The 55,481-nt window shown below is 38.2% G+C and carries 73 protein-coding genes and 2 pseudogenes (1 of these 75 running past the window's edge); 23 read left to right on the plus strand and 52 right to left on the minus strand.

Annotation, left to right across the window (positions count from 1 at the left end; all coding sequences use genetic code 11):
• From J655_RS25540 to J655_RS13035, 34 genes and pseudogenes are all read right to left on the minus strand, one after another.
• Positions 1-836: phage tail tube protein (locus J655_RS25540; protein ID WP_032052433.1), on the minus strand; the 836-nt coding region annotated here is incomplete at its 3' end.
• A gap of 52 nt (positions 837-888) precedes the next feature.
• On the minus strand, positions 889-2,217 hold the full coding sequence (locus tag J655_RS12880) for a pyocin knob domain-containing protein (RefSeq protein ID WP_032052434.1): 1,329 nt from the start codon (positions 2,215-2,217) through the stop codon (positions 889-891).
• Positions 2,217-2,570 (minus strand): hypothetical protein, encoded by a 354-nt coding sequence (locus J655_RS12885; protein ID WP_032052435.1) that lies wholly within the window; start codon positions 2,568-2,570, stop codon positions 2,217-2,219. Before J655_RS12885 ends, J655_RS12880 begins: the two co-directional genes overlap by 1 nt.
• A gap of 498 nt (positions 2,571-3,068) precedes the next feature.
• On the minus strand, positions 3,069-3,467 hold the full coding sequence (locus J655_RS12890) for a hypothetical protein (RefSeq protein WP_032052437.1): 399 nt from the start codon (positions 3,465-3,467) through the stop codon (positions 3,069-3,071).
• A gap of 1 nt (position 3,468) precedes the next feature.
• Complete coding sequence (locus J655_RS12895; RefSeq protein WP_032052438.1) at positions 3,469-3,837, minus strand: hypothetical protein; 369 nt, start codon at positions 3,835-3,837, stop codon at positions 3,469-3,471.
• Positions 3,809-4,216, minus strand: coding sequence for a hypothetical protein (locus J655_RS12900; protein WP_032052440.1), 408 nt, complete (start codon positions 4,214-4,216; stop codon positions 3,809-3,811). The genes J655_RS12895 and J655_RS12900 overlap by 29 nt, the downstream gene beginning before the upstream one ends.
• Positions 4,217-4,261: 45 nt before the next feature.
• Entirely contained in the window at positions 4,262-4,981 is a 720-nt protein-coding gene (locus tag J655_RS12905; RefSeq protein WP_050675385.1) for a hypothetical protein, read from the minus strand.
• A 37-nt stretch (positions 4,982-5,018) separates the two neighbouring features.
• Complete coding sequence (locus J655_RS12910) at positions 5,019-5,387, minus strand: hypothetical protein (protein ID WP_032052442.1); 369 nt, start codon at positions 5,385-5,387, stop codon at positions 5,019-5,021.
• Between the two features lie 3 nt (positions 5,388-5,390).
• On the minus strand, positions 5,391-5,780 hold the full coding sequence (locus J655_RS12915) for a hypothetical protein (protein ID WP_032052443.1): 390 nt from the start codon (positions 5,778-5,780) through the stop codon (positions 5,391-5,393).
• A 4-nt stretch (positions 5,781-5,784) separates the two neighbouring features.
• Positions 5,785-6,450: an Ish1 domain-containing protein gene (locus tag J655_RS12920; protein WP_032052444.1), complete on the minus strand. Its 666-nt coding sequence runs from the start codon at positions 6,448-6,450 to the stop codon at positions 5,785-5,787.
• 68 nt (positions 6,451-6,518) lie between these two features.
• The gene (locus tag J655_RS12925) at positions 6,519-7,466 is read right to left on the minus strand and encodes a major capsid protein (protein WP_032052445.1); all 948 of its coding nucleotides are present in this window, start codon (positions 7,464-7,466) and stop codon (positions 6,519-6,521) included.
• 27 nt (positions 7,467-7,493) lie between these two features.
• Complete coding sequence (locus J655_RS12930) at positions 7,494-8,261, minus strand: DUF6651 domain-containing protein (protein WP_032052446.1); 768 nt, start codon at positions 8,259-8,261, stop codon at positions 7,494-7,496.
• A 153-nt stretch (positions 8,262-8,414) separates the two neighbouring features.
• Entirely contained in the window at positions 8,415-8,690 is a 276-nt protein-coding gene (locus tag J655_RS12935; RefSeq protein WP_050675386.1) for a Gp49 family protein, read from the minus strand.
• Positions 8,691-8,743: 53 nt separating this feature from the next.
• The gene (locus J655_RS12940) at positions 8,744-8,959 is read right to left on the minus strand and encodes a hypothetical protein (protein ID WP_032052447.1); all 216 of its coding nucleotides are present in this window, start codon (positions 8,957-8,959) and stop codon (positions 8,744-8,746) included.
• Between the two features lie 21 nt (positions 8,960-8,980).
• Positions 8,981-9,205, minus strand: coding sequence for a hypothetical protein (locus tag J655_RS12945; RefSeq protein ID WP_032052448.1), 225 nt, complete (start codon positions 9,203-9,205; stop codon positions 8,981-8,983).
• Positions 9,202-10,305 (minus strand): minor capsid protein, encoded by a 1,104-nt coding sequence (locus J655_RS12950; protein WP_032052449.1) that lies wholly within the window; start codon positions 10,303-10,305, stop codon positions 9,202-9,204. Before J655_RS12950 ends, J655_RS12945 begins: the two co-directional genes overlap by 4 nt.
• 10 nt (positions 10,306-10,315) lie before the next feature.
• On the minus strand, positions 10,316-11,758 hold the full coding sequence (locus J655_RS12955; RefSeq protein WP_032052450.1) for a DUF4055 domain-containing protein: 1,443 nt from the start codon (positions 11,756-11,758) through the stop codon (positions 10,316-10,318).
• Positions 11,755-13,182 carry a phage terminase large subunit gene (terL, locus tag J655_RS12960; protein ID WP_032052451.1) on the minus strand — a complete coding sequence of 476 codons (1,428 nt, stop codon included), beginning with the start codon at positions 13,180-13,182 and terminating at the stop codon, positions 11,755-11,757. Before terL ends, J655_RS12955 begins: the two co-directional genes overlap by 4 nt.
• Positions 13,172-13,642, minus strand: coding sequence for a DUF2280 domain-containing protein (locus tag J655_RS12965; RefSeq protein ID WP_032052452.1), 471 nt, complete (start codon positions 13,640-13,642; stop codon positions 13,172-13,174). Before J655_RS12965 ends, terL begins: the two co-directional genes overlap by 11 nt.
• Before the next feature lie 58 nt (positions 13,643-13,700).
• Complete coding sequence (locus tag J655_RS12970; protein WP_032052453.1) at positions 13,701-14,342, minus strand: putative metallopeptidase; 642 nt, start codon at positions 14,340-14,342, stop codon at positions 13,701-13,703.
• Positions 14,311-14,778 carry a hypothetical protein gene (locus tag J655_RS12975; RefSeq protein ID WP_032052454.1) on the minus strand — a complete coding sequence of 156 codons (468 nt, stop codon included), beginning with the start codon at positions 14,776-14,778 and terminating at the stop codon, positions 14,311-14,313. Before J655_RS12975 ends, J655_RS12970 begins: the two co-directional genes overlap by 32 nt.
• Positions 14,779-14,856: 78 nt before the next feature.
• A pseudogene (locus J655_RS12980) lies at positions 14,857-15,292 on the minus strand (hypothetical protein).
• Between the two features lie 543 nt (positions 15,293-15,835).
• A complete protein-coding gene (locus J655_RS12985) occupies positions 15,836-16,075 on the minus strand; it encodes a hypothetical protein (RefSeq protein ID WP_032052455.1) in 240 nt (79 codons plus the stop codon).
• A 216-nt stretch (positions 16,076-16,291) separates the two neighbouring features.
• On the minus strand, positions 16,292-16,636 hold the full coding sequence (locus tag J655_RS12990; RefSeq protein ID WP_032052456.1) for a hypothetical protein: 345 nt from the start codon (positions 16,634-16,636) through the stop codon (positions 16,292-16,294).
• A 270-nt stretch (positions 16,637-16,906) separates the two neighbouring features.
• Positions 16,907-17,125, minus strand: a pseudogene (locus J655_RS24550) (hypothetical protein).
• Between the two features lie 93 nt (positions 17,126-17,218).
• Positions 17,219-18,493: a HEPN domain-containing protein gene (locus tag J655_RS12995; protein ID WP_032052457.1), complete on the minus strand. Its 1,275-nt coding sequence runs from the start codon at positions 18,491-18,493 to the stop codon at positions 17,219-17,221.
• Positions 18,494-19,033: 540 nt separating this feature from the next.
• Complete coding sequence (locus tag J655_RS13000; protein WP_032052458.1) at positions 19,034-19,276, minus strand: hypothetical protein; 243 nt, start codon at positions 19,274-19,276, stop codon at positions 19,034-19,036.
• An 11-nt stretch (positions 19,277-19,287) separates the two neighbouring features.
• A complete protein-coding gene (locus J655_RS13005; RefSeq protein ID WP_032052459.1) occupies positions 19,288-19,725 on the minus strand; it encodes a hypothetical protein in 438 nt (145 codons plus the stop codon).
• Positions 19,722-20,129, minus strand: a complete 408-nt coding sequence (locus J655_RS13010; protein ID WP_032052460.1) for a DUF559 domain-containing protein — start codon at positions 20,127-20,129, stop codon at positions 19,722-19,724. The genes J655_RS13005 and J655_RS13010 overlap by 4 nt, the downstream gene beginning before the upstream one ends.
• Complete coding sequence (locus J655_RS13015) at positions 20,126-21,079, minus strand: helix-turn-helix domain-containing protein (RefSeq protein ID WP_032052461.1); 954 nt, start codon at positions 21,077-21,079, stop codon at positions 20,126-20,128. Before J655_RS13015 ends, J655_RS13010 begins: the two co-directional genes overlap by 4 nt.
• Positions 21,076-22,089, minus strand: a complete 1,014-nt coding sequence (locus J655_RS13020; protein ID WP_032052462.1) for a DNA cytosine methyltransferase — start codon at positions 22,087-22,089, stop codon at positions 21,076-21,078. The genes J655_RS13015 and J655_RS13020 overlap by 4 nt, the downstream gene beginning before the upstream one ends.
• The gene (locus J655_RS13025) at positions 22,086-22,406 is read right to left on the minus strand and encodes a hypothetical protein (RefSeq protein ID WP_032052463.1); all 321 of its coding nucleotides are present in this window, start codon (positions 22,404-22,406) and stop codon (positions 22,086-22,088) included. Before J655_RS13025 ends, J655_RS13020 begins: the two co-directional genes overlap by 4 nt.
• A 60-nt stretch (positions 22,407-22,466) precedes the next feature.
• Positions 22,467-22,823 (minus strand): hypothetical protein, encoded by a 357-nt coding sequence (locus J655_RS13030; RefSeq protein WP_032052464.1) that lies wholly within the window; start codon positions 22,821-22,823, stop codon positions 22,467-22,469.
• 8 nt (positions 22,824-22,831) lie between these two features.
• Positions 22,832-23,032: a helix-turn-helix domain-containing protein gene (locus J655_RS13035; RefSeq protein ID WP_032052465.1), complete on the minus strand. Its 201-nt coding sequence runs from the start codon at positions 23,030-23,032 to the stop codon at positions 22,832-22,834.
• Positions 23,033-23,144: 112 nt separating this feature from the next.
• Between J655_RS13035 and J655_RS13040 the strand changes: the two genes are divergently transcribed.
• From J655_RS13040 to J655_RS13080, 10 genes are all read left to right on the plus strand, one after another.
• Positions 23,145-23,801: a LexA family protein gene (locus J655_RS13040; protein WP_032052466.1), complete on the plus strand. Its 657-nt coding sequence runs from the start codon at positions 23,145-23,147 to the stop codon at positions 23,799-23,801.
• Between the two features lies 1 nt (position 23,802).
• Positions 23,803-24,084, plus strand: a complete 282-nt coding sequence (locus tag J655_RS13045) for a hypothetical protein (RefSeq protein WP_032052468.1) — start codon at positions 23,803-23,805, stop codon at positions 24,082-24,084.
• Positions 24,085-24,301: 217 nt separating this feature from the next.
• Positions 24,302-24,490, plus strand: a complete 189-nt coding sequence (locus J655_RS25545; RefSeq protein ID WP_032052469.1) for a hypothetical protein — start codon at positions 24,302-24,304, stop codon at positions 24,488-24,490.
• A gap of 2 nt (positions 24,491-24,492) precedes the next feature.
• A complete protein-coding gene (locus J655_RS13050) occupies positions 24,493-24,822 on the plus strand; it encodes a hypothetical protein (protein WP_032052470.1) in 330 nt (109 codons plus the stop codon).
• An 11-nt stretch (positions 24,823-24,833) separates the two neighbouring features.
• Positions 24,834-25,601, plus strand: a complete 768-nt coding sequence (locus J655_RS13055) for a hypothetical protein (protein ID WP_032052471.1) — start codon at positions 24,834-24,836, stop codon at positions 25,599-25,601.
• Between the two features lie 15 nt (positions 25,602-25,616).
• The gene (locus J655_RS13060) at positions 25,617-26,669 is read left to right on the plus strand and encodes a hypothetical protein (RefSeq protein ID WP_032052472.1); all 1,053 of its coding nucleotides are present in this window, start codon (positions 25,617-25,619) and stop codon (positions 26,667-26,669) included.
• Position 26,670: 1 nt separating this feature from the next.
• The gene (locus tag J655_RS13065) at positions 26,671-26,922 is read left to right on the plus strand and encodes a hypothetical protein (RefSeq protein ID WP_019767484.1); all 252 of its coding nucleotides are present in this window, start codon (positions 26,671-26,673) and stop codon (positions 26,920-26,922) included.
• A complete protein-coding gene (locus tag J655_RS13070) occupies positions 26,923-27,102 on the plus strand; it encodes a hypothetical protein (protein WP_019767483.1) in 180 nt (59 codons plus the stop codon).
• On the plus strand, positions 27,095-27,379 hold the full coding sequence (locus J655_RS13075) for a hypothetical protein (RefSeq protein WP_032052473.1): 285 nt from the start codon (positions 27,095-27,097) through the stop codon (positions 27,377-27,379). The genes J655_RS13070 and J655_RS13075 overlap by 8 nt, the downstream gene beginning before the upstream one ends.
• A gap of 82 nt (positions 27,380-27,461) precedes the next feature.
• Entirely contained in the window at positions 27,462-27,710 is a 249-nt protein-coding gene (locus tag J655_RS13080; RefSeq protein WP_032052474.1) for a helix-turn-helix domain-containing protein, read from the plus strand.
• A gap of 431 nt (positions 27,711-28,141) precedes the next feature.
• Here J655_RS13080 and J655_RS13085 read toward each other — a convergent pair whose 3' ends face one another.
• From J655_RS13085 to J655_RS13090, 3 genes are all read right to left on the minus strand, one after another.
• On the minus strand, positions 28,142-28,462 hold the full coding sequence (locus J655_RS13085) for a hypothetical protein (RefSeq protein ID WP_032005896.1): 321 nt from the start codon (positions 28,460-28,462) through the stop codon (positions 28,142-28,144).
• A 93-nt stretch (positions 28,463-28,555) separates the two neighbouring features.
• On the minus strand, positions 28,556-28,669 hold the full coding sequence (locus tag J655_RS24560; RefSeq protein ID WP_002117788.1) for a hypothetical protein: 114 nt from the start codon (positions 28,667-28,669) through the stop codon (positions 28,556-28,558).
• A gap of 112 nt (positions 28,670-28,781) precedes the next feature.
• The gene (locus J655_RS13090; protein WP_005802897.1) at positions 28,782-29,126 is read right to left on the minus strand and encodes a hypothetical protein; all 345 of its coding nucleotides are present in this window, start codon (positions 29,124-29,126) and stop codon (positions 28,782-28,784) included.
• Between the two features lie 223 nt (positions 29,127-29,349).
• Here J655_RS13090 and J655_RS13095 point away from each other — a divergent pair, with 223 nt between their 5' ends.
• From J655_RS13095 to J655_RS13115, 5 genes are all read left to right on the plus strand, one after another.
• Positions 29,350-29,934: a 5-formyltetrahydrofolate cyclo-ligase gene (locus tag J655_RS13095; protein ID WP_005802899.1), complete on the plus strand. Its 585-nt coding sequence runs from the start codon at positions 29,350-29,352 to the stop codon at positions 29,932-29,934.
• Positions 29,935-30,379: 445 nt separating this feature from the next.
• Entirely contained in the window at positions 30,380-32,809 is a 2,430-nt protein-coding gene (gene lon, locus J655_RS13100) for an endopeptidase La (RefSeq protein WP_002117591.1), read from the plus strand.
• 304 nt (positions 32,810-33,113) lie between these two features.
• Positions 33,114-33,593, plus strand: a complete 480-nt coding sequence (gene rlmH / locus J655_RS13105; RefSeq protein ID WP_002054393.1) for a 23S rRNA (pseudouridine(1915)-N(3))-methyltransferase RlmH — start codon at positions 33,114-33,116, stop codon at positions 33,591-33,593.
• Between the two features lie 112 nt (positions 33,594-33,705).
• Positions 33,706-34,482: a DODA-type extradiol aromatic ring-opening family dioxygenase gene (locus tag J655_RS13110; RefSeq protein WP_032005893.1), complete on the plus strand. Its 777-nt coding sequence runs from the start codon at positions 33,706-33,708 to the stop codon at positions 34,480-34,482.
• 168 nt (positions 34,483-34,650) lie between these two features.
• Complete coding sequence (locus J655_RS13115; protein ID WP_005802909.1) at positions 34,651-35,760, plus strand: META and DUF4377 domain-containing protein; 1,110 nt, start codon at positions 34,651-34,653, stop codon at positions 35,758-35,760.
• A 53-nt stretch (positions 35,761-35,813) separates the two neighbouring features.
• Here J655_RS13115 and gdhA read toward each other — a convergent pair whose 3' ends face one another.
• Entirely contained in the window at positions 35,814-37,217 is a 1,404-nt protein-coding gene (gene gdhA, locus J655_RS13120; RefSeq protein WP_017398662.1) for an NADP-specific glutamate dehydrogenase, read from the minus strand.
• Positions 37,218-37,489: 272 nt separating this feature from the next.
• Here gdhA and J655_RS13125 point away from each other — a divergent pair, with 272 nt between their 5' ends.
• On the plus strand, positions 37,490-38,281 hold the full coding sequence (locus J655_RS13125; protein WP_017398663.1) for an RnfABCDGE type electron transport complex subunit B: 792 nt from the start codon (positions 37,490-37,492) through the stop codon (positions 38,279-38,281).
• Positions 38,282-38,971 (plus strand): endonuclease III, encoded by a 690-nt coding sequence (nth, locus tag J655_RS13130; protein ID WP_017398664.1) that lies wholly within the window; start codon positions 38,282-38,284, stop codon positions 38,969-38,971. It abuts the gene before it with no gap.
• Positions 38,972-39,008: 37 nt separating this feature from the next.
• Here nth and J655_RS25755 read toward each other — a convergent pair whose 3' ends face one another.
• The 4 genes from J655_RS25755 to J655_RS13145 all read right to left on the minus strand — a co-directional run bounded on the left by J655_RS25755 (position 39,009) and on the right by J655_RS13145 (position 41,851).
• Positions 39,009-39,146: a hypothetical protein gene (locus J655_RS25755; RefSeq protein ID WP_002117672.1), complete on the minus strand. Its 138-nt coding sequence runs from the start codon at positions 39,144-39,146 to the stop codon at positions 39,009-39,011.
• Between the two features lie 71 nt (positions 39,147-39,217).
• Positions 39,218-39,871: an adenylate kinase gene (gene adk, locus J655_RS13135; RefSeq protein ID WP_002117671.1), complete on the minus strand. Its 654-nt coding sequence runs from the start codon at positions 39,869-39,871 to the stop codon at positions 39,218-39,220.
• A gap of 86 nt (positions 39,872-39,957) precedes the next feature.
• Positions 39,958-41,271, minus strand: coding sequence for a membrane protein (locus J655_RS13140; protein WP_005070566.1), 1,314 nt, complete (start codon positions 41,269-41,271; stop codon positions 39,958-39,960).
• Positions 41,272-41,332: 61 nt separating this feature from the next.
• A complete protein-coding gene (locus tag J655_RS13145; protein ID WP_002117557.1) occupies positions 41,333-41,851 on the minus strand; it encodes a hypothetical protein in 519 nt (172 codons plus the stop codon).
• Between the two features lie 235 nt (positions 41,852-42,086).
• On the opposite strand from J655_RS13145, the gene mrdA reads away from it, so the two are divergent.
• Both mrdA and rsmD read left to right on the plus strand, forming a co-directional pair.
• Complete coding sequence (mrdA, locus tag J655_RS13150) at positions 42,087-44,105, plus strand: penicillin-binding protein 2 (RefSeq protein ID WP_032005888.1); 2,019 nt, start codon at positions 42,087-42,089, stop codon at positions 44,103-44,105.
• Complete coding sequence (gene rsmD, locus J655_RS13155) at positions 44,105-44,656, plus strand: 16S rRNA (guanine(966)-N(2))-methyltransferase RsmD (protein ID WP_005802925.1); 552 nt, start codon at positions 44,105-44,107, stop codon at positions 44,654-44,656. Before mrdA ends, rsmD begins: the two co-directional genes overlap by 1 nt.
• Positions 44,657-44,697: 41 nt before the next feature.
• Here rsmD and J655_RS13160 read toward each other — a convergent pair whose 3' ends face one another.
• From J655_RS13160 to J655_RS13200, 9 genes are all read right to left on the minus strand, one after another.
• Positions 44,698-45,267: a HupE/UreJ family protein gene (locus J655_RS13160; RefSeq protein ID WP_032052475.1), complete on the minus strand. Its 570-nt coding sequence runs from the start codon at positions 45,265-45,267 to the stop codon at positions 44,698-44,700.
• 9 nt (positions 45,268-45,276) lie between these two features.
• The gene (gene ureG, locus J655_RS13165) at positions 45,277-45,891 is read right to left on the minus strand and encodes an urease accessory protein UreG (protein ID WP_002117800.1); all 615 of its coding nucleotides are present in this window, start codon (positions 45,889-45,891) and stop codon (positions 45,277-45,279) included.
• Positions 45,892-45,914: 23 nt separating this feature from the next.
• Positions 45,915-46,580: an urease accessory protein UreF gene (locus tag J655_RS13170; protein ID WP_005802929.1), complete on the minus strand. Its 666-nt coding sequence runs from the start codon at positions 46,578-46,580 to the stop codon at positions 45,915-45,917.
• The gene (ureE, locus tag J655_RS13175; protein WP_005802931.1) at positions 46,567-47,049 is read right to left on the minus strand and encodes an urease accessory protein UreE; all 483 of its coding nucleotides are present in this window, start codon (positions 47,047-47,049) and stop codon (positions 46,567-46,569) included. Before ureE ends, J655_RS13170 begins: the two co-directional genes overlap by 14 nt.
• Positions 47,050-47,119: 70 nt before the next feature.
• Positions 47,120-48,820 carry an urease subunit alpha gene (ureC, locus tag J655_RS13180; protein WP_005802933.1) on the minus strand — a complete coding sequence of 567 codons (1,701 nt, stop codon included), beginning with the start codon at positions 48,818-48,820 and terminating at the stop codon, positions 47,120-47,122.
• Between the two features lie 12 nt (positions 48,821-48,832).
• Positions 48,833-49,291, minus strand: coding sequence for a GNAT family N-acetyltransferase (locus J655_RS13185; protein ID WP_005802935.1), 459 nt, complete (start codon positions 49,289-49,291; stop codon positions 48,833-48,835).
• Positions 49,281-49,601 (minus strand): urease subunit beta, encoded by a 321-nt coding sequence (locus J655_RS13190; protein ID WP_005070586.1) that lies wholly within the window; start codon positions 49,599-49,601, stop codon positions 49,281-49,283. Before J655_RS13190 ends, J655_RS13185 begins: the two co-directional genes overlap by 11 nt.
• Before the next feature lie 11 nt (positions 49,602-49,612).
• On the minus strand, positions 49,613-49,915 hold the full coding sequence (gene ureA / locus J655_RS13195) for an urease subunit gamma (protein WP_005070589.1): 303 nt from the start codon (positions 49,913-49,915) through the stop codon (positions 49,613-49,615).
• Positions 49,916-50,016: 101 nt separating this feature from the next.
• Positions 50,017-50,892 carry an urease accessory protein UreD gene (locus J655_RS13200; RefSeq protein ID WP_032005883.1) on the minus strand — a complete coding sequence of 292 codons (876 nt, stop codon included), beginning with the start codon at positions 50,890-50,892 and terminating at the stop codon, positions 50,017-50,019.
• 201 nt (positions 50,893-51,093) lie between these two features.
• Between J655_RS13200 and J655_RS13205 the strand changes: the two genes are divergently transcribed.
• Together J655_RS13205 and J655_RS13210 are read left to right on the plus strand one after the other, a co-directional pair.
• Positions 51,094-51,417 carry a hypothetical protein gene (locus J655_RS13205; RefSeq protein WP_005070594.1) on the plus strand — a complete coding sequence of 108 codons (324 nt, stop codon included), beginning with the start codon at positions 51,094-51,096 and terminating at the stop codon, positions 51,415-51,417.
• A 186-nt stretch (positions 51,418-51,603) separates the two neighbouring features.
• On the plus strand, positions 51,604-52,074 hold the full coding sequence (locus J655_RS13210; protein ID WP_032052476.1) for a copper resistance protein NlpE: 471 nt from the start codon (positions 51,604-51,606) through the stop codon (positions 52,072-52,074).
• A 56-nt stretch (positions 52,075-52,130) separates the two neighbouring features.
• On the opposite strand, the gene J655_RS13215 is transcribed toward J655_RS13210, so the two are convergent.
• Entirely contained in the window at positions 52,131-53,735 is a 1,605-nt protein-coding gene (locus J655_RS13215) for an isocitrate lyase (protein WP_002117581.1), read from the minus strand.
• Between the two features lie 587 nt (positions 53,736-54,322).
• Here J655_RS13215 and J655_RS13220 point away from each other — a divergent pair.
• Together J655_RS13220 and J655_RS13225 are read left to right on the plus strand one after the other, a co-directional pair.
• Entirely contained in the window at positions 54,323-55,312 is a 990-nt protein-coding gene (locus J655_RS13220) for a LysR family transcriptional regulator (protein WP_004703082.1), read from the plus strand.
• Positions 55,313-55,435: 123 nt separating this feature from the next.
• Positions 55,436-55,481, plus strand: partial view of a hemolysin family protein gene (locus J655_RS13225; RefSeq protein WP_002117726.1) — the start only. It continues 1,280 nt past the right edge of the window; the window shows 46 of its 1,326 coding nt (coding positions 1-46); it begins with the start codon at positions 55,436-55,438; its stop codon lies beyond the right edge, outside the window.

Here is a 55,481-nt window from a genome sequence, read left to right on the forward strand (position 1 = left end):
CCATCCGGATGATTTGCTTCCTTGACTTCAAGCTGTGGGAAATTAAATGAGTATTTACTTCCCTTGCTATCGGTAATATCAAAGGTCATCGTAAATACATCACGAGTCTTGATTGCATCAATCCAAGCAGCAGATGTTGCTGAGAACATGAAATTGGCATTTACACCAATATCCATCATTTTTTCTAAGTAGAACTCAGGCGTGTACTTACCAGAACCGATACAACGGATCGCTTCCAGATTATTATTAAAGTTGATGGTGAGTGTCTGCAGACAAGCTTTACCTTGAATTGACTGACCATTAATAAGTAGCTTTTCAACGTTTGGCATACTCACTAGAGGGCGAGTCGATGCGGGAATAGGATTGGTAACAGGATTAACCTGCTGTCGCGTAAATGAGCTACCCACTAAACCAAAGTTACCAGTGATTTTACCTGTAGTCTGGATCGTCATTTCACCTGTATTCACTTGAATACCGCGATAAATAAAGACTTGACCAATATCTTCAAAGACTTTTACTAAGGTAAGTGACTTACGGACTCCACCACCAAAACTCAAAGCATTACCAGCCCAGTTATTGAAAGCGAGAACATTTAAGAATAAGTCAAAGGTACCTAGAGATAATTCAAACTCTAGTTGACCAGTTACTTCGGCTTCCGTTACAACAGCACCTTGGCGAAAACGTGAATCAACTACCTCACTACTATCTTCAGTTGTGACATTTTCAGTCAAACTATCATTAACACGGCGAACTGTGTACCAGATCGGGTTTGCTGGGGTTGTTCCCAATACTGCTTCTTCACAAGCATATAATCGAATTTTTGCGCCTGAACTCATTTATGGCTCTCCAAAATTTAGGCAATAAAAAACCCGCTGTGTAAGCGGGTTATTAAAGTGTTTCGTCTGTGTCTGAGATTTCTGGCGGTTCCACACCATTCATAGCTGCAGCTACAGCCGCGGATAAATTTGTTGGTTGAAAGTCTAGAGGAGTCTCTGTTGGAATAATTTCGGTATCTGGCTCAGGTTCTTCATGTAATCGAATATCGATCCAACGGGTTAATGGAATATCCATTGGATTTTCATGATCAGCAACAACTGCAGCAAGCTCAAAATCAAATTTACGCTTATAGGTCTTAATTGAAATGTCGCCATTTTCTAGAGTTGAATACTCTACGGCAACCACTTTATTACCGTTGGCATCTTTGGGTAACTCAATGTACCAACCTTCTTGAGCAAAACCCAAAGAACCTTTTAGAAGATAATTACCTACATCAATTTTTTCAAATTCAACCGGCTGTTTTCTTGCTTGGTCATTTAATTCTATTGAGTCAGCAAATAGCTTAACGATTGGTGAAGAAGACTTAATAAACCCATTTGCATCTACGGTAGTATTTGACTGTGTCCAAAATTTATACCAAGAACTCCATGCTCCCCCTAATTTACGACGAATTGAAGGAGAAATTAATTTAGTGTCTACTCCATTACCATCGAACGAAATTTGTGTCTGATAATTAGGACCATCAGATGCTAGATTTAATTGCAGTACTGTTTGCCACTGCGAAGCAGTGCCTGAGTTCGTCCAAGTTTGCCCAGAATAAATGCCACTAGGTAAATTTGCGGTATTCAAATCAACACTATTCGTGGCCTGTAATGTGGTTAAACCTAAACCAAAGTTGTTATAAGTTTTACCTGCACGATAAATATCACCACCAGCAGAGATATAAAGATTTGCAGCTTCATTTCCAGAAGTGGTTTGATTAAATGTTGGTAAAGACCGAAGCTTACTATTAAAGATAGTAGTATTTGCTGTCACATTTAAAATGCCCGCTCCCGCATTAGCTGGATCCCCGCCTGTAGCTAAGAGACGAACATCATAATCAGTTGGAGCTCCCGATGTATGCAGATCAATAAAAGTATTGCCAGCTACCGAGAGTGATCCCATTTCTACCGCAGTTGTAGCTGAGCTTGTTGATGTACCTAAATCTAATCGTTGTGCCCCCTGACAGTTAACAATAATACCTGTCACACCAATTACATTTCCATCTGCACTTCCAATATTGGCTGCAGCAGCTGTACCTGCACCTTGAACTTGAGAAAGCTGTGGATTTAAGTTTGGAATACCCGAGGCAAATGGCAGCATAAACTGCCGTTTTCCCTGCGAAGCGTTATATGGGAATGGCCGATGATCCCAACTAAATTTAAAAACAAGATTTGCCATTATGCTGTTACCCCGTCAATCACTTGGAAAGTCAAAGTTTCAGTGTGCTGTGTAGTACCACTAACTACAGCTTTAATATCCATCTGACACAGACCTAAGGGCCAAGTTGCAGTGCTTGCACTAGATTTAATATTCAGCCATCCCTTCTGTGTGCTCTGATTTAATGCTGCACAAGTCAATGTGGCCACCGCTGCACCATCCGCTAATGATTTAATCTGTGATGTGAACGTGTAGCCTGTCAGATCAATAGCACGGCGAACATCATCAGGTGGATACTGCAAAGCCTCATCAATATCGACAAGCTGCAAGTTCAAGTTGAATGTGTCACCACGCTTAAACACGAAATTGCTCATAAGTGATTCCTATAGACATAAAAAAACCACCGATGAGGTGGTAGTGAGTAAAACAAAAAAACCGCCCGAAGGCGTGTGCTTTTTCAAGTGATTTTATGAAGCATTATTACGATAGATGGATTTAAAAGATGGAATCTTGTTCTCATGACCACAACGGCTGCACTTGTTATCTATACCTGCATAATTAATACGCATTAATTCCGAAATGGTTTTCTTATCAAGATTATCTGGAGGATTACTCGAAATTAATAAGATGTTACTGATAAGTTCTTTTCTCTCAGTTAAATACCTTACGTAATCTTCATACATTTCGTCACCTCATCTTCCAATTGGCTCTGATTAAATCGTTTGCCACATTTGCTACAAATCCAAATTGATAGATGCTCAATACTTTCTATTCTCGAATATTCAATATTTTTGTGTCTGCATGGGATTTCTTCTATGTCCTCATATTCGAGAACCTCACCAGTTACCGTTTCAAAGTACCTTTTTGCCATATCAATTCACCGTAAATCCAATGGTCACATTGTATTGCACAAAGTCAGCATCTTTACCAACTTTAATAGATTGTCCGTTCAAACATTCCAGATCATCAAAAGAGAAATGTTCAAAATGAGCCAATAAAGAATCACCGAGAATCGTTAGTGCTTTTTCTCCTACATGAAGTCGATCAAAACACTGAACCATAATATTACCGGTACGACGGTTACAAGGCTTATCTGCTACACCTGAAATAAAGCTAGCACCGCCTGCAATGGTTAGACAACACCACAAGCCTTCCTTTGGCACTGTAAAGCCTGGTGCATTTGGATACTGGATTCTGTCCTGCGCAATACCAGTAAAGCTTTGCATACGATCGATAATAGCTTGCCTTGTCTGCTCTAAAGTCATTGCCATCTTAACCACCGTATTTTTGAGAAATATAAGTAAACGTGGTGTTGTAAATACCTTGCGGTGCTTGATCAGACCAACCATTTTCTAAGCGTTCAGCGTATGGCTGATTATTCTGGATATATACCATATTACCCAGCTTAAACTTGACCGCTTGAATAGCAGCATCTTGAACGGCGTTTGTTTCCGGTCCACGTACACCAAAGTCACCAGATCCAATTGAAACTATATGAGAAGAACGATAAGCACCAGTATCAACTGGACTTGAAACAACTAATGATTGCACTGTATCCATGGTGATTTTCTTTACCTTTTCCTCTGCTGTTTTAGTCACATCAAAACTAAAATCAGTTGGTTTTTTCCCCTTCCATCCCATGCTTTACCTCACTTTCTTCGTACATTTCGAAAAGGTCTTGAGCGATCGCTTGAATTGAGTAAGCTTCAAATTCTGAGCTAGGCTCCTTTTCACCCATTAGTTTTCTGATTTTTTGCCAGACATGAACAGCTTCATGTAAAAGCAGTCCATAAACTTCAATCGGTTTTCTTTCTGATGTATCGCCAAGCTGAACAATTGCATAAGCGCCATCAAAATAGTAATCGACTTGCGCCGCTGCGCCTGCAGAAGATAAAAACGGATCCACTTTATTCATATCTTCGAATAACAGATCCATGTGAAGCTGATTACGAGCAAGCGTGTATTGAACATGTTGGAATGGTGAGATATGCCATAAAGGAACGTAATCTGTACTTATCATCTAAACTCCAAAATTGCGCCCATTAAAAAACCCACCGAAGTGGGTTTAAACATTTAATTCTTCTTTAAGAGTACTTAGTCGCCCCAGATTTTCATTGATTTGTCTAAGATCTTCGTCTTTAGCTATTTGAATCTCTTTTAATTCATCTTTACATCGACTTACAAAATCATCCACTGAGAAATTTGGTCCCTCTGCAAATGCGTGACTGTCTGGATAGGTGAGTTTAACTAATAGAGTATAATAAATTGCAGCATTATGGAGAAATGCAGGAAAACTTAAAGTAATAATTTCTTCACACAAATCTGTAAATCCATTATCAGTTGTGACTTTATGATAAAAGTCATTAAACTCTACTATTAATTCACTATTTTTAATTTCACATTCTTCAATTTTCTTATGAATATCATCGAGAAAAGAAGCATGCGAAGTTGGTGCTTGAATAATTAAAATATTTAAAATATTTATTTCAACAGAGAATCTATTTATTAAACTAAATATGTTAGATGAATTATTCTCTTTTGCTATTGCTCTGTGTTGCAATCGCCAATCACTAAAAAGCACAAATGCCGCAACTGGAGCTAAAAAAGCTGCTGCAATTGTTAAGGAGTCTTTTAATACTTCATAAGCTTCAGTTAAATTAAATTTATGGTGTGTTATTGGATATGAACTTTTAAGAAAAAAAGAAATTATCAAATAGAAAATAATTCCTAAAATAGTCCATAACCAGATTTTCTTTATTCTTAATCTTAAATCATCTTTAGCCATATATCCCCCTAATTTAGAAGAATATTAGAACAAGTAATCAAACCTTCCTCAACTGACATTTCCAAATAGTTGCAGCGGGATCCTGTTGAATGTGTTTGACACGAAAAGTGCCTAAAGGTGTAACCCACTCATCTTCCATAATGGGCACCATTGTCACTTCATTTTGAAGCACGGTCGCTTTCTTATCTGTGGCCAGCACTCCAAGGGTTTGGATTTCATATTGTTTGTAAGAGCCAAACAAAACACCACGACCAGAATAATTTTCTTTAACTTCAACATGAGTTTCAGTCTTAGGATCCCAATCTTTTTTTGAGATCCGTTCACAAGTAAATGTATGAACGGCGTCTGCTAAATCTTCATTAAATGCTTCAACAAGATCTGCCTGAATTTCATCACGTAAGCCCATGATTTATGCCCTATAAAGTGGAATACCAAAACCATTAAAACTTGCATTAGGATCTTTCAAATCAAGCGATTCAATATAATCAATTGCTATCTGTTCAAAGCTAGAAATCGCTTCAGTACCCTCTTGATACTCTTTTTCAGATTCTACTGAATCAGCTTTAACTTTCTTCCGTTTAAGCAACTGCTCTTTGCCGTTATAAATCACCTTGGCCAGAATGCCTTTAATGATTTCACAAGCAGCATCTTTAAGAAGTGAATCTATAGGATCCGGCACAAATCCAATTCGTTTTTTCATCCATACATTTGCAAGTTGAACCAGGCGAGCTTTATCACTATCCGGTGCAAAATCTCTGCCCAAAATTGAATTTGCGTCATCTAGAGTAATAAAGCTCATATCATTATTCCTTCGGGATTAATTTAAGAAGTTCTGGTTTTGTTGCAGATGGTTTATAGCCAATGTCTTTACTTGCCAAATATTCTTTTAATTGATCGTTAGACCAATTTTCAAAATCATTTGTCGACGTTTCTGTTGCTGGATTTTCTGCCGCTTTTCCAGCTCCCAATTCATTAATACGCGCTTGCATAGCAGCAACATCATTTTTAAAAGCATCAAATTCTGCTTGGATGCTTACCACTTGTCCTTCAGCTGCTTTAGTAGCATTGTCTGCTAGGGTTACAGCATCTTTTAAACGTGAGTTTTCAGAAATTAATTCGGAACTATCACCACTTGCCTGTTTCAAGAATTCGATTTTCTGTTTAAGTTGCCCGTTTTCCTCAACAACCTTTTCACACTCAGCTTTTGTATTATCAATGACCTCTTGCAGCTCAGGGGTAATTCCCACTGCGACATTTACTGTGGCCAAAGTCGTTTTTGCAGGCTCTTCCAGTTTACGAACTTCAACTGGAATATCTAAAGCTTCATAATCATTTTTGATTTTCGGGTAATCACCGTAGATGATTACTTCTTCAGCACTACGATTTGGATTTTCATAATAGTCAGGATTCGCAATAGTCCCAACTTCTAAAGCTGCTGCTGCGGCAATACGCGTATAGATTAACTTCATGATACTTTTCTCTTAATAATAAAAAAGAGGGCTAAATAGCCCTCCAATAAATTTAGGTGTTTAAGGTTTTAAGGTGTACCAGACAAATCAAGCAATGTACCAGCGGTCATTTTGTTGCTGGTTGCATGTTTCTTCCAGTTAGCACTTGATCCAAGCAAAGTAAGATCTGGATTCTCACCTTTCGTTGTATCCCAGCTATAACCAAGAATATCTAGGTTGAATGTACCTTCAGCACGCATACCAATAGCAAAGTTTTCTTCATCATTGATGTCGTATGCGCGGAAACCTGGTACTTGGGACTCAGTTACAGTCACAGCACCATACTGCAGGCCAAATGCATCGTTATCGCCTACGGCGTCAGTAACAAGTACAGGTTTACCTAAAGTACCTGGTAAACCGCCATAAATAACGATTTCAGATTCGCCGTAGATTTGTTTAGTAATCGCATCATCGACAATATCGAAGTACGTATCCGAGTTCATTACCCACAAACCGATACGACCAAACTTGTCACCAAATTTACGCATCCCACGGGTTAATGCTTTACGACCATCTACTGCAATACTTCCTTTTGCCACCATATCAGGATTGCTTGTAATTGCTGCTTTCAATGAAGCCAAGCTGTACTGTAAACGCCCTGCAACTAAAGCATCAGCCAGATCATACCCAAGAATCATTGCAAACTCTTCAGGTGTACGAGCACGGCGCTTAAAAGCTTCTTCAGTAGATGCATAAGGACCGTATTTAAACGGAATTTTCACACCTACAGATTCTCCAGCGGCAATTTTTTCATGGTTAACTTTAGCGTTTGAGTTCACATCACGGTGCTTGATGCTGCCACCAACACGATAAAATGATTCTTTATTAAAATCGCCTTCAATGATTTCATTTTTATAAAGAATCGCTCCAGCTGATGCCTCGTTAAAGACATTCAAATTGTCTTGCAAACGCTCTAAATAAGCAGTTTGAGCCAATTGGTTATAGATAATCATGTCTGAATTAACTGTTGTAGTCATAACGACTTATCTCCAAATGTTTAATAATTAGTTCGGTAGTTTTAGGAAGGATTCTTGGCCATGTTCTTTGATGTAATCGGCTCTTTGAGATACTGACATCTCACTGCGCTTCATACCTGTAGGTGCTCCACCTTTGCCCCCGCTTTGGAAACCACCGCCATTTCCTTTACCACCTTTAAGGATTAAGTCTTTATGCTGGTATCCACCAACCAAGGACTCTAAAGCTTCATCAACATTTGCAAGTTCACCAGGGCGAACACGGGAATAAATCTTTTCGCCTTTTTGGTCGTAGGCAACCACTTCTCCATCTTCGATTTTGAAGTGATTACCAAAGGTTGCCTGAACCATATCAACTGGAACTGCAATGTTGTCTTGAATGTACTGAGAACGAGCAAAACCACCCCCGATAAGTTCTTTATGCAAAGAGGCTTGTAGAGCATCACGCTGCTCAACAATAGGAGCATATTTTTCTTCAACTGCTTTGATAGCTTCAGCTTTCACTTTCTCAACTTCGCCAGCATCCACCAGCTTTTTATCGTCAAGGTTTTGCATAGTCTGAATTGCTTTCTTAGCTGCTATTGGATCATCGATACCTTCAAAAGCTTTTAGGGCTTTTTCCGCAGCTTCTTTAGCTTCACGATTTGTTTTAGCTTCATTGTTTAAACGTGCAATAGTTGCTACAGAGTGAGCGGCATCATGTGGCATCTCTTTGCCATCATCATGAACATAGATTGGCTTATCACCCTCTACTTCCGCATATACCTTACCGTCGATCGTTACTGTTTTAAGTTTCATTGGTCATCCAACCTATATATTTAAAATGGGCATCCACCCGGATTCGCCGTCTGCATCCACTTTCGGCAGGTAATAAAAAAGCGCCCCGAGGGACGCTATAATTCAAAGTTAAATTTAAAAATTAGATGCAAACAAACGGTAGCCTTCTAGTTCCTATAGCTTATTTTCAGCATGCTTTTCTGCATTACCTCGAGCCATACGTTCACCTATTTCTGCATCAAAGTTTTCGGCATTTACACATGCACTAAAACCCGTAGCTAGAAAAAACTTTCCATCTAAAAATGCATGAACAAACGTAGATGTTGTGCCTCCGGGACATTGCTCAACCGTGTAAGTAACGCGCTCCATCAATGCATCAATTTGAGTTTTAGTTACTCTAGGTGCCACAGACTTTTCAACTAACTCTTGCTCTGTTACGTCTTTGGTCATTTTCTTCTCACAAAAAAAGCACCCTTAAGGTGCTATGGAATTAATAAATTGGGTTAATCAGAAATTGAGGTTTTAACTGTCACACCAGTTAGGAAGTACTTTTCAGAACCACCCAAACATGTGGCACTAGCAAAATTTGCATAAACATCTTGAACATTTACGCCTGTATCTTTTTCAAATTTACTGATCAATTCAGCAAGTTGAAATGTTAGGGTTCTTTCTAACTCTTCTTTTCTTTTTACATATTCAGCAACTGATATTTCAGACATTTTTACCACCTTTAGCTACATTTACTTTGTTAAAAGTTCTCTTGGCTCATCACCCACTAAGCGGACTCCATTCTCACCATAGGCTTCGAATGTTACGCTAATCGTTGCTGGTCCATCTTGAGCATCACTATTCATATGTACCGCTTTTTGCCCTGCAAGAGGTAATCCTGTTTCTTCATCACAAACAACTAAAAAACCTTTAAAGGTCGGATGACGCTTAAGAACTAAATGTCTTAAATCACTCATAAGCCCAACTCCTTGAATTTCTGCTCATCCAACTTACGAAGTTGTCCGAGTGTGTAAAGGCGCCCCTCCGGATCGAAGAACTTTTCAAAATCAAACTTTCCTTCCTTGTAGAGCTTATAACGCTTTGGCCCAAGCCACTCTTTTTGGAAAAAGTCATCAGTTTTCTTAAAGAAGTCTTTGAATGTGGTATTTGCATCCAATTGCCCTATTAATTGACTACGCTCGTCTTTCGGGATGTCCTTAACTTTTCGCTCATCCATTACAAACGGTCGCTCACCAACTAATTGCCCATTTTTTTCCACTGGTACTAAGATACTGCGGCAATGAGGATGCAACGGCGGTACACGTTTAGCGGGGTCGTTTATTTCCCAAATTGAACCGTCAAGCGAAGCACACAACTTAGAAGTTCTTCCATCAAGTACACTAACAAATCGTACATATTCAAAGCCTAATTGATTAAAGCTATTCAGATAGGCTTGATTGGCTACATGACTGCGTACCGTCCTAACAGTGCGATCAATATCAGATTTAGTGGTGTTTAACAGTCCATCTTCAAAATTAAGACGTTTGGTACCGCGAATACGCTGAATAATTTCTTGGTTCGTTTTGCCTGAATTAATACCATCTCGAATTGCATACTCAACCTTTTGACGGGCACTTTCTGCAATTCTTGATAAAAGATCATCAACAAGAGCACCGCCTGTAAGTGGAACCTTTTTAGCCGCAGAATAAAGCTTTTCTCCATCAGGTTTATTTATCTTTGTGCCGAATAACTTTGCCATATAACTGGCTTCATAAACGGCCATTGCCGTAGCCGAAACGGCGAATACTTCAGGTAGGCTTGTATTTACACTACTGAACCATAGGGTAATTAAATCTTTAATTTCCTTTAGATTTGAAGTTGTGTATTTGCCTCCTGCCAAAGCAATCTTTTCTGAATCACTAAGTTCATCCAGTAAATCACGAAGCTTTGAGAGCATTGCGTTCGTATCATCATTGAATAAACCCAATAATTCATTTACTGATTGTGAAGAAGCACGATAAAGATAAGCCTGGTGTTGAGTGAGTACCTCCAAAAGATTTTTATTATCTTTAGCCATATCACCCTACCTATAAATTCACTGTTCCGTCTTTTTCGCCTTCGATGTTGTCCAGCTCTTCTTTATACTTTTGTTTTGGGAACATTCCAGTCTGGTTATATTCCCACCAAGATTTAAATGAAGATCGGCCTTGTAAAGCTGCCTCATATAATTGACGAGCAAGTTCAGCTTGATACCCTTGTTTATTAAATTCCTGACTGATTTCGAACATCAGTTCATCTTTAGACAGAACATCTACATTAGGCGTTACAAACTTAGCTGCCCATCTTAAAGCCATCGAAAAGGCTTCATTCATATTCACAACACATAATGAAAGAACTGAATGCTGTACAGCATCATCACTGTTGGATTCAGTAGCAGTCTTTTTGGCTGCTGAACCCTTTTCAATTAAACGAGCACCCATTTCTTTCATCTGATCCCATTTATCCTTCATAGCTTCCCGAGCTAAAGTATTTGGATCTGCTTGTACAATTCCCAAATCACCGTTTTCAGGTAATGGTAAAAGAACTTTTGCACCGATATAAATGCCCCGCTTTTTGGCTTCATCGTACCAAGCCCAATTGACTCCCTTTGCATAAAACTGAGGTTGCCCCATATAAAAAACGGACTCTTGAAAGTCCGCACTGTCTCTATAGTGAGCTAAATTGAGATTAGCTAATGGGAGCAATGGAGGCTTCTTAATCTCCTCAGAGTTATCAATAGCCCCCACAAAAGTGAATGGAATATAGGACCAGAAATCACCGTTATAATCTGTTGGAAATTTCTTTTCCCCTCCTACCCAAGTACCTTTATCCCCTTTGGTATAAACCTGAACTGTATAGATGTAATTTCCTTCACTATTCGGTTCTAAACGCAGGACTCTGTACTGCTCGACCTCAGTTTTGCTAAAGCCATCAGTACCACGTTCAGAAGTAAATTCACGGATGACCACTAAGCTAAGCTTTTTCTGATTATCGATCATCATTGAATCCCAATTGATCACATCAATGGCATTCAATAAGTGAATCATTGGGTAAGCTTTTTGCTGCTTAAACTCTGCAAGATTTCGTGCCGGGGTAACTGCTGGATAGTCTACATATAGAGCACAGCGGTAATGCTTTAATAAATGACGAATACCGGTTTGAGCTAATTGATAAGCACTCAAGCCTGCGCCGTTAGCATTGCGCTCTAAATGCTCAAGTTGAGATGGAAACTTAAAGCTTGGATCTGTAGCAAATGCAGCACCCACTAAACTGTTTGACGTTGTACCTGTAACTTCATAAAACACAGCACGTATCAAATAAGCTAAATAAGCACTCTTATTTGCAGGTGACTTATCATGTGCATTTGGCTTAGGCAAATATTTCTCACCTTTAGACTTTACAGCATCCTCACCTTCACACACGTCATCTAGCTTCTGCCAGTATGGCAAGTTCTTAACATACTCAGGATGTTTAAAAGTTACGTCACTCATCGAGCAAATCCCATATCAGCAAAGAAGGCTTCAAAACCTCCATTCAATTCATTAAATGCATCTGAACCAGCATCAACCTGGTCGTCATGCGTTCCATTCGGAAAATTTCGAAGCTCTTCAATAAACTCTTTATTCCAATCACCTCTCAACATTCTGACGTTACCCACGTTAACTTGAGCCGCAAAGGGCTGTGCACGTGTGAGTTTGTCACCTGAAACAGGTTTAGCTTTTACGTCATAACCTGCGAGAAGTTTTACGAATGAACTGGCTTGTGATTTACCAGCTTGACCAGGATCTTGAGGGATCCTTACCGTTACGCTCATCCCATCCAACTCTGTGACTTGTTTTAAGCGTTTATTGACATTGTCAGGACCAAGTTGCCCTTTTGTTACATCGACAATATAGGTAAAACCATCTGCCCCCAAAGCCTCCCTAACACCTGCTGTAAAGTCGCCTTCATTCTCAGTTGCACCAAAGTCCCAAGCCCTTACTTGCTTCACTACATCAGCAGGTAAAGCATCCACAATTTCAATATTGTCAGGCTTAAAAAAACCGCCTGCTGGCGGTGATGGCATTTGTCGATATTGCCCGGCAAAAACATACGGCGCAGCTTGCTCCATTTGTTTCAACTTTTGAATATTGTGTTTTGCTGGCCACAGTGCGGATCCGTCCTCTTGAATAGCTGAAAGACATAGATGCTCCCACACTTCACCGTTACCACCAGCTACAGGAATGCCGTCTTTTCTATCACCTAATAACCAGCCCGCTAAATCTTCTTCATGAAGCCGCTGCATAATCACAATGATCGGCGTATCTGGCGAGTTAGTACGTGACTCGAGTGTATTTTGAAACCAGTCAATCACACCTTCACGGATAGTTTTTGATTTTGCTTCATCAGCTTTATGCGGGTCATCAATAATGATGCAGCCACCAAAGCCTTCACGCATTTTGCCTGCACCAAAACCTGTAATGGTACCGCCTGTACCAGTCGCATAGCAGACACCACCTGCAGCTGTACGCCAGAAATCCTTAGCTTTACTATCGTCACGTAATTTAAGTTCAGGAAAGACCTTTTTGTAAGCCTCTTCTTGAACCATATTGCGAGTCTGAAATGCGTTATTTGCAGCAAGCATGGCCGAATAACTGATATGAATAAATTCTGAATCAGGATTCTTACCAAAACACCAAGCCATAAAATTAATTACAGCAATTTCAGTTTTTGAATATCGAGGTGGAACGTTAATAATTAACCGCTTAGTCTCACCGCGATATACCTTCATTAAAGCTTCACAGATTTCTAAGTGGTGCCAGTTCTGCATCCATTTATAATTACGGCGCTCCTTAAACATGTACCTCGTGAAGAAATATAAATCTTCTTGCGCCTCGATCCGGATGGCTTTATCCCGAGCCGCATCAGTACTCATCTAGGACTTCCCTCCGCGCTTTTAAGTAGTCTTCCATTGGAACAGGAATATCAGAATTGACCGTTTGAACTGGACCACCGTCTTTACCTGTTATTTCTTGACGGTTGGTAAACTGTCCGCCGATATCTTTTGCAGCTTGCTCCAGAATTTTTAACGCTGTTTTAACGTTTCTAGTTCTATCAAGTTGTCTTTGATATTGCTTCAGACGGTAGTACTTGTTGGCAATTGGAATATCAACTAAACCCTTGTCAAACTCATCTCTGGTTTTCTCAAATAGCTCGATATACTTTTTACTTAAATTCTTACCAGCAGCCTTAGTTGGGTCATAAGTTGCAACTTGAACTCGATCAATATCAACGCCAAATTCTTGTTTTACGAGTTCTGCTACTTCTTGAGGCGTGTCACGACAAGCAAGAGACTGAACTATAAAGATTTTCACAGGCTCTTTTAGTATTGCCATAACTTCCTCACCGTATAACTACGTATAACAAAACGGGCAAAAAAAAGAGCCATTAAGCTCAATTGATTACACAGTTCCCGCAGCATTTTGATATATCTAAATCAGAAACAAACGGCGGGTTTTTAGCGACTTCTATGAGCCGCTTAACGCTGTCGTTTGCGCCCCAGCGCTTAACGACGCCTATAAACTCTTCAACATCGTGACCAGCTAAATAGTGCTTTGGTAAGCCAGTATGATCGCTGTAAATAATCTCACCGTCCGAGTCTCGCTCTACACCAATGTGATATAGCTCATGTTCAAGCAAAGCACAAAACTCGCTATCGTTAGCCTTTTCACAAAAGCTTGCATCGATTGTGATTAAGTAAATTGGAACAAACCCAAACCAATCACGCATTTGTTGCTCTTGGCGGGCTTTCTTCCAGCCGCCTTGTTGAAACATAACCTTTTCACATTGGCCGAGCACCATACGCTTAGCTCTCGTATAAGCAGTAGAAGCCCATGCAAAAGCCAAAAACCCCTCATTGTCATGAAGCATCTCAGCGATATGGTCGTGATCTGGATTATGTAAAGGTCCACCAAGCGTTAGAAAATTAGCAACTACCCAGTTTTTTAAATCAGGCGCAGGTACTATGCGTATCGCTTCCTCTTCATCTGCTTGGTCTATAAAATCAGTTGGAGGAAATGGTCTGATCTGATCCATTGAAAATATGCCTCTTTAAATTTTTAAGCCACTGACTTGCGTATTCAGTCCGTAACTGTAAAGGGCCAGACTCATCAATCCGGTGCCTTACCGCTGTCTCAATGCGAACTACTGTGTAGCCCATCTCTTCGGCTACATCGTAACGATCAAGACTCCAAGCTTTATTTTTAAGCTTACCCTTACGACCACCAGACCAAGGGCCACCAGCAATTTCAACTAAAATACGATGCTCTATTAAATGAAAATCAAAACGCCAATGCTTGGTAGATTTAAACTGAAATTTCTTTTCGTATTTAATTTCCAGATTATCTAAAACTTCAGTAAGTTCTTCTTCTGCCTCTAAGTACTTTTGGGTAGCCTTAGGTAGTGGTCTGGATTTTGGTTTGGTTTTGGGTTCTTTTTTCCGGGTAAGCCAAAAGTATTCTTTACCGTCCATATCTCACCCATAAAAAAACCGCCCTTAGGCGGTGGCTAAACTCAGAGACAAAAAATATTACTTCTTTAAAGTCGACTTCTAGGGCTTTGAATTAAAGTAATCCGTAATTTCTTTACCTTCGTTTTTGAACTTTTTCCTCATTTAAAGGTAAAAAATCCAATTCAGATTTTAGGCTCATAAACTCTGGAATAAATTTTTTGATTGGCGGAGGTGGTTTAGGTCCCCCCTCTGTAATTTTTTCGATAAATCCAGCTAACCATAAAATATATTCATCTTTTAAATTATATTGGGGGATCAGACTCACATCTATTTTTACTTTGCATTCTTCTAGGGGTGTACTTAATTGTTCCATAAAATCAATAAAATTATATTTTAATTTAAATTCAGTCCCCTCAATTTCACTGCGTATAAATTTCATAAGTGTGTTCATATTTTCAATACAATCTTGTGAAAATAGGTCTTCATCTTTCAATTTCTTATAAATATTTTCCGCAAAAATAAGATACTGTGGCATTTCGGGAGATCCTAATTTTTATAAAGTAATTTTTCTTAAGGTATTCCTATTACAACAATGTTACAACAAGTAATTTTAGTTTTTTAAGGAAATTTTAAGATAAGATATAAATCATTTATATTCAACAACTTGCACTACTATAAATTTGATTTTGCTTTTTAATTTTAAAATGAATTATTGAGGCTAATCGATCAATTTAAAAAGCTTGCCTAGTAGGCAAGCTCCCCCTATTTGATATTTGCGCTGATCATCAAGGTTAAGTGTTACTTAAAGCAACACCATGATAGTACAGAAATATTTAAAAATAAAAAAGCCCATTTCTGCTTCTCAATCAGAAATGGGCTTAGCGAAAAATTACGCTAATACCTGAAATAGGAAATATCTATTCGGAAATATTCCCAACTGAATCTTTGCATAATATTTAAACGCTATCAATATGATTTGAATTAAAAATGAAATAATTCAAACTTTTAAAACATTAATATTTAAATACCTATACATTTCGAGTGAAGATAGTTTTTGAATTCATATTCTTCATTGATACTAATTAATTTCGATTTTAATAATCTCATACTGCAAAGTTACATACATTCCAATTTTACCGGTCTCAAAAGTTCCATAATAATCTTCTGGGACGAAATCATCTGTCTCATCAAATATCCATTTTTTAGTTGGGATAATTTGCACTTCACCCTTTTCATCAAATTGAGCAATTGGATCAATAACAGATCTCACAATCACTTTCTCATTCGTTTCAACATCTCGCAATGTGATAATTGTCATTAAAATCCCCAATTCCTTAAATAATTAATGTGTATAACAATTGGAGTTAAACAAGTAAAGTTATTTTTATATTTATCAATCCATTAACTTTAAGTTAATGATAAAGCAAGCCAACCCATTAATAGGTAATGTCTATTAGAACCAAATGCCCACTCAAATTCAACTAGCAATAAAAAACCACCTTCTTAAGGTGGTTCATCTATAATTTATAGGTAATTAACGAAAATTTAATTTCTGCCTGCGCATCTTTTTTGGTTCACAAATTTTTCCAACAAAGTTGGTTAACCACAAAACACTCTCTTCGCGATCTTCAAAATGAGGAATCAAACTTAAATCCACTTTAATTTCCCGATCAGCCAAGGGTAAGCTCAAACAATATTCGAAGTCTATTGAGCTATACTTCAATTTGAGCCTTTTTTCCGCAGCTTGATTCTTTATTTCAGCCATTATTCGGTTTAGGTTAACAATCAAATTATTTGAGATACTGTTATTTTCGTATACACGATCATATACGCTCTCAGCCACATCAATGTACTTTATAAGCTCTGCATTCTCATTCATAGCATCCGTACTCCGTTTTTTAGAATTATCTCCCGTTGATCATGTTTATTTGGGTTACTAAAAGCATTGTCTACGTAAAAACTGTTTAAATTCCATTATTATGATTAAACTTAAGCATTTAATTTAATTGTATATTTATTATATTTCATAATATTTTTATACATTTCACTTTCCAATTAAACATTATTTTAAAAAAATTAAAAAGCCCCGCCAATAATCGATATTTAGCGGGGCTCTTTTCTGCCGTAATACGTCCGGCAAATGATAAAACTAGTTTTTTGATGCTCTAAGGATATTTAGCACTTTCTCAGACATATCATGCAAGTCAGATCCAATGGGCAACCAGAATTGATAATTGACATTGTCACGGTTAAAAATCTGCTTGTAGTACTCGGTTTAAAAGGATGGATCAATTTCCGAGGCTTTAAATAATCGCCCCTCTTTTTCTATCTTTTGTCCATCTAATTCACCACCCACACAAATATACATTGAGCTAATCCATAAAATTATGAAGATTAGCTTAACATATAAAGTAAAAAGCCCGCCAATAATCAATATTTAACATGAAAGCATGAGTAAATTTCAATCTGCCTCATTGTTTACACTATCAAAATCTTGATGTTCTGAAGCCAATTTAATTTTATTGTTAATTATAGACTTTAAAATTCCATCAATTTCATGAGCCTTATAAATGTAATTTTCGAGTTCACTATGTTCAAATTCCTCAATATGAATTAACTGATTTCTATAATCTCTAAGTTGTTGCAACGAATAATACAACTTACGATCAATAATACCATTGAGTATTAAAGGTCTTAATAATCTAGAAGAACTTAGAGAAATTCTATGATCTATATTATTATTATTAGGTTCAATCATTCTCATAATTTTAAGAATCGAACTTTCAATTCCTTTCCACAATAGTAGAAATTCTCCATATTTTTCATTTATATTTATATTTACACTATCCAGAATATCATTTTTTTCATCTTCTTTGACTTCAATATCACTTAATTTCTCCAAAGCAGCCATAATAATATCTTGAACTTTTTTAGATTTTGTCAACAAATTATCATATTGCTCTTTTGTTAAGAAGTTATTATGGGCGACAGTACATCTTATTTTATATAATTCTTCCCAACTAGTCTTAAGTTCCTCAGAAGAACAATTAATTATTGGTTGAAAATACCTATCCCAATTTGACATTGGAAGTTTATTTTTTAAATTTTTTAAATCATCTAATGAAATCTCTTCGGATTGACGTATAAAACTAAAGATACTATTGGATTTATCAGTAGAAACCTCTCTAAACAGAAAGTTAGATAATTGTATAAAATCAGTCTTATATAGTATATTTTGACTTTCTACTTTTTTTTCACTCCTTATAGAGTCTAGAACCTCTAAGGGAGAATTATATGTAATTGAGTTTTTCCCAACTTTAGTTATCATAAATTTAGTAATTAATTTACGCATTGAATTTTCTAATTCATGGATTATGGGGTATGCCTTTATTGCATAATCACTTCTAATATCATCTCTTAAAACTAATGGTTCTTTTTCATTTGATACTTTAGCTAAAATTGTTCTTACTGCTTTCAGTAATTCATCAAAACTATCTCGATCTTCATCATTGGAATTTGTAAATATTAAATGATAAAAATTACTATTTGCGTCTCCTGAAATTGCACCTTTGGATACATCAAAACCGAATACTTTTTCTTTCCATAAAATATTGTGCCTTGCAAAAGAAATATACTCAGATGCACTTAATAGTGACTTAAAGTTTGTAACTGAGCTACAAATACCTAAATTTGAGTCAAATGTACATAAATATTCAACAATCTTTGATGATTTCATTATATTTTACAAATTCCAATATTCTTGCAATTTACCACTAAAATATAGTTATTAAAACTTCAAAATATTGAATATTTTAAATAATTATAACTCTATCTTGATCTTGGAACCATTAAAAAATCTATAAGAAAAAAGCCCACCGATTGGCGAGCTTTTATTTAAATCACTTAGGTCTGCACTGCTACTAGCGCAGTACTAAACAGATTAATTGCCAAACCACTTGCAAACATTGTAAAAGCAATAAATGAATGTTTTTTTACCATAGACACCTCCAGCGAACTTAATGAAACAGTTGAATGGTTAGTTAAACAAGACAACAAAAAAGTTAAGAAAAAGGCAACTAATCCTAGTACTACCAGTGGAACTGAACCACTTATGCAACCCCCTACAACAACAGACCTAAGTAATCTATTTTTTGATTATAACATTAATTTTCTAAAACAAATTAAAAAGCCCACAAAAAATAGTGGGCTTATATACTAGTGCTTTACTTACACTTCGAACACTATAGCACGAATATGCCACAATCCGTCTAGACAGTCAAATGCCATTTAAATATTCAAACTTATGTTTACTCTTCATTATACTTAATGAAGCTTTTAAGAAAGATATTTCATCAACACTTTGATCTGTAAAATTCAATCTTTTAAAATATATTGCATATCCTTGGAGTGTTTTTATTGGTGGATCCATTTTGACAGACTTTAACTTCCCCTCCTTAATTAATTCCCAAATATGAAGCTTTCCTGCTTCATTTGTTTCTACCAGTAATGTTTGTTTCATATCTAAGTTCTTTATAAAATAAGTCTTTTATCATGTCCGGCTAAATAAAATCTAGCACAGCTCACCATAATTGCAGCCTGAGCTTTTGATTGGTTTGTTTCTTGAGCTACTTTACCTAATCCTTTATTTTCTACTTTATTTTTGATTAAACATATTAATGCAAACTTCGTCGTAAAATCTGTTTTATCTGATTTTAAAATATTTCGTAAAAGTGCTTGAATCTGATCTGCCTCATAATCGTTTATCTCACATCGAATGTAAGATTTACCTTTTGGAAGCTCTCTGTCTGCTTCACGCATTAACCAGTAAATTTGATTAATATGCAGACCATCAGGTAAATCCCCACCCTTCATCCGAACTGTTTCGCACCACGCGCCAAACTGCTCCAACCATCCATCAATAGTGTATTTAGACCAATCCATTTGTTGTGTTTTTAAAGCTGCACTCATCTTTCACTCACCATTTTCTCTATCTGCTGAACTGCTAAACCTGACTTCACTTGCTCTGTACTAAAACGTAAAACTGTAAACCCCATAATTGCCGCTTCGTTGTATTTCTCCACATCTCCTAAATAACCTTTTCCTCTTGTGTGACGGCCACCACCTGCCATCCAAATACCACCTTCGACCTCAACCAGAATCTTTGTATTCGTAATCAGAAAATCTGCTCTCCATTTGCGTTTCGGATGGAATTTGTATTCCTGCTCAAAACTGATCTTGCATGCTCTCAGGTGTGTTGCCAGTACCGTCTCGCCTTCACTTGGCTGTCTGGTACCTTGCTTTGCTGAACAGCGCTTTTTAGTTTTCTTCACTGGAAATAATTCACGGTATTCAGCAAGGCTCATTGATGTCATGCGGCCCCCTTTGCAGTGAAACCAACTTGGATTAGGTATGGCATAAATTTTTGCTGTTGCTCAGGATCTGCGAGTTTTACTGCGATACGTGCTGCAAGTTGTTCATAGCTCTCGTTACCTTCAGCGTATTTGCTTGCAAACTCTGGGTGTACAGAAAGTTTTTGAGCGAATGAATAAATCTGTTTTGAACTAAGAGTGTTTGAATCTCCCTGCGAGACTCGAACCTGTGTTCCAGCTTTTGTTTTTTTAGATTGTTCACGTGCTTGGTATTTTCCACATGCGTTGATTAACCAATCTGCAAAGTGGTAATTCATGAGTTCATCACAAAGATTCTTTTCGGCGTTGTAAAGTTCAAAAGCACGTAACTCTCGATCAAACCAAGTCGCGTTTTTGATCTGCTCGTAAGTTTCCTGATCAGTTGCCAAAAGAATTTCTTCACCAAGTTTTTTCAAACTCAACCATGTTTTTTTATTTTTAGATTCATCTGATAGATTCTTTGGTAGATTCCGTGTCCCAACGTTGGGACTGTTTGACGGAATTGTTGGGACTCTTTCATGGAATTGTTGGAACTGTTCCGTTGTTGGAACTGTTCCATTGTTGGTACTGTTTGAATCATCATTTTCAGTATCAAAGAGTACCGTTGTTGGTACTGTTTCACGGCCCTTAACTCCGATTAAAAGATATACTTTTACTTGCTTTGTTCTACCTTCACGCTTGCCAGTATCGACAATAAATCCGTCCTCAATTAACTCATCAATAATTTTTAAAACTGTCTTACGGTCCATTTCTGTATCCTCGACAAGACGCGCAATACTTGGATAGCATTCATGTGTTTCGCCGGCACGATCAGCCAGCGAAAGAAGTACCAATTTTTTTAGAGGTTTTAATGCACCACCCGCCTTTTGTTTTTGACGGGTTTTCCAAGCCCAAACTGTTGCATCTAAGCTCATAGATCTTCCCCTAAAAATTCAAATGCGCTTTTCGCCACAATTGAAACTTGTCCATTTCCAATGGCTTTAAGTCGGTCCACCCGATTGGCCACCCCATCAGCCACTCGACCCAGTTCGGGTTCAATCGCCCACCATTCCCACCCTCTGGCGAAACTGCTGTATTGAGACGGATCTGGCGTCCCTTCGCTTTGCGTTCGACTAAAGACTCGTTGCTCCACTTGTTTGCATCGCTCGCAGTTGGTGTCGGAAAATTCATGATCGCACCCGGTAAACCATTTCTCGGATGAGGACTTACATTGCCACGCTTGTTCCAGTCGGATGCTTTTGGGGTTGGCCACATCTTTACCGTTGATTCCAGACAAGGACTTTTCCTGTTGCGTTCCGATAGACAATCCATTCGTTTTGCATCCGATGCTTTGGGGGTTGGCCAACGTTCGGGAGTTTTTATTTGCTGAGCTAGTGAAATGCCTGTCATATTTGCCGTTATTTTCCCACCCCGTGTTGAGTCGCTCGCTGCGGGAGTAGCCCACAATCCAGATTCGGTCACGGATATGGGGCGCTCCAAAGTTAGATGCTGAAAAACGTGCCCATTGCGCGTCATACCCCATTTGGGCAAGGTCACTGATGACTCTTGTAAGTCCTCTGGAAACAAGCATTGGTGAGTTTTCCACGAACACGTAGCTAGGTCGTACTTCACCGATAATTCGTGCCATTTCTGCCCAAAGCCCGGAACGTTCACCTTCGATACCTGCTCCTTTTCCTGCAGATGAGATGTCTTGGCACGGAAAGCCGCCAGATATAACGTCAACAATTCCTCTCCATGGTTTTCCGTCAAAAGTTGTAATGTCAGACCAAATTGGGAAAGCTTCGAGAATTCCATCATTCTGTCGTTGCGCCAGAACTTGTGCGGCGTAGGCATCACGTTCAACTGCGCACACTGTTCGCCATCCCAAGAGATAAGATGCGAGTACTCCACCACCAGCGCCTGCGAAAAGAGCCAACTCATTCATTTAGACTCCTCTTCATTCAATTGAATGAAAGTGCTACCAAGGTAACGGATCCGTTTAGCCCGATATAAACTTGAGATGATTTGTCCTGCATGGAAAAGTGGCATTCTGTGCTGATCTGAAAGTGCTTGCATAAACTCATCACGTTTTACCACTGCATTTTTTTCTTCGCGGTTTTGGTTTCTCAAATTCTCTCTACGCTTTTCAAGTAAATCGTCTAAGGTTTTTAGAGCTGGCTCATACCAAGACTGAATGATTTGCTGCCGCTTCTGTTCTTGCAGATTGTCTTTAGACGATTGATTTGATAAATTAGTTTGCATATTCGATTCCTCTAGCCAGTAATTGAATTAACTAAGCCTGATTTCCGAGATCAGGCTTTTTTAATATCCAAGCTTTTCCTTTTGACCACTGATTTCGTCATGAAATAGATCATCAACAGTTTCAATTCGATTCATCCAGCTTTTAGACATAACTAAAAGCGCAGCAACACGCTCTTTATCTATGCTTTGATAATCTTTTGGTACAACCTTTAAACCAAGTAAGCTCAATAGCTCGCAAAACATTTCAATTTCATTCAAGCCATTGTTTTTCTTGTCTGTTTTAAGCCGAGTTATGGTGCTTGGATCAACCTTTAATTGTTCAGCAATCTCTTTTTGATTACCTGAATCAAGACCATGCAATATGCGAGAAGCATCATTTCTGGCACTTGCAGAGAGTTCAATTGATAATTTGCTCATCTTGTTACCTAAGCCACTTGTTTGGTTTTGGAATGCTTTTTCCAAAGCTTTTTTAATTTGGTTGCAATTTCATGCGATAAGCGTTTACCACATACCCCGCGCTCTAAATCACTAACGTAATTCTGTGAGCACCCGATTTCGGTACCAATTTGAGTTTGTGTTAAGCCCTTTTCACGCAAATCTGAAATCATGTTTGGCCATTGATTCATGCGAAGCTCCTATATTTTTAAACAAATATATAGGTTTTCCGATATTTAAACAATAGCCAAAGCGATCCTAATTTGTATCAGAATTCCGATATAAGCATTTAAGGAAATACATATGGCTACTTTGGGTGAAAACTTAAAAGCAATACGAAAAGCAAAAAAGATGACTCAAAAAGAGTTAGCTCAGAAATCAGGTGTAAAACAATCTGTAATTTCTGATCTTGAAACAGGCAATGCTAAATCAACAGGTTCAATACTTGAATTAGCAAATGCTCTAGGGGTTACAGCTGAAGAATTAAAAAAAGGTGTAGTTGGAGAACTTATTACCACCAACGTTTTGCCAGTTCAAGCTAGAATGGCGCCCGTTTTATCTTGGGTACAAGCAGGTAATTTTACTAATGTTGAATCAGTAGATATGTCTCAAGTTACGGAATGGTTCCCTCTCCCAGATGATTGCGAAAAATGTTTTTATTTAAAAGTTCGTGGCGTAAGTAATGAACCTGATTTTGTTGAAGGTGATTACATTGTTGTAGATCCAACAGTATATTATTCAGATATGCAATCTGGAGATATCATTGTCGTCCGAAAAGATAAAGATGCTACTTTCAAAAAACTGGTTATTGAATCTGATGGGACAAGGTATTTAAAGGCTATTAACCCAAATTTTCATCCTAATATTATTCCAATTGATGAAGATTGCTATTTTATTGGTCAAGTAATAGACTCTTTGAGATATACATACCGTGGAAAACGAAGAGTAAGAAAGAGTTAAAATGAAAATTTTTAAAATAATTTTGTTATTGCCAGTTTTAGTTTTAACTGGGTGTTCAGACACTATTAGCCGAGCTGAACATGATTCTATCGTGTACGAGAAAGATCAGAAAATTGCCGAATTAGAAGAGCATATTGTTGAGTTAGAAGCTAAATTAGAGGAAGTAAATAATCAATTTGAACGGTTTGAAAATGAAAATTGGCGTGATGTCGTTCCAGATGTGGATAATGCTCTTGATGACTTAAATAGTGAAGTTGAAAATAATCCATCATCAAACTATTAAAAGTGCTAGACCATAAATATCAATTAAATAGTTTTACTCATTAAACCCACTTTTAAAGTAATTTTACTTTTTAATGAGATCATTATCGGAATACCAGTAAAAATATCGGAATAACTATTGACTATAAATATCGGAAATGCGATATTTATCTCGTAGACAACAAAAAGCACATCAGATTTCGACCCCCGATGTGCTTTGCAAACTTTGCGAGATAAGTATGAAACAAAACACTATCCCTAGTCAAACAACTGCACGCTTATATCAACACCCTACTGTTGAAGAACAGCGCCCTTCTCGTTTCGCCACTATTAAGGCGAATGTAATCGACTTCCTTATATTCATAGCCCTTTCATTCGTCCTTTGGGTCATTGCTGTAACTGCAGCTACATGGATGATGGGAGGTTAATCATGAATGCTCAATTCAAACCACATCCAGACGGTGTTAAAGCCTATATCGGCCATGACCGCTTAACTGGTCTCTACTCTGTGCGTATCGGCTGGGCTGTTTATGAAGCTAATGCAAATGTAAGTGTGCTGTACACCGTAAAAGGCGAAGTGAAGACTCCTTTAAATGTTGAAGAGTTTAAAGTGAAGCGCCCTAAGGTTTACACATCCTTAATGAATGAGATTAGCTTCCAGCGCTCAAAGCAACTTGCTAAGGATTTAGCTGGCTCACACATTCCTTCAAATGACCGCAAAGCTTATAAGAAAAAGCGCGGCTTCACTGGCTCAAGATAAGGATAAGAAAAATGACTACTGAAAATTCAAAAGACAACTTACATATTTGGAATGCAGTTAAGCAGACGCCTACCAATTTTCTTAAAAAGATTGAGATTGGTTATTTAAAAGGTAAATCAGATATTAACCCTCAATGGCGTTTAATGGCTATGACTCAAGCCTTTGGTCCTGTTGGTCATGGTTGGACTTATAGACATGTTCGCTTATGGTCTGAAACTGCTCCAGATGGAACCATTATGGCTTTTGCTGAAGTAGCAGTAAAAACCAAGATTGATGGTGTTTGGGGTGAGGAATTTTTCGGCAACGGTGGTTCAGCAATTGCTGAAATTCACAAAGGCAAATTAGTAGCGATTGATGAAGGTTATAAAAAGGCCGTTACTGATGCTCTAGGAGTAGCTTTTAAAGCTGTTGGTGTGGCAGCTGATGTTTACCTCGGTAATTTTGATGGAAGTAAATATTTATACAACTATGACTATGCCTACCTAGAGCAAAATGCCTCTACCCCAGCAGGTCAAAATACAAATCAGAATCATCACACAACTGCTCAGGGTGGCAACCAGAAGCCACCTCGTACTCAGGACCAACTTTATCAAGATGCATTAAAAGCAATTAAAGATGCGCCAGACACTAACATCTTAAATGCTGCGATTAAGAAGTTTAAAGGTACTACTTATGAGGCGGGTATTAATAGAGCATGCCAAGCACGTGCTGATCAAATGGGATGGAGCTCTAAAAATGTTCCGCAGCAAACACAACAACCATCATCATTGCACCACTGATAAGGAGAGCTATCTATGTCTAATTTATTAAACGCAACTGAAGCATTTGCTGCTCTCCAGAAAGGTAAAACAGTTCTTTGTCGTTATGCTGGTGATGGAACACTTAAAGCTGATAAGTCATTCAGCACCTTAGATCAAATGCCAGCAACGGTATTTGGTCTACCCCATTACGAGTTCTGCATAAAGATTGAAACGACAGTATTGGCAGAAATTACATTTACTAAGCCGATTGAACCGCATGATTTAGAAGATGGTCAAGTTATCTATATTGTTATGCCTTCACATATCTTGCGCACAATTTATAGTTCAGATAACGGCGAAATTTGTCTAAGTGTTGCGAATGGTTTTGCTCAACTAGATGAAGAAAATGCAAAGTTACAACTTCAAGCTATCGGTAAAACCTTTGGCAATATTATTACCGATATAGAAGTTAAAATCGGTAGCAATAATAAACCAAGGCAGCAACGAGGCAAGAAAACTCAGCCTGCCAAAGAAGAAACATCTATCGAAATTATAGAGCAAACCAATGTAACGACATCTGAAGACTCATTGGTACATGCCGAAGTTATTCCAGAAAATACAAAAGAAGCTTTAGAAACTGCGGGTGTTATTACTGAACAACCTTATGTTTCTTCATCTGAAGATTTTTTAACTCAGCCTACAACTGAGCAAGAAAAAAACAATGAGTATAAACAAACCTTAGATACCCTTTTGCAGCGAGTAAGTGAGTCTAAAACACCTGCAGAAGTAAATGCTGTTTATCGATATACCCGCACCTGGTCTGACAAACAAATGGAGCCTTTGCTCCAAGCTACACACAAGCGCTTAACTGAACTTGCAGATGAAAAGCCAGCTGAGAGTGAGCCGCCTTCTCTAATGGTTCAGATTCAAACTGCACCTGACCTTACAACACTTGATGCTCTTGAAATTGATGTAGCTGCACGAGATGAGTTAATTCAACCGAAGCTTATGGGCTACATAAGAAAACGCCGCTTCGAGTTAGAGAATCCTACATCTAAGGCAATTCAAGATCCTGACCCTGATTATCTATTAGGAAATGGTTTCTAAGATGAAAGACCAATTCAAGAAAGTGAATAACAAGCACTTACTTGGTTTTACTAACTACTTGCATTTGCTGGGCTTTGTAATAGTCCAGCAAGGGGTAAACCAAGCAATGCTTTTAACGAAACATTATGCGGTACCAGTTGCTTGGCGCCGCATAACTATCGACTACAACAACCGGTTAAACAAACCCGCACAGCAACTTTATAAAGAATTTGTCGAGTGGACTAAAGAAGAATATGCAGAGATGGTGGCATGAATGATTAAAGCTGAAAGTGGTGTGGAATTTGATGGTGATGACGTTTGGATCGGAAGTGTTCTTATCTCTAAATGTTTCGGCAATGAAGAATGGACGGCGTTTCTCGACAATGATGTTGAAAAAGAATTTGAAACCTTAGAACTAGCTGTCACTTACTGTTTGGAGCATAACAATGAGTAAAGTTATTGGTGAAGTTAACTTAAACCCTAGCCGTATTGAAGGTACTCCGGATCAAGTAGCAGTTCATATTTTTAAAGAAGTCATTTGCCCGAGTATTGAAGAATTAGCCAAGAACGATCCGGAAGCAGCAAATGTATTTGCATATCACATTTTCGGTTTGGCTCTGTCTCAATTAGCAGAATTTCAATCGACTAAAAATATTGAAAGGATCGTAACAGTTACTTTGCATAACCTTTTGCGCCAGCTGAAGAAAGAACGTAACGAATTGAGGAGCTAAGGAATGAAAGAAGCACTCTACGGAACAAATATTTTATGGTTTTTAGCTTTATTAATTATGATTTTCTGGTGAGGTGATTTAAATGAAATGTATTGATAAAAAAGCTGAGATTGAAAAGTTTAATGCCGCTAATGATGATGAAGAATTTTCACCAGAATCTCTTGCGGTAATACTAGATGTTTCGACTTCATGGTTGCAGAAAATGCGTTGTGTCGGTGGCGGTATTCCCTTTTCAAAAGTGCACTATCGAAAAATTATTTATAAAAAAGCTGATGTTCTAGCTTATATTGAACGCAAGCGTGTAGAATCAACATCACAAATGGCGGTTTAACCGCCTTTTTTTTGTAAAAATTTAGTAGGCAAACAATAGGCTAAAAACACATAAAAATAGGCAAACTTAAAGAAATAGGCAAATAGTAGGCAAATTAAGTATATTGTCGTATTATGAAATGAGGTTTAGTATTGTCTCAGATCTTTTTATTAAAATACAAATATTTAAAATACCTTTCCATATGATTCTAAATAGTCTAATATCGTTTCGTAGTGCTATAAAATCACTTTTACCCGAGAACTCATCGGGTTCAGGGTAACGACACATGCAGCGGCATCTTCGGAGCATTTATTTTTAATTAAATAATAAAATTCCAAAAATTTATTTCAATTAGCCTTTCAATACAGACCTGTCGGTACGATATTTTTCTCATGCATTCAATAATGCATAACGTTATTATTTTAGAGATGAATTACTCTCTGCCTTCAAAATTACTTTTCTTTTCTACTCAGGCACTCTTGATACCAAGCTGTTTGAAAATCTTCTATCGCTTTTCGTTTAAAGAAGCTGGTCTTGAATACTTCGGTTGAGTAAGCAGAAGTAATTAAATCTTGATAAAGTTGTTTTGCCTTTCGATCTTCAAGACTATTCGCTATATGCTGCAAGTCTTCAGATGGGACTTTTTGTTGACGCGCTTCCATGACAGTATAAGAAACTTTCTTTACCACATTACAAATTTCGGGGTCATTTACACTTTCATCGGCATAACAGCTAAAAGCTAAAAAACTAAGAAAAAATAATTTAAATTTCATATACCTACCTTATTTTTATAGCTTTGAATTAATTACAGAATTTTATTATTAATAAAGAAATAGGAAATTGATCCCTATTTCTTTTAAAGGTGTTTATGCTGGATTAATCACATAAAAATAAATAATTAGACCTACTAAAACGGTTGAAGCGATCGTTAAGTATGTACCAACTGTATTAAAACTCTGTAAGAACTTTAAGATTTCCATATCTAAATCCCCTAAACTTTCACTTATAAAGATAGAAGAAAATTTATCACAACCCAATAATGCCAATCAATTCACATTTATCTGATTTTTTGAGATTAAAATCAAAACAAACTTATTGAGTGCATCTAATCGCAAAAGCATCCTTATAGTAGTCCGTTGCACTTTTCAAATCCGATAATAATTTCTCTTCGGTATAAGGTTTAGGCGAAATTTTTATTAAGGCAGGCATATATTGGGTCTTATAAACTTCTGGATAGTCATGACATAAGATTTTGACTTTAACTTCTTGCGGTGTATTCGGGTTATCTAGTTGATCTAAAAACTCTCCTATTTTACGATCTGATTCTTCAAATTGAGCTTTATAGTCAACTTCAGCAGCTTCAGGTTCTGTTTGTTTTGTACACCCACCAAGTAGCAGACTAGCGCTTATTGTAATGGTTAAAATTTTTAACTTCATAGGCTTAACAATTTCACATTCATCCTTTTAAATATTCTTATCTGATTAAATGTAAATAAATACTGGTAATACGTAAAGAAATAGAATTTTTTATCGCTAAAGAAAATACCTTGTATCAAGTAAATTTAAAGTTATTTCTTAATTAGTTCTCTATTTCCATAAATCTTAAGAAAAATAGGTATAATTTTGCTCGACTGATCTCAAATCTTTGTTAGATTTACGCATGAATGAACTTAGTTTTATTAGAAAAAATTTAAGATCTAAAAGACGCTCTTTGTCCCCATTGGAGCAAAAAAAAGCTCAGCTTAATGTTCTCCATCATTTAAACAGTCTTGCTATTTTTCATTCATCAAAAAAAATTGGTTTATATTTACATGCCTTCGGAGAAGTTCATACAGATCTGATCATAAAGTTATGTTTTCAAAAAAATAAACAAGTTTATTTACCTATGATTTGTTCTATAAACCAACGTTTAGTCTGGGTAAGAATATCTAAAAACCAATATGTAAATCGACGTTTTTCTCATCATCCATTGGGTATGAAAGAACCCATGGCAACAAGAGGAAAACATGTATCAAAACTTGATTTACTGTTAATGCCACTTTTAGCTTGTGATCAATACGGTACGCGTATTGGGATGGGAGGGGGCTATTATGACCGTACATTGGCTAGTGCAAAACATAAGCCTTATCGTTTGGGAATGGCTCATCAATTTCAATTTATTGGACATACTTTAAAACGTCAAAGTTGGGATCAACCCTTAGATGCTTTACTCACCCCTCAACATATTTATTATTTTAAAAGATAATATTTATAGAAAATTAAAATTAGTCTTAAGTTTTTAATGCCCCCTAAAATCATAAAAGTAACCACCCTAAGGATGGTTACTTCTACGTGACAGACCGATTTACCAACTTATACTAACACGGCTATTTAATGTTCAATATTAAATAAGTTTTGCATTATTGTTAATTATACAATGCCGACAAATGACATAAGAAAATGGTTATTTTCCATCCAAACGTCTTTTTTACTATATGAATATTTCATAATTATTAAGCTAAATTACCTATCCTTTCTACAAAATTTTATTCTTCTTAAGAATTAATCCATTGATTCATAATATTTTAATAAAAAAGTTGACTAAATTAGTCATTTTTTCCACATTTTCTATAGAGAGGCCCTTGTAATTTTTGAAATACACATCACTATAAAAAACATGGCAACCTCGTTGTCACTCATTAGGAGTGCCCATGTCTGAACTTATTATGAATGAAAAAACTGACTTAGAGCCTCAGGTTCCAAGTGTATTACCACTTTTAGCGTTACGTGATGTAGTGGTCTACCCACACATGCAAATTGCGTTATTCGTGGGTCGTGAAAAATCGATCAATGCAGTTGATGTGGCTCGTAACAGTGACAATTTAGTATTTGTAGTTGCGCAAAAAGATTCGCTTACAGAAGAAATTGATCACGATAACCTTTATCAGTACGGAACTGTCGCTAAGATTGTTCAAGTCGTAAATCATGAGAATGATGAAAACTGCATTAAAGTACTTATTGAAGGTTTACATCGCTCTAAACTTGAAAAGATTATCGATGAAGATAGTCATTTGACTGCTGAACACAGCTTAAGTCCAATGACAATTAACGTAGATAAAGCTACTCAAGAAACTCGTTTGCAAGAGTTGCGTACTTTATTTGCTCAATATGCTGAAGCAAAATTACGTAATGCACGCGAACTCGTTGCTGCGGCTAATAAAATTGAAGACTTGCTACAACTCATGTTCTTCGTAGCAACACGTGTGCCTCTAAATATTGAAATTAAACAGAAGTTTTTAGAGCACGATGAGTTTGAAGCACATTTGCAAGAGCTTATGAGCTACTTGGTAAATCAATCTGCTGAACAGCAAATTGAACAAACTTTGCATGACAGCGTAAAACGTCAAATGGAAAAAAACCAACGTGAATACTTTCTAAATGAAAAAATGAAAGTCATTCAACGTGAACTTTCTGACATGAATGGCGGTGCTGAAGATGACGTTGCTGAAATAGAGAAACGTCTTGCTGAAGCTGATTTACCTGAACACGTACGTAAAAAAGCTGAAGCTGAGTTCCGTAAGCTTAAAGCAATGCAACCAGCGTCTAGTGAAGCAGCTGTTGTACGTAACTATCTAGAAGTAATTTTAGATACGCCGTGGAATAAAGCGAGTAAAGTGAGTATCAACCTTGCGAAAGCACAGGAAATTCTCGATACAGATCACTACGGTTTAGATGACGTAAAAGACCGTATTGTTGAATACCTAGCTGTTCAGTCGCGTGTTAAAAAGCTTAAAGGTCCGATTCTATGTTTAGTAGGCCCTCCTGGTGTAGGTAAAACTTCACTTGGTGAGTCTGTCGCGAAAGCAACAGGTCGTGAATTTGTTCGTATGGCACTTGGTGGTGTACGTGACGAAGCTGAAATTCGTGGTCACCGTCGTACTTATATTGGTGCGATGCCAGGTAAAATTGTGCAATCTTTAACAAAAGTTGGCGTGAAGAACCCATTGTTCTTACTCGACGAAATTGACAAGATGGCGCAAGACTACCGTGGCGATCCTGCTTCTGCATTGCTTGAAGTATTAGATCCATCACAAAACAGTAAGTTCAACGATCACTATTTAGATCTTGATCTTGACCTATCTGAAGTGATGTTCATCTGTACTGCAAACAGTATGAATATTCCAGAAGCCTTGCTTGACCGTATGGAAGTTATTCGTCTACCGGGTTATACCGAAGATGAGAAAGTTAACATTGCTGAACGTTACCTTGTTCCAAAAGCAATTAAGAACAATGGTCTACGTCCAAAAGAATTAACAATTCATGAAGAAGCGATCCGTGACATTGTTCAACGTTATACACGTGAAGCTGGTGTACGTAGTTTAGAACGTGAAGTGTCTAAAATTGCACGTAAAGTGGTAAAAGAAGCAGTAAGTAAAAAGTCTAAAAACTTACAACTTGATGTGACTTCTGCCAATCTTCCAGAATACTTAGGTCCACATAAGTTTGACTTTGGTATCGCAGAAGATGAAGCACAAGTAGGACGCGTAAATGGTCTAGCTTGGACATCTGTAGGTGGTGAGTTACTTACCATTGAAGTTGCAGCTGTCAAAGGTAAAGGTAAATTCATTACGACTGGTTCACTCGGTGACGTAATGAAAGAATCTATTACTACAGCAATGACTTTAGTGCGTACACGTGCCGATGAATTAGGTATTGAAGCTTCTCGTTTTGAAGAAACTGATGTACACGTTCATTTACCTGAAGGTGCAACACCAAAAGATGGTCCATCTGCTGGTTTAGCATTAACAACTGCGCTTGTATCGGCATTTACAGGTATTGCAATTCGTCCTGATATTGCAATGACTGGTGAAACAAGCTTAGGTGGTCGTGCAATGCGTATTGGTGGCTTAAAAGAAAAACTTCTTGCAGCACACCGCGGTGGAATTAAGCTCGTCTTCATTCCTCAAGACAACGTTCGAGACTTAGCAGAAATTCCTGCGAATGTTAAAGAAGGTTTGGAAATCAAAGCTGTGAAAAGTATTGATGACATCTTACCTTTAGCATTAGTTTCGATGCCAAAGCCTTTACCTAAAACACCGATTGTAAAACCGGTGGAAGGTTCAAAAGCAGCACGTCACTAATTAAAAAATAAAAAAGAGAGAGCTTCGGCTCTCTTTTTTTTGTTACACAATTTGATTGAAAAATATCCAACCATCCTCATAATAGGTAATAAGAGTATTTAAATAAATGAGTACTCTTAACTATCTAATTCTTAGATAGCCTTGTTTTTATTCTCTATGATCATCTGAACTCCAGACAGATGATCATTTGATCGCAGTCCAACACTGTTTTTTGGACTGCGTTTTTTATGCCAGCTTTTTAGATCGTCAGATACTTTCATTCATCAGGTATAATGCGCCAGCTGTATTTGAATGAATAGATAACATGAAAATTCGTATTCTGACCATTGGTCAAAAAATGCCTGCTTGGGTTCTTACTGGTTTTGAAGATTATTTCAAACGCATCCAACCTTTTGTTCAAACCCAAGTTATTGAACTACCTATGGCCAAACGTGGTAAGAATGATTCAGAAGCGGATATTTTAAAGTATTGCCAAATTGAAGGCGAAAGTATTTTAAATGCTTTAAAACCGAATGAAACCTTAATTGCTCTTGAAGTTGGTGGTCGGGAACTAAGTACAGAAAAATTAGCTGATACAATGAAACAATGGATGCTTGAGGGTAATGATGTAGCACTTGCGATTGGCGGTCCAGATGGTTTGTCAGATCAGGTACGTAAAGCTGCCGCTTGGCATTGGTCACTTTCAAAACTTACGATGCCCCATCCGTTGGTACGTGTTTTATTAATCGAGCAACTATATCGGGCCATGAGTATTAATCACAATCATCCTTATCACCGTGCATAAAAGGAACAAACGTTTCATTTTAAGAACAATCCGTTGAAATCTGGATACTTTTAACATGTCCTGATTTTGGCATAATGACTATTATTCTGCTTTTCAACTCAGGTGTAATGAAATGGAACTACAAACCCTTCCTGGACTGTTTATTTCCCATGGCTCGCCCATGCTTGCACTTGATCCAGAACAAGTGGGACCTGCTCTACACCGTTTAGGCACAAATCTTCCTATACCTAAGGCAATCATTGTGATGTCTGCGCACTGGGAAAGTAAAGCACTTGAAGTGAGCATTTCGACTCGTCCTGAAACATGGCATGACTTCCGTGGATTTCCTAAAGAGTTATATGAAATTCGCTACAGTGCGCCTGGCGAACCAGCATTAGCAGAAGAAATCTTAAAATTATTGGCCGATGCTCACTTTGTTGCACATGCCAATAGTACCCGTCCTCGTGATCATGGCGTATGGATGCCTTTATTGCATATGTACCCAGATGCAGACATTCCTGTAGTCGAAATTTCTTTGCCATCAAATTTAAGTGCACAAGAAATTTATCGTATAGGACAAACGCTTACCCCTTTACGTGATAAACAAATCTTACTCATTGGTTCAGGAAGTATTACTCATAATCTTGCAGAGTTATCTTGGCAAGGAGACAACTCTAAAGTTCCTGAATGGGCTTCAACTTTTAGAAATACTGTCGTTAATAAGCTTTCCCATCAAGATTATGATGGAGTTTTAGACTGGCAATCACTGCCGTTTGTGAAACGCAACCACCCTACGCTTGAACATTTTGCACCTTTGTTTTTTGCTATGGGTACAGGCAATCGCTTTACGATTGTTCATAGTAGCTTCACAATGGGCTCATTAGGAATGGACATCTATCGTTTTGATTAATTATTAAGAAATACCCCGTTTTGCGGGGTATACCATTATTTTTGTTGAAAATTAGAATAATTTACAAACTTATACATTTTAAAAACCGAAACAATCAAATGTTTACATTTTCTTTTTTTAAGAATGTTTTAAGCTTATTACTGTTGTTTTTTTACTTGAAGTTTTTAAATGAAAATTAAATATTTAATTCTTGCGTTATTACCTTTTTCTTTGATGGCGTGTCAAACAGTTACTAATACTCCTGCTCCAATTGTTTCTGAGCAACAACAAAACCTTGCAACCACTTTAGGTGAATATGCATGGACTTATCAAAATGTAAAAGCTTCTAAACCACTTATTCTTAACTTTAATGCAGATGGTAAATTAGCCATTAATACGGGCTGTAATGGCCAAGGCGGTACTTGGAAAGTTGAAGGCAACCAACTTGTTACTTCTAATCTTGTTTCAACGATGATGGCTTGCCAAGATGATTTAATGAAACAAGAACAACTTTCTACTAGCATCTTTAATGAAGCAAAATTACCAATTGAAATTAGCAACACTAATGGTCAGGTGATTTTAACGGTGACAGATAAAACTGGTCAAAAACACATTTTCCAAGGTCAAAAAGCAGTTAATACTCAAGCTTTAACAGATTACTCTTGGTCATATCAGCCTGAAAATACTAAAAAGCCAATCGTTCTTAACTTTACAAATGATCGTTTATCTATCGCAACAGGTTGTAACCGCCAAGGAACAACTTGGAAAGTTGAAAATAATACGATTGTAACAGCTGACGTAATGTCGACAATGATGGCATGTGAACCTGCTTTAATGAAACAGGAACAGTTCTCTAGCAGCCTCTTCCAAAAACGTGCAGTTCCGTTTGAACTCAATACTACAAATGTTGATCAACCAACATTGACAGTATCTGATGCTCAAGGTCAGAAATATACTTTCACTGGTAAAATGACACCTGAAGCAAAATATCAATCTGAAGGAAAAACAGTTTTCCTAGAAGTTGCTCCAGAAACTAAATCTTGTACTGGTGTTGCGCCACAAACTTGTATGCAAGTTCGTGAAATTAAATATGATGACAAAGGTGTTAAAACTTACGCTGACAAAAACTGGTCATTATATTACGGTCAAATCGAAGGGTTTGAACATAAACCGGACCAACGCGTAATTTTGCGTGTAAAACGTTTTGAAGTGAAAAACCCAGCTGCAGACCAATCTAGTCAAGCAGATGTATTAGATATGGTTGTAGAACAAGAGTTAGTTAAAAAACCTAAAAAATAAGTTTTTAGACTAAAAAAATCCGATGCTTATGCATCGGATTTTTTATTTCTATCTTAGAAAATACCTTGAGCAAGCATTGCATCAGCAACTTTTACAAAACCTGCAATATTGGCACCGTCTACATAGTTCACACTACCGTCTTCTTTAGTACCATATCTTACACAGTTGGCATGAATGTCTTTCATAATTGCATGTAAACGTTCATCGACCTCAGCATGGGTCCAGCCTAAACGAATTGCATTTTGAGACATTTCTAAACCAGAAGTTGCCACACCACCCGCATTAGATGCTTTACCTGGCGCATACAAAATTTTAGCTTCAATAAAATGTTCAACTGCTTCAAGTGTAGATGGCATATTAGCGCCTTCAGCTACACAAATGACACCGTTAGAAATAAGTGTTTTAGCGTCCTCACCTGTTAATTCATTTTGCGTAGCACATGGCAAAGCAATATCGACAGGAATATGCCAAGGCGTTTTTCCTTCAAAATATTCAAAACCATGTTTAGAAGCAAACTCGGAAATACGACCACGTTTAACGTTTTTTAGTTCCATTACTTCAGCAAGTAACTCATCTGTAAAACCATTTTTTAAATAAACTGTGCCGTTTGAGTCCGACAAGGTAACAACCTTTGCTCCTAAGAACATTGCTTTTTCCGCCGCATATTGTGCGACGTTACCAGAACCTGAAACAGAAACAGTTTTACCAGCAAAAGATTGTCCACGGGCTTTAAGCATTTCTTCTGCAAAATAAACCGTACCATAACCAGTTGCTTCAGGACGCATTAAGCTACCACCAAATGAAATTCCCTTACCGGTAAAGACACAAGCGGTGTCATTACTCAGCTTTTTCATCATACCTGCCATATAACCAACTTCACGCGCACCCACACCAATGTCACCCGCAGGAATATCCGTATTTGGCCCTAAATGGCGATAAAGCTCAATCATGAGTGCCTGACAGAATCGCATAATTTCAGCATCAGATTTACCTTTAGGATCAAAATCTGAACCACCTTTCCCGCCACCCATTGGTAAAGTAGTAAGTGAGTTTTTAAAAGTCTGCTCAAAACCTAAAAATTTTAAAATTGATAGATTGACCGACGGATGGAAACGCATTCCACCTTTGAATGGACCAATTGCTGAATTGTATTGAACGCGGAAAGCACGGTTAACTTGAGTCTGGCCTTGATCATCCATCCATGAAACACGGAATTGAATCACACGCTCTGGTTCAACCAAACGTTCTAGTAATCCCTGCTCTGCATATTCCGGATTTTTTTCAATAAATGGCCACAAACTCGTCATGACTTCTTCGACAGCTTGTAAGAACTCAGGTTGATGCGGATCACGCGCTTGCACGTAATTCAGGAATTCATTCAGGTTGTTGTATTTCAATGCACGGTCCTCAGCATAGTAATGAATTAAATTGGTGCAATACATTTTTAAATGCATCATTTAGCAGCAAAATATTAAATCCCTTTCCATCAATTTTAACAATACTTATTTTAAATTATTTTATTTATCTTAATTATCAAAAACTTATTTTTAGAAAAACTACTTAAAAATAAGAAATATTCATTAATCTTTTCATTTTTATTGATCTATTATTGTGCAATATTAGCTACATTTTAGGTCAATCAAAAAGCCAATAAATTCATTAAAATCCATTGACCTTACTTAGGTTTTTCTTCATTATCGCATCGTTTTAACCAAGCTATTTGCCCACTATGAATTCATCTATTTCTCTCATACGCGAGATTGATGCGTTATTACCACAGACTCAGTGTGGTTTATGTGGACATCGTGATGGATGTCTACCCTACGCAAAGTCGATTGCTGAAGGTGAAGAAGCAAATAAATGCGTTCCAGGTGGTCAGCCTGTAGCCGATGCACTCGCAAATCTATTAAATCGTCCTGTATTAACCGCTGAAACTAGCGTATGGCCTGTACAGGCCGATGGTCGTCCCCAGCGAATGAAAGCGATTATTCGGGAAGATGAATGTATTGGTTGCACCAAATGTATTAGTGCTTGCCCTGTAGATGCTATTATTGGAAGTGGTAAGCTCATGCATACCATCTTGACTGACTTATGTACAGGCTGTGAGTTATGTATTCCACCTTGTCCGGTAGATTGCATTGATTTGGTCGAAGACACGCAAGTATTACCAAATGAGCAACAGCGTATCGCTGAACAAAATGATTTAAGACAACGTTATTACGCTCACATTCAGCGCGAAGAAAAACGTCGTACTCACCGTAAAGGGCCTGTAGTACGTGCTGAAATTGATATCCAACTGTTTGCCCAGTTCTCTCAGGCACTTGATGAAGTACCTTCAATCGAGCTCATCGAGAAACCCAAAGAAGTTGTGTCAACTGATGCAAAAACTACAATTGAGTTAGCGAAAATTCGTACGCAAATTAAGAAACTGGAAAAACAACTCAGTGTACGTGAAGATACTAAAAAACGTCTTCAACTTGAAGAACTTCAACAGCAACTCATGCAATTACAGGAGGTCTGAATGGCCGTCAAGAATATGACGAAAAAGCAGATTCAAATTTTCTTTGAACGCCTTCGCGAACAACGACCTTCACCTCAAACCGAGTTAAAATATTCATCTCCATTTGAGCTACTTATTGCAGTTATGTTGTCAGCTCAAGCGACCGATGTAAGTGTTAATAAAGCAACTGATAAACTCTACCCTGTGGCGAATACAGCCGAGAAAATCTATAACTTGGGCGTAGATGGGTTAAAGGAATATATCAAGACAATTGGTCTCTATAACGCAAAAGCCGAAAATGTCATCAAGACCTGTAAGATTTTAATGGAACAATTTAACGGCGAAGTTCCAAGCAACAGAAAAGATTTAGAAGCTTTACCGGGTGTCGGGCGTAAAACAGCTAACGTGGTTTTAAATACGGCTTTCGGACAACCCACCATGGCTGTCGATACTCATATTTTCCGAGTGGGAAATCGAACTGGTTTAGCAATAGGTAAAAATGTTCTTGAGGTTGAGCACCGCTTAATTAAAGTCATTCCTAAAGAATTTATTTTAGATTCACATCACTGGCTCATATTACACGGTCGTTATTGTTGTATCGCCCGTAAACCTAAATGTGCAGAATGTGTTGTTGCAGATGTCTGTAACTGGCCTGATCGTTTTGAATTTGGTGCACAAAAGCAAATTGCCATTAAAAATATTGAAGCTTAAAAATATGGTTGGGTATAGGGATCATACCCAATCAAACTTACTTTAGACGCTTTTTTTCATTACGCTCTTCTTTTGCTTGTTTTTGAACCTGTCTTAGCATTTTATAGCTTTGAAAAGCCAAAAATATTACTAGTGCCAGACTCAGCAATACCACCAAAATCAATATGATTTTCATATTGTTCTCCTGCACTTAATGAAAGAAAAGAGCCCTCACAAAGAGGGCTCATTATCACAAACAATATTAAATTATTTGTCTAAGATGTTGAACAAATCTTTTTGTACATCTTCAATTGTACGCAAGCCATCAAGCTTGTCATAAGTTGGAGCATTTTCACCAGAAGCAGCACGGCCTTGATAGAAACCAACCAATTGCTCAGTTTCAGTGTGATAAGACGCTAAACGCTTACGGATTGTTTCTTCTTGGTCATCTGGACGTTGAACAAGATCTTCACCAGTTTCATCATCTTTGCCTTCCACTTTAGGTGGATTGTATACAGTGTGATAAACACGGCCAGAAGCTGGATGCTGACGACGACCAGAAAGACGTTTTACGATTTCTTCATCAGGAACATCAATTTCAATCACGTGATCAATGCTAATCCCTTCTTTTTCCAGAGCTTCAGCTTGTGGAATAGTACGTGGGAAACCATCGAAAATGCAGCCATTTGCACAGTCAGGTTGAGCAATACGTTCTTTTACTAAACCGATAATAAGTTCATCTGAAACCAAACCACCAGATTCCATTACACTTTTAGCTTTTAGACCTAATTCAGTACCTTCACGAATCGCAGCACGGAGCATATCACCGGTTGAAATTTGTGGGACATTGTAGCGCTTACAGATCAACTGAGCCTGAGTCCCTTTGCCTGCTCCAGGTGGTCCGAGTAAAATAATGCGCATAAAAAACATCCTCATTTAAAACAATGAATATGAAGTCCGGCAGAAAAAGTCTCGTTAATCTTCAATAGATCCTGCCTGACATCGAATTATAAGAAAGCCACAAACAAATGTATTGTACCAGCAATAAATCCGGTTACCCCACCTAGTACAATAAGAATCCACTCATCCTCCTGAAATGCAGGACGTAATAAATTCTGAAATTCTTTTGGTGTTAGTTCACGAATACGCTCTTTAAACATTTGAAAAATCTTCTGTGCCCGGCTTGCGTTCAGTGCTGGGTCACATACGGGTCCCATCGTAATTTCAATTGAACGATCAATCAAGTCCGTCTTTAATCTTGCGTACTCTCTTGGCCCTAAAGAAAGCTGTAAAGAGGTGCGAACTAACGGAGTTTCCATGATTTCGTTAATATGACGCTTAACAATGCGGCGCGTTTTATCTTTACGCGGCCCATACATCATTTCGGTCATAATCGATTTTAACGTGATCAAATCTTCTGTGACTACGCTCGAAAATACATCAGAGACTTCCTCTTGACGCTTCATAAAAGCGCCTTGGACATTATAAGTCCCAATTCGAAGAACTGGTACAATCCATGGAAACTTACGATCTTTTGTTAATCTAAAAATCTGTGGATAACGAATATAATGCGGCTCAATTGGGTTAAATACCATCCAGATTGCGATCCAGTTAGTTAAAAAGCCCCAAATTGCAGCCCAAAATGGTACTGTCCAGTGCCATGGTACTACAAACCAAACCACCATTTGGAAAATACCAAAGAACATGCCAATCAGTGCACTAATATGCCAAATAAAGTTAATTTCTTTTTGACCTACCTTTAAGAACATACGTACCATTAAACGGCGATCACCTTCCATCTGGCTCACGACCATTTCACGCATGTTAACCAGTGACTCTACATTCATGGTCAGCTCAGTCACTAATTCTTTTAGCACACCCGGCAATTGCTTATGTGCTTGAGCATAAATACGGCGTTTAATTGAATAAGGTAGATTTTCCCAAAGCACAGCATTACGATCGATCATGACTTCATCAATAAGATGTTCAAGTTCAAAACCGACTTGTTCACCAATAATACGGGCCATATCTTCAGGATCCATTGCTTCTAAAAATTCACGCAATGAACCCAATTTAGATAAAGTGTTATCGGTAATAATCCCAGAGATACGTCCTGCTTTACGTGGCACAATACCTTGCCAACCTACTGGCAAGGGTCCTAAATGGAATCCCCAAAATTTAATTGGGTAAAATACCATTTTTAAAGCCATCCACACATGTGCCCATGTGACAAAAGCCGTTACAGGAATAATACTCAAAACGGCCCAAAAATCAGGTCTGTGTAAAAAGGTCTGCCACAATCCACTGACGTACTCTAACATGTAAGACTCTCGTATTTATTTGTGCTCTGCTTATGGCGAGTTAACGATAAACTGCTTTGTTTTATAAACCAAAACTTAGAGAATAAGAAAATTGAATTTGTGGTTTCGTATCTGCAGCAACATTTCCGTTCTGGTCGGTTAATTTTTCAGCCGCACCGATACCCACACTAAAAGTGCTAATTCTTTCTGAATTTAACCACACATAGGCTAAATCAACACCCGCACCTAAACGGGATTTAAAATCACCATCGACCTCTTTACTATCAAGATGACCAGCATAGAAACCGATATAGTAACCATTTTTGTCTGTGCCAGTAAGATAATAAGGGTATCGGAAGCCAACTTGACCACCAGCGGTTTTGTCACCATTCAAAAATGCACCGGCTTTGGCATAGGCAATACCATACGGATTTACCCACTCACCGTTAAGATGTAATAATTTTTGAGTAACGCCTGCACCCACATTCCAGGTAGATGCATTATGTCCTGCTAATTTTGCTTCCGGAAGAAACGAGTAGTCTTGAGCATGGGCCCAACTACTTACTGTCAAAACTGCAAGTAAGGGATAAATTTTTCTCATTATTTTCTCCATTTTCCCTAATCGTATGGTGAGAACAACCCTATTCTATTGAATGAGAGACTTTAACAGAATTATTTTGCTTCTTATATACAAGTATCTACAATTTTGTTGTCTGCAAAGTCAAAAAGTATCTTATTAAAATGCAATGAAACTTTGAAAATTGTGCAATATTTTAAGCGCTCTTGCGTTAGAATAAGCAGCTATTTTTCTACCCTATGTCATTAAGTCGATCCTTATGAAACAGCACTTTCCTTTAAAAGATATCCAGCAAGAAAAGCGCATTTATCGAGGTCGTATCTTTTTTGCCGTAGGGATCGTGACCATCTGCTTATTAGTCTTAATTAGCAGATACGCTTACCTGCAAATTTTTCACTACGACGAATTCTCGACTGCATCTGACAAAAACCGAATTCGCTTACAACCACTTCCGCCTGCTCGTGGTTATATCTATGACCGAAACGGTGTATTACTAGCAGATAACTATCCTGTTTTTACAGCAACTTTAAGTAAAACAGATGTAGAAGATGTTGATAGTGTCATTGAGCAATTACAGCCTATTTTAGATTTAACACAAGAAGATATTGACCGTTTTAAAAGCCGTATAAAAACTGCCCGTAAAACTGAACGCGTCGCGATTAAACTTAATCTAACTGAAGCCAATATTGCTAAATTTAGTGAAGCCAAATATAAGTTTCCGGGTGTTAGAATCGAGACACAAATGACTCGCTATTATCCACACGGTGAGTTATTTGCTCATGTGATTGGCTATGTCGGCCGTATTAACGACAAAGAATTAAAAAGTATTGATAAAGACTTATATGCTGGGACGAACCTAATTGGAAAGATTGGTGTTGAAAAAAGCTATGAAGACCTATTGCACGGAACACCCGGTTATGAATCTGTTGAAGCAGATGCGCATAGTAATGTATTACGTCATTTAGGTCGTAAAGACCCTACTCGCGGTAATGACCTCTATTTATCTTTAGATTACGGTTTACAAGTTGTCGCTTCTCAGCAGCTCGCAGGTCGTCGTGGAGCTATTGTCGCTATTGATCCTCGTACAGGTGAAATTCTAGCTTTAGTGTCTAGCCCAAGTTTTAACCCTAATTTGTTTGTGACTGGAATTAGTCATACTGACTACAGTTCACTACGTGACAATTTAGACCAACCTCTTTATAACCGTGCTGTGCAGGGTGTATATCCCCCTGGTTCTACCATTAAACCAATGGAAGCAATGGGTGGCCTACACTACGGTATTGTAGACTGGTCAACGGCAATTTCTGACCCTGGTTATTTCCATCTACCAGGTGATTCACATAAGTTCCGTGACTGGAAAAAATCTGGTCATGGCATCGTGAACATGCATAAAGCCATCATTATGTCATGTGATACCTATTTTTATATTCTTGCCCATCAAATGGGTATTGATCAAATGAACCAATGGATGCGCCAATTTGGATTTGGTCAAAAAACAGGTGTCGATTTACCAAGTGAAAGTGAAGGCCTTTATCCAAGTCCTGAATGGAAAATGCGTACGCGTAAAGCGAAATGGATGAAGGGTGAAACTATTTCTGTCAGTATTGGTCAAGGCGCGTTTACAGCCACTCCATTACAGCTTGCGATGGCAACAGCAATTACGGCAAATCATGGTTCTCATGTAACGCCTCATGTTTTACGCGCAACGCATGGTGCAAAACCATTTACGGTACGTAATGCGCCTGATGGCAAAATCAAATTCAACGGCACGGATGAAGACTGGATTCAAATGCGTGATGCCATGATTGATGTAATTCAATCAGGTACTGGCCGCGGTATTCGTACTCCCCTCTACCAAATTGCAGGGAAAACAGGTACAGCACAGGTTAAGAGTATTGCACAGGGTAAACGCTATAACGAAGCAGCCTTGAGTGAACGTCAACTTGACCATGGTTTATTCGTTGGATTTGCCCCTGCTGAAAAACCTGAAATTGCGATTGCAGTCATTTGGGAAAATGGTCGTCATGGTGGTTCAGCTGCTCAACTTGCAAGACCTGTCTTTGATTACTGGCTATTAACTCGTAAGAAAAACCCGATTCGTCCAGCAAATCACCAAGTCAATGGCGGGGTAATGACAGCAGGGATTAAACCAGGTGAACTTCCAAGCGGCGGTGAAAGTTCTGGTCCAGCATCGGCTACAGCTACCACCAACAAACCAGCAGCATCAACACCGCAAGCTGCTCCTGCTCGTCCTGCTACCAATGAGGCCGATGAATAATGAAAAATCAATTACGTATAATTGGCGGCGAATGGAAAAGACGAGTACTGCCTTTCGCTAGCATTGATGGCTTACGCCCAACCCCAGATAGAGTACGCGAAACTCTATTTAACTGGCTCATGTGGGATATTCAAAATGCTCAAGTTCTCGACATCTGTACAGGCTCTGGTGCATTAGGTTTTGAGGCTCTGTCACGTGGTGCTGCATCTGTTTATATGATTGAGCCTGACAAAACTCAGGCACGATTTTTAAAAGATAATATTGAACTATTAAAAGCCCAAAACTGTCATCTAATTAATGCAACGGCTCAACAAGCTCTACCCCGCTTAAAAGAACAGTTCGATGTGGTTTTTTTAGATCCACCCTATAGTCTTAATTTATGGCATGAGCTCTCGAACTTGGCCGAGACTCATATTAAAAAAAATGGGTATATTTACGTTGAAGCTGACCGAGATTTATCTCAGCTTCATCTTCCAGCCACATGGCAACAAGTTAAAACCACTAAAGCTGGTACAGTTCACGCGGGGCTTTACCAGAAAGTAAACGAATAAAAAAGGTAGCTCAAAGCTACCTTTTTTTTGCAAGGTTTTAGTTAGCTTAAGCCAATCACTGCAACAACTGCTGCACAGGCGCCAACAATTTTTTTGCCATATGGCACATATCGGGTAAGCACAGCACCCAACACCAATCCACCCAAATAGATGAGCGCCATACCAGCAACCATACCAGTTACTAATGCAACAATATGCCCCGCGTGCGCTAACTCAACACCATGAGCCATACCATGGAAACTTGCAAGCAAAGCCGCAGCACTTGGTAGAACTTTATTTGATTTTGTCCATAGAGCAATTGCTGTAATAACTAAAGAAGCAACAATGCCGTATTCAGCTATATTAACTGGTACCAAACCTTGAGCACCTATTAAAAAGCCTACAATTAAGGTAGTACTTAAGGCAATGACTCCAGCAATTTTCCACTGTTTAGCAGCTGACCACAACAAGACACCAAAACCTAAAGCCATGACTAAATGATCTAGACCGGTAAACGGATGAATAAAGCCTGCCATAAAACCAGAATGTGCATGGTCATGTCCCGGATGGGCCATTGCAAGAGCCGGCAATAATGAAAGGAGCGCTACACTCCATTTTTTCATGAAGTCCATAATCTCTCCTTAAGCTTTAAACAGCCCTTGTTTCTCAATAAATTGGATAATTTCTTCAAGACCATCTTGTGTTTTCATGTTTGAAAATAAGAATGGCTTTTCTCCGCGCATGCGTTTCGCATCTTGGTCCATTACATCAAGGTTTGCACCTACCATTGGCGCAAGGTCAGTTTTATTAATAATGAGTAAATCTGACTTGGTAATCCCCGGCCCCCCTTTACGAGGAATTTTTTCACCACCAGCCACATCAATCACATATAGAGTTAAATCAGAAAGTTCAGGACTAAATGTCGCTGCCAAATTATCCCCACCGCTTTCAATGATAATAAGTTCTAAGCCTTCGAATTTTTCACACAAATCATCAATTGCAGCCAAGTTAATTGAAGCATCTTCACGAATTGCGGTATGCGGGCAACCACCAGTTTCTACCCCCACAATACGATCTGGTGACATCGCCTCATTACGGGTTAAGAAGTTTGAATCTTCTTTGGTGTAAATATCATTTGTCACCACAGCCATATTGTATTTATTACGCAAGGCTAAACATAAATTAAGTGTAAGTGCTGTTTTACCCGAACCCACTGGTCCGCCAATTCCAACTCGTAATGGACTACGCTCTGTCATGATTTTTATCCTTTTTCCTAAACTTAAGATCTGAATAACCGTGAATATTGTGTTTCGTGTTTCATGCTCAGCATGGCATAACGAGGTAAAGCGCTGCTCAATTGCTCGTCATTAAGCTTCAAAGCTTTCTCTACCGCTTGTGGTACTAAACCATGTAAGTGCCATAAAATTCTTTGCCCAGCCATCTGTCCTAAAGGAACAGTTTTTACTGCAGCTAAAACCTGATTTTCTAAAACAGTGAAGGTATAAGCCGTAAGTACATCCATCTCGTTGAGTTCGAGTCGGCCACAAAGCTGTGCATAGACTGGTACGAAACCAAACTGCTTTTTAACCTCAACTGTTTTTTTTAAAACATCTTTAATCCACGCATTTAAAGAAAATGCCAGCTGTTGAGATTCTGCCAAAAGTTCTTTACTTTCTCGGCTTGCCTTATACAAATTTGCCCAAACCAGAAACTGTTCTGAGTCATCATGATGCTGCATGAGACGCTTTAATACGGGCAACTCAAACCGTACTAACAGCATTTCAAGAACTTCTTCAAAGTAAGCAATTGCTGAGGTTTCGTCATGTATTAGGCCAATATCAATTGCCGTTTCCACCCCTTGTGAATAACAATACGCCCCAACTGGCAATGCCGTAGAAGACAGTGTCAGCAGTTGCAGTAATTGCGCGGCACTATGAATGGACATGATGTAAAGCTTTGATTGGGCTTAAACGATGATCATGACTATGCTGCGCATAAGCACCACTTTCAGGTTCAAACGGATGATCAGTTTCTGAAACTGTAAGTCCTAAACCTTCTACCATTTCTGCAAGCACATGATCAGGCTCAAAATACAAAGCTGCAGGGGTCAACATTAACGGTACATGTCTATTACCTAAGTGATAGGCAGCTTTAAGTAAATCAAAATCGGTTTGAGAAGTGACTTGCATTAATCGCTCAGGCTTGGCATCAACACGTAATACATCGCCCTCTTGCGTTGCAATATATGAACCACTACGCAAAATGCCAGTACGCGGTAAATCCGCACCAATATCGATGCCACTCGCTAAAGCCGCTCGAAAGCGGGATTTTTGGCGGGTATCAAAAGTCAGTTCAACCGTTTCAAATGCCTGATCAGGAGAAATATCTTCAAGTCGTTGGGTGTAAATTTTCATTTAGCTTCTCTCTCCTTATTTATTTCTTTCATATCTAGAGTAATGAGACATATCATCTCTATAAAATTCATCAAAATAAGAAATAACGCTGAGCCATTGGTAATGTGTCTGCAGGTTCACACGTTAATAATTCACCATCAGCCCGCACCTCGTAAGTTTCAGGATGAACATGCATGACTGGACAATATGTGTTGTGCTTCATATCGGCTTTAGTAATTGCACGCGTGTTTTTACATGGGCTAATTAACTTTTTAAGATTTAGTTTCTCAGCAACTTTTTCATCAATTGCCACTTGAGATAAAAAGGTAATACAGGTGTTATGTACACCACGCGGATAGGCACCAAACATTGGGCGATAATGCACGGGTTGAGGTGTCGGAATTGAAGCATTAATGTCACCCATCGGTGCCGCTGCAATCATGCCACCTTTAATAATCATGGAAGGTTTTACACCAAAAAATGCAGGCTTCCATAACACTAAATCAGCAAGTTTTCCAACTTCAATCGAACCAATTTCATGGCTTAAACCATGGGTAATGGCTGGGTTAATTGTATATTTGGCAATGTAGCGTTTAACGCGATTGTTATCATGAAACTCATTATCACCCTCTAAAGGACCACGTTGAATTTTCATTTTATGAGCAGTTTGCCAAGTACGTATAATTACTTCACCCACACGACCCATCGCCTGAGAGTCAGAGGACATCATGGCAATTGCGCCTAAGTCTTGCAAAATATCTTCAGCGGCAATAGTTTCACGGCGAATACGGCTTTCTGCAAAAGCAATATCTTCAGCAATTGCTGGGTCTAAATGGTGGCAAACCATGAGCATGTCTAAATGCTCATCAATGGTATTAATCGTATAAGGACGTGTTGGATTAGTTGAAGATGGCAACACATTACTTTGTCCAATTGCCTTTAAAATGTCAGGTGCATGCCCACCACCCGCGCCTTCGGTATGGTACGTATGAATCGTGCGATCTTTAAATGCAGCTAGAGTCTCTTCTAAAAACCCACCTTCATTTAAAGTATCTGTATGAATTGCAACCTGCACATCAAACTCATCTGCCACACTCAAGCAGTTATCAATGGCTGCTGGTGTTGAACCCCAATCTTCATGCAGCTTTAAACCAATTACCCCAGCTTTAATTTGCTCTCGAATTGGGGCTGGCAAACTCAAATTACCTTTGCCTAACAGTCCAATGTTCATAGGTAAATCATCAATGGCTTGCAACATGGTCGCAATATGCCAAGGCCCTGGAGTCACTGTCGTTGCCGAAGTACCTGCCGCAGGTCCCGTACCACCACCCACCATTGTTGTTGTCCCCGACATTAGTGCCGTTTCAACTTGCTGTGGGCAAATCCAGTGAATGTGAGTATCAATACCACCTGCCGTTAAAATTTGGCCTTCACCCGCAATCACTTCTGTTGCAGCACCTAAAGGAATAGTAATGTCAGGTTGAATATCAGGATTTCCAGCTTTCCCTATTTTCCAAATTCGACCATTTTTTAAGCCAACATCAGCTTTTACAATCCCCCACCAATCGACAATCAAAGCATTGGTAATCACAGTGTCGGCAACTTCATCAGCTAAAAGTTGAGATTGCCCCATTCCATCACGAATAACTTTGCCACCGCCAAACTTAACTTCTTCACCATAAGTCGTTAGATCTTGCTCAACCTCAATAAAAAGCTCTGTATCAGCCAAGCGAATACGATCACCAACCGTTGGACCAAACATTTCAGCATATGCACGACGTGACATTTTCATATGATTAGTTCCTTATTTTTCTGATGGCAAAGCATAATATTTTGTCATCGGGATAAACCGGATTCCCCATTTTTCAGCAGCATCACCACTTACAATAAAACCAAATTTTTCATAGACATCTTGAGCATAAAAACTTGAATTTACCGTAATTTTCTCAACGTCTATATTTTCATTTTTAATTTTTTCTTCTATGAAATCCCAAAGCTGTCGCCCTAGACCTAGTTTCAAATGCATTTTTTTAATAAAAAAATGCATTAAATGTGAGGGTTCCATATAAGCGACTATACCCACGATCTGTTGATCAATCTCTCCAACAAAATAATGAATATCTTCTCGATCAAAAATTGTTTGTATGACTTCTGGTTTAAAGCGTGAGCGCCCTTCTTCATTTGCAATCACTTGATCTACATATGGAGCGATTATGGCAACGATAGTATCTGTGTCATCTTTCATTGCTTTTCTAATCAACATTTTCATCCAAACGCCCCATGACTCGACCAGCAAAACCATATACTTCTCGCTTACCCGCTAAAGCAACAAGCTCCACTTCCCGACTTTGTCCCGGTTCAAAACGTATTGCCGTGCCTGCTGCAATATTTAACCGAAAGCCTTTCGCTGTTTCACGGTCAAACTGTAGTGCATCATTTGCTTCATAAAAATGAAAATGTGAACCCACCTGAATAGGCCGATCGCCAATATTAGCAACTACAACTTTTAAAGTTTGTCGTCCAACATTCAGCTCAATGTCTGTATCTGGAGTAATGATTTGACCAGGGATCATAAACGCTCCTTTTATATGATTGGCTGATGAACAGTGACTAACTTCGAGCCATCAGGAAAAGTTGCTTCGACCTGAACCTCAGCAATCATTTCTGGCACACCATCCATCACATCTTCGCGCTTTAATAAAGTTGTTCCGTAATGCATCAAGTCACTCACCGTCATACCATCCCTCGCCCCTTCAAGCAAAGCAGCAGAAATAAAAGCGATAGCTTCCGGATAATTTAGCTTTAAGCCACGAGCTTTACGGCGCTCAGCGACCAGCCCTGCGGTAAAAATAAGTAATTTATCTTTTTCTGTTGGATTGAGTTCCATATCTCTTTCCTAAATAGCATCTAACTTTCTTTAAGCAAAATACGTGCTCAAAAGCAGCATACTTGTTTTAATCGTTTTTTAAATACGCAATTTAACGTAACTTAGGTTCTCCAAATTCTCGGAAATTCTTCATCTAATTCAAACCAATAACGTCTTAATCTTGCTCTTATTGCCGCAAATGCATCATGGCAATGTCGGACATCATTTCCCAAGAAACGCGCACAAACTACATCATCTAATAATGTTAAAGTTACAGGTGCTTGCATACGCATCATCAATTCGCGAATGAGTTCGAGCTGTTGTTCTAAATAAAATGATGACCGATATTTCTCAGGTGCTACGGCCCAAAAACTTCCCATTACTGCTTGATTATTCATACCTAAACACGAACTAAGCCAACGGTCTTCACCCTCAAAAAACAATGTATCTGCAACCAATAATTTTTGTTCTCGCCACAACTTAAACTGGTTGTGATAACTTCCCTGCACAAAACGTTCAGCGCGTGCCTGCCGCCCGAGTACCAACATATCCCAGCCAATAAAACTGGCAGCAAGATCAAGATGAATATGAGTTTCTGAGTGTGCTAGAGCTCCATCAAACAGCATCGTTTCTTGTGGAACCCACTCCAAAATAGACCGATCTCGGACATGAAGATGAATATGCTGAAAGGCCTGCTTCCCATTGGTTTTATACCACTTTCCCGCACCAGGAGTCGTTACAACCGCATGAGCTTGATCTTTGGTTTCAATTTGAAAAGTAAGATGATCTCCTCCTGCGATTCCTGCTGGAGGATGTACAATAATCGCATGACATACGCCTGTTTTTTCAGGCCAGAGCATTTTTTGCACCCTTACAGGGCCATGGTGCTTTCTATGACTCATTATGGTGCGCGAATTTTCAAAACAAAATCCGAGCTCTAATCGCGCATACCAAAATGGTGCTAAAGAGTTTTTTGAAAACGTTTGTACCTGATTCATTCTGGTTCATATGTTCAAAATAAGTGCTTAAAGTTATAAGCAAAATACGCACCAAATATAAAAATAAGCAAAATGATAAAATTAGATACAATTTTTTGATTTTAATGAGTTAAAAAACAATCAATGTCTAACATAAAACCACAGTAACTCATGGAATTATTTATACAATAGCGCCCACCGTTGCTTCCATACTTGCTCTCCATGAAACTTTTTTTCGTGTTAACGCCACTTGTCTTTTTAACTGGGTGTATTTTTGGCCAATCTAGTGAGGTCAAACGTGCAGAAAAAATTCTCCATAATTTTGAATGTAAAAATGTTGAGACAAGTCAGATTGCAACAAGCTCAATCAATTCTTACTACCAGCAGTCTTTAGCGGTAAGCAAAGAAAAGGCGACTTCATATGTAGAAAGTTACAAGAATGGTGAAGAGTTATTCGACATGCCGCTCGATGAAGTTTTAAAGCAACAATATCAACTTTATAAATCAGCTTGTGATTCTTTAGGTGGGGTTTCTTCTCAACCTTAATATATAAAGGTATTCACTTAATTTTTTAGTGGATACTTTTTTTAATTTTATATCTTTCTTTTTGATTAAATTTCACTCACTTTACCTTTTGTTAAAATTAAATTACATACTTAAACTTTTATTAGGCTCTTATATTTCATAGCCTGTTTACTTGTTTTTTATTTATTTTCCGAGGTTTAGATCATCATGAAAAAAACATTGTTATCAGTAGCACTCTTAAGTATCCTTCTTGCCGCTTGTAGCAAAAATGAAAATAAAGCCGAGACGACAACTCAAGCATCTGCTCCAGCGCAAACCACTGAAGCAAATAATAATGCTGTAGATACCGCACACATAGCTGAAAACTCACTCGATTGGGACGGCACATATAAAGGCACTCTCCCATGTGCGGACTGTGAAGGTATTAAAACTGAATTAGAACTTAAAGATGATAAAACCTACGAGCTGACCGAAACTTATCTTGGTAAAGGTGATACAAACCCATTTGAAACCCATGGTACCTTTACTTTCGACAAAGATAATACTTCAGTCATTACCTTAGATGATAAAGGCCAAAACCGTAAATTCTTTATTGGTGAAAATACTGCAACTGCTTTAGATATGGAAGGTAAAAAAGTTGAAGGCTCTTTAGCCGAACACTATGTTTTGAAAAAATAATTTTTAATAATTAAAAAAACCCGCTCATTTGAGCGGGTTTTTTTATGAATCAATTCTTAGTGAGCTGCGAATTGGTTCATTGTGTTTTTAGCATCGTCATGTGCTTTAAGAGCATTGTCACCAGAGAAGATTTCTTTGTGATCATCACCGATGTCAGAACCCGCCATTGCTTGGTGTTTAACACAAGCGATACCACCGCGGATTTCTTTACGTTGTACGCCAGCAACATAAGCCAACATACCTTCAGAACCGAAGTAACCTTGTGCAAGCTCATGAGTAGAAAGAGCAGCAGTGTGGTAAGTCGGAAGTGTGATCAAGTGATGGAATACACCCGCTTCACGAGAAGCATCTGCTTGGAAAGTACGGATCTTGTCATCAGCATCAGCAGCTAATTCAGTGTTGTCATATTCAGCACTCATTAATTTAGCGCGGTCATATGCAGAAACGTCTTTACCTTCAGCAACCCAACGGTCGTAAGCTTGTTGACGGAAGTTTAAAGTCCAGTTGAATGATGGACTGTTGTTATAAACAAGCTTAGCATTTGGAACAACTTCTTTAACACGGTTAACCATGTGTGCGATTTCTTCTACGTTTGGAGTCGCAGTTTCGATCCAAAGAAGGTCAGCACCATTTTGTAAGCTAGACACACAGTCAAGTACAACACGGTCAATTTGAGTGTCAGCACGGAACTGATATAAGCCAGAAGGTAAACGCTTAGGACGGTGTAATTTACCATCACGCTTGATTAAGATTTCATCTTCTTGAGCATCAGCAATGTCAATTTCTTGAGTATCTAAGTAGCTGATGTATTGAGAAGCGATGTCACCTGGCTCTTTAACCACTGGGATTTTTTGAGTCAAGTCAGCGCCTTCAGAGTCAGTACGCGCAACAATGATACCTTCTTCAAGACCCATTTCTAAGAATGCATAACGTAATGCATGGATCTTAGCGATGAAGTCTTCGTGTGGAACAGTTACTTTACCAGCTTGGTGACCACATTGTTTAGCATCAGAAACTTGGTTTTCGATTTGAAGCGCACAAGCACCAGCTTCGATCATTTTCTTAGCAAGTAGGTAAGTTGCTTCTTCGTTACCGAAACCAGCATCGATGTCCGCAATAATTGGCACAACGTGAGTTTCAAAGTTGTCGATTTGAGCTGTGATTTCAGCTGCTTTAGCAGTATCACCAGCTTCTTGTGCTTTTTTAAGCGCACGGAATAAATCGTTTAATTCTTTTGCGTCAGCTTGACGTAAGAAAGTATAGATTTCTTCGATCAATGCAGGAACAGAAGTTTTCTCGTGCATAGATTGGTCAGGAAGTGGACCAAATTCAGAGCGAAGAGCAGCAACCATCCAACCAGAAAGGTAGATATAACGTTTGCTTGTAGTACCGAAATATTTTTTGTTCGCAATCATTTTTTGTTGTGCGATGAAACCATGCCAGCAACCTAATGATTGAGTGTATTTGCTTGAGTCAGCATCGTATTCAGCCATATCACGACGCATAATCGCAGCTGTATACTTAGCAATATCTAAACCAGTTTTGAAACGGTTTTGAAGTTGCATACGAGCAGCATCTTCTGGGCTAATGTCTGCCCAAGTGTTGCCGAATTTTGCTTTTAATTGACGTACTGCATCAATCGCTGTTTGATATGTAGTCATGATATTGTCCTGTATTCATTTTAGGATTTCATCGATCGAAGCCTAGAGTCACGTTACTTAAATTTCTTATGACACCAGCTGCTTCATCATGAGCACAGCTTAGACTTAGCCAATCAATTAATCCAATATCCTTTGTTAATCTTCAGTATTTATTTAAAAAATATACCAATAAATCGATATTATAGATAAAACCAAAAACCTTAACACTTTGTTTATAAAAATAAAATTATCCTAAAGGAGTATAGAGTTTTATTCTAAAAACTCACTAAGTCTTATTTTTATACAATTTTTGGAGATTTTCCACTCATTTTTAAATCTAAAAGTCAATTGTAAATTAGCCTATTTTTGCCAATGCAAAAAGTCAATTCATATGCTAGAAATTGAAAAATTATTTATAAATATATTCTATTTAGATTTCTTTCATTCAAAACTAAGCAAAGACAGTAAAATCGTGCCTTTGAAACGCCTTTCCACCCTACTTAATTCCTACAAAAAATGTCGCTTTTCTCATCATTTTTTCACACAATGATTATTAAATATGGCATAATTTGAAACAATTTCAGGGTTTTATTTTCGGTATTTTTTTTATGAATCTGGAGCGAGTAGATCTTAATCTATTAATATATCTTGATGTACTTCTTCGTGAAAAAAATGTTACGCGCGCAGCCGAACAGCTTGGGGTAACTCAGCCTGCAATGAGTAATATTTTACGTCGCTTACGTAATTTATTTAATGATCCACTTCTTATCCGTTCTTCCGAAGGGATGACCCCAACAGAACGTGCACTTGAATTACAACCTCGTATTCGTGATGCCCTTTCTGATCTCTCCATGATTTTGGAACCCCGTACCGAATTCCGCCCTTATACAAGTAATCGCGTTTTCCGCATTATGACATCTGACTATGCCGAGGCAACTTTAGTCCCGCGCCTTGTCAAAGCTCTACGCTCTGAAGCTCCCAATGTTGTACTCGACTTTCTTACACCAAGTGATGTGTCTTATAGAGACATGGAACAAGGTAAAGTTGATCTTGCGATTAATAGATTTAATGAAATACCGCAAAGTTTCCACCAAGTTTTAGTTTGGCGTGATAGTTTCAGCTGTATCCTTAATGACAAACACCCTGCAGTAACTCATTTGAACCTCAAAAGTTATTTAGATGCACAACATATCTGGGTTTCTAAAACAGGTATGGGCGTAGGTTTTGGTGTAAATCCAGATAAACAAGGCGGTTTAGGCTGGATTGATCAGGCATTAGAACGTATTGGTCAACGTCGTAAAATTTCTGTATTTACCCGTCACTACCAAATGCCAGCATTACTTGCTCAAAATGTTGACTTGATTGCCACCCTTCCAACTCGAATGGCGCGCCTACAAACTCAAAATCCTAAACTGGTTATAAAGGATCCTCCTTTTTATATTCCAGAATTTGAACTCAAAATGGCTTGGTGTCCGTTATTACATCATCATCCTGCTCATCGCTGGTTACGCCAACTTATTTTATTTGTTGCTCGTCAAATGATTGAAGAAGAAAACCGTGAATTTCTAACCAACAATTCACAATTTTCTCACTATTAAATAAATTTTAATTTAATTGTCGATTTTAGACATTATCTTCAAGCGCTGAGCAATCAATCTGATTACCTCAGCGCTTTTTTGTGTTAAAACATAGTCATAATAATGATGAACCTCGGGTGATTTGTGAGTCTCTTTCAAAATATCATTATCATCGTACTGCTCATCATCG

This window comes from Acinetobacter sp. 1294243, from assembly GCF_000588015.1.
GTDB lineage: Bacteria > Pseudomonadota > Gammaproteobacteria > Pseudomonadales > Moraxellaceae > Acinetobacter > Acinetobacter pittii.

Coding starts and splice junctions, on each gene's coding strand:
- J655_RS13200 (WP_032005883.1), bottom strand. CDS start 50,892: ATGAATCAGGTACAAACGTTTTCAAAAAACTCTTTAGCACCATTTTGG.
- ureE (WP_005802931.1), bottom strand. CDS start 47,049: ATGAAAATTTACACCCAACGACTTGAAGATATTTCTCCTGATCAGGCA.
- J655_RS13145 (WP_002117557.1), bottom strand. CDS start 41,851: ATGAGAAAAATTTATCCCTTACTTGCAGTTTTGACAGTAAGTAGTTGG.
- ureG (WP_002117800.1), bottom strand. CDS start 45,891: ATGACAGAGCGTAGTCCATTACGAGTTGGAATTGGCGGACCAGTGGGT.
- J655_RS13055 (WP_032052471.1), top strand. CDS start 24,834: ATGACTACTGAAAATTCAAAAGACAACTTACATATTTGGAATGCAGTT.
- J655_RS12950 (WP_032052449.1), bottom strand. CDS start 10,305: ATGGCTAAAGATAATAAAAATCTTTTGGAGGTACTCACTCAACACCAG.
- J655_RS13110 (WP_032005893.1), top strand. CDS start 33,706: ATGGAACTACAAACCCTTCCTGGACTGTTTATTTCCCATGGCTCGCCC.
- J655_RS13215 (WP_002117581.1), bottom strand. CDS start 53,735: ATGACTACATATCAAACAGCGATTGATGCAGTACGTCAATTAAAAGCA.
- J655_RS13140 (WP_005070566.1), bottom strand. CDS start 41,271: ATGTTAGAGTACGTCAGTGGATTGTGGCAGACCTTTTTACACAGACCT.
- J655_RS12885 (WP_032052435.1), bottom strand. CDS start 2,570: ATGAGCAATTTCGTGTTTAAGCGTGGTGACACATTCAACTTGAACTTG.
- J655_RS12890 (WP_032052437.1), bottom strand. CDS start 3,467: ATGGCAATGACTTTAGAGCAGACAAGGCAAGCTATTATCGATCGTATG.
- J655_RS24560 (WP_002117788.1), bottom strand. CDS start 28,669: ATGGAAATCTTAAAGTTCTTACAGAGTTTTAATACAGTTGGTACATAC.
- J655_RS13190 (WP_005070586.1), bottom strand. CDS start 49,601: ATGATCCCTGGTCAAATCATTACTCCAGATACAGACATTGAGCTGAAT.
- J655_RS12915 (WP_032052443.1), bottom strand. CDS start 5,780: ATGAGCTTTATTACTCTAGATGACGCAAATTCAATTTTGGGCAGAGAT.
- J655_RS12990 (WP_032052456.1), bottom strand. CDS start 16,636: ATGAATGAGAATGCAGAGCTTATAAAGTACATTGATGTGGCTGAGAGC.
- J655_RS12940 (WP_032052447.1), bottom strand. CDS start 8,959: ATGTCTGAAATATCAGTTGCTGAATATGTAAAAAGAAAAGAAGAGTTA.
- ureA (WP_005070589.1), bottom strand. CDS start 49,915: ATGGAACTCAATCCAACAGAAAAAGATAAATTACTTATTTTTACCGCA.
- ureC (WP_005802933.1), bottom strand. CDS start 48,820: ATGAAAATGTCACGTCGTGCATATGCTGAAATGTTTGGTCCAACGGTT.
- J655_RS12910 (WP_032052442.1), bottom strand. CDS start 5,387: ATGGGCTTACGTGATGAAATTCAGGCAGATCTTGTTGAAGCATTTAAT.
- J655_RS12970 (WP_032052453.1), bottom strand. CDS start 14,342: ATGGATCAGATCAGACCATTTCCTCCAACTGATTTTATAGACCAAGCA.
- nth (WP_017398664.1), top strand. CDS start 38,282: ATGGCCGTCAAGAATATGACGAAAAAGCAGATTCAAATTTTCTTTGAA.
- J655_RS12905 (WP_050675385.1), bottom strand. CDS start 4,981: ATGGCTAAAGATGATTTAAGATTAAGAATAAAGAAAATCTGGTTATGG.
- rlmH (WP_002054393.1), top strand. CDS start 33,114: ATGAAAATTCGTATTCTGACCATTGGTCAAAAAATGCCTGCTTGGGTT.
- J655_RS13010 (WP_032052460.1), bottom strand. CDS start 20,129: ATGACATCAATGAGCCTTGCTGAATACCGTGAATTATTTCCAGTGAAG.
- J655_RS25545 (WP_032052469.1), top strand. CDS start 24,302: ATGAAACAAAACACTATCCCTAGTCAAACAACTGCACGCTTATATCAA.
- J655_RS12985 (WP_032052455.1), bottom strand. CDS start 16,075: ATGACAATTATCACATTGCGAGATGTTGAAACGAATGAGAAAGTGATT.
- J655_RS13070 (WP_019767483.1), top strand. CDS start 26,923: ATGATTAAAGCTGAAAGTGGTGTGGAATTTGATGGTGATGACGTTTGG.
- J655_RS12965 (WP_032052452.1), bottom strand. CDS start 13,642: ATGGCAATACTAAAAGAGCCTGTGAAAATCTTTATAGTTCAGTCTCTT.
- J655_RS12880 (WP_032052434.1), bottom strand. CDS start 2,217: ATGGCAAATCTTGTTTTTAAATTTAGTTGGGATCATCGGCCATTCCCA.
- J655_RS12955 (WP_032052450.1), bottom strand. CDS start 11,758: ATGAGTGACGTAACTTTTAAACATCCTGAGTATGTTAAGAACTTGCCA.
- J655_RS13090 (WP_005802897.1), bottom strand. CDS start 29,126: ATGAAGTTAAAAATTTTAACCATTACAATAAGCGCTAGTCTGCTACTT.
- mrdA (WP_032005888.1), top strand. CDS start 42,087: ATGAAACAGCACTTTCCTTTAAAAGATATCCAGCAAGAAAAGCGCATT.
- J655_RS12975 (WP_032052454.1), bottom strand. CDS start 14,778: ATGGACGGTAAAGAATACTTTTGGCTTACCCGGAAAAAAGAACCCAAA.
- J655_RS13080 (WP_032052474.1), top strand. CDS start 27,462: ATGAAATGTATTGATAAAAAAGCTGAGATTGAAAAGTTTAATGCCGCT.
- J655_RS13210 (WP_032052476.1), top strand. CDS start 51,604: ATGAAAAAAACATTGTTATCAGTAGCACTCTTAAGTATCCTTCTTGCC.
- J655_RS13170 (WP_005802929.1), bottom strand. CDS start 46,580: ATGTCCATTCATAGTGCCGCGCAATTACTGCAACTGCTGACACTGTCT.
- J655_RS25755 (WP_002117672.1), bottom strand. CDS start 39,146: ATGAAAATCATATTGATTTTGGTGGTATTGCTGAGTCTGGCACTAGTA.
- J655_RS13125 (WP_017398663.1), top strand. CDS start 37,490: ATGAATTCATCTATTTCTCTCATACGCGAGATTGATGCGTTATTACCA.
- gdhA (WP_017398662.1), bottom strand. CDS start 37,217: ATGATGCATTTAAAAATGTATTGCACCAATTTAATTCATTACTATGCT.
- J655_RS12930 (WP_032052446.1), bottom strand. CDS start 8,261: ATGAAACTTAAAACAGTAACGATCGACGGTAAGGTATATGCGGAAGTA.
- J655_RS13075 (WP_032052473.1), top strand. CDS start 27,095: ATGAGTAAAGTTATTGGTGAAGTTAACTTAAACCCTAGCCGTATTGAA.
- J655_RS13015 (WP_032052461.1), bottom strand. CDS start 21,079: ATGAGCTTAGATGCAACAGTTTGGGCTTGGAAAACCCGTCAAAAACAA.
- J655_RS13035 (WP_032052465.1), bottom strand. CDS start 23,032: ATGAATCAATGGCCAAACATGATTTCAGATTTGCGTGAAAAGGGCTTA.
- J655_RS12925 (WP_032052445.1), bottom strand. CDS start 7,466: ATGACTACAACAGTTAATTCAGACATGATTATCTATAACCAATTGGCT.
- J655_RS13025 (WP_032052463.1), bottom strand. CDS start 22,406: ATGCAAACTAATTTATCAAATCAATCGTCTAAAGACAATCTGCAAGAA.
- terL (WP_032052451.1), bottom strand. CDS start 13,182: ATGAGTACTGATGCGGCTCGGGATAAAGCCATCCGGATCGAGGCGCAA.
- J655_RS13065 (WP_019767484.1), top strand. CDS start 26,671: ATGAAAGACCAATTCAAGAAAGTGAATAACAAGCACTTACTTGGTTTT.
- J655_RS13185 (WP_005802935.1), bottom strand. CDS start 49,291: ATGTTGATTAGAAAAGCAATGAAAGATGACACAGATACTATCGTTGCC.
- adk (WP_002117671.1), bottom strand. CDS start 39,871: ATGCGCATTATTTTACTCGGACCACCTGGAGCAGGCAAAGGGACTCAG.
- J655_RS13050 (WP_032052470.1), top strand. CDS start 24,493: ATGAATGCTCAATTCAAACCACATCCAGACGGTGTTAAAGCCTATATC.
- J655_RS13085 (WP_032005896.1), bottom strand. CDS start 28,462: ATGAAATTTAAATTATTTTTTCTTAGTTTTTTAGCTTTTAGCTGTTAT.
- J655_RS13160 (WP_032052475.1), bottom strand. CDS start 45,267: ATGGACTTCATGAAAAAATGGAGTGTAGCGCTCCTTTCATTATTGCCG.
- rsmD (WP_005802925.1), top strand. CDS start 44,105: ATGAAAAATCAATTACGTATAATTGGCGGCGAATGGAAAAGACGAGTA.
- J655_RS12935 (WP_050675386.1), bottom strand. CDS start 8,690: ATGACCAAAGACGTAACAGAGCAAGAGTTAGTTGAAAAGTCTGTGGCA.
- J655_RS12895 (WP_032052438.1), bottom strand. CDS start 3,837: ATGGGATGGAAGGGGAAAAAACCAACTGATTTTAGTTTTGATGTGACT.
- J655_RS13020 (WP_032052462.1), bottom strand. CDS start 22,089: ATGAATGAGTTGGCTCTTTTCGCAGGCGCTGGTGGTGGAGTACTCGCA.
- J655_RS13115 (WP_005802909.1), top strand. CDS start 34,651: ATGAAAATTAAATATTTAATTCTTGCGTTATTACCTTTTTCTTTGATG.
- J655_RS13040 (WP_032052466.1), top strand. CDS start 23,145: ATGGCTACTTTGGGTGAAAACTTAAAAGCAATACGAAAAGCAAAAAAG.
- J655_RS13220 (WP_004703082.1), top strand. CDS start 54,323: ATGAATCTGGAGCGAGTAGATCTTAATCTATTAATATATCTTGATGTA.
- J655_RS13060 (WP_032052472.1), top strand. CDS start 25,617: ATGTCTAATTTATTAAACGCAACTGAAGCATTTGCTGCTCTCCAGAAA.
- J655_RS12945 (WP_032052448.1), bottom strand. CDS start 9,205: ATGAGTGATTTAAGACATTTAGTTCTTAAGCGTCATCCGACCTTTAAA.
- J655_RS13030 (WP_032052464.1), bottom strand. CDS start 22,823: ATGAGCAAATTATCAATTGAACTCTCTGCAAGTGCCAGAAATGATGCT.
- lon (WP_002117591.1), top strand. CDS start 30,380: ATGTCTGAACTTATTATGAATGAAAAAACTGACTTAGAGCCTCAGGTT.
- J655_RS12900 (WP_032052440.1), bottom strand. CDS start 4,216: ATGATAAGTACAGATTACGTTCCTTTATGGCATATCTCACCATTCCAA.
- J655_RS12920 (WP_032052444.1), bottom strand. CDS start 6,450: ATGAAGTTAATCTATACGCGTATTGCCGCAGCAGCAGCTTTAGAAGTT.
- J655_RS13095 (WP_005802899.1), top strand. CDS start 29,350: ATGAATGAACTTAGTTTTATTAGAAAAAATTTAAGATCTAAAAGACGC.
- J655_RS13205 (WP_005070594.1), top strand. CDS start 51,094: ATGAAACTTTTTTTCGTGTTAACGCCACTTGTCTTTTTAACTGGGTGT.
- J655_RS13005 (WP_032052459.1), bottom strand. CDS start 19,725: ATGAGTGCAGCTTTAAAAACACAACAAATGGATTGGTCTAAATACACT.
- J655_RS13000 (WP_032052458.1), bottom strand. CDS start 19,276: ATGAAACAAACATTACTGGTAGAAACAAATGAAGCAGGAAAGCTTCAT.
- J655_RS12995 (WP_032052457.1), bottom strand. CDS start 18,493: ATGAAATCATCAAAGATTGTTGAATATTTATGTACATTTGACTCAAAT.
- J655_RS13045 (WP_032052468.1), top strand. CDS start 23,803: ATGAAAATTTTTAAAATAATTTTGTTATTGCCAGTTTTAGTTTTAACT.